Source organism: Faecalicatena contorta (genome assembly GCF_001404335.1).
Taxonomy (GTDB): Bacteria; Bacillota; Clostridia; order Lachnospirales; family Lachnospiraceae; genus Faecalicatena; species Faecalicatena contortus_B.
In genome coordinates this window covers 1-57,671 of sequence record NZ_CYZU01000024.1, presented here as the reverse complement: position 1 = coordinate 57,671, position 57,671 = coordinate 1, and the positions used below count along the sequence as shown (strand labels likewise).

At 42.9% G+C, this 57,671-nt stretch carries 53 protein-coding genes, 1 pseudogene and 1 CRISPR repeat array (1 of these 55 running past the window's edge); of the genes and pseudogenes, 44 read left to right on the top strand and 10 right to left on the bottom strand.

Annotated features, from left to right (window positions below):
* From cas6 to ARB69_RS13180, 13 genes are all read left to right on the top strand, one after another.
* Positions 1–781 carry the 3' portion of a CRISPR system precrRNA processing endoribonuclease RAMP protein Cas6 gene (gene cas6, locus ARB69_RS13240; protein WP_055153571.1) on the top strand. It extends 107 nt beyond the left edge of the window, so only the last 781 of its 888 coding nucleotides appear in the window; its start codon lies beyond the left edge, outside the window; its stop codon occupies positions 779–781.
* 32 nt (positions 782–813) lie between these two features.
* Positions 814–1,749, top strand: a complete 936-nt coding sequence (locus ARB69_RS13235; RefSeq protein WP_242857594.1) for a DUF6602 domain-containing protein — start codon at positions 814–816, stop codon at positions 1,747–1,749.
* Positions 1,742–3,796: a Cas10/Cmr2 second palm domain-containing protein gene (locus ARB69_RS13230; RefSeq protein ID WP_055153569.1), complete on the top strand. Its 2,055-nt coding sequence runs from the start codon at positions 1,742–1,744 to the stop codon at positions 3,794–3,796. The genes ARB69_RS13235 and ARB69_RS13230 overlap by 8 nt, the downstream gene beginning before the upstream one ends.
* Positions 3,797–3,809: 13 nt before the next feature.
* Complete coding sequence (locus ARB69_RS13225; RefSeq protein WP_050641183.1) at positions 3,810–4,511, top strand: RAMP superfamily CRISPR-associated protein; 702 nt, start codon at positions 3,810–3,812, stop codon at positions 4,509–4,511.
* Between the two features lie 16 nt (positions 4,512–4,527).
* On the top strand, positions 4,528–5,505 hold the full coding sequence (locus ARB69_RS13220) for a hypothetical protein (RefSeq protein WP_055153609.1): 978 nt from the start codon (positions 4,528–4,530) through the stop codon (positions 5,503–5,505).
* The gene (locus tag ARB69_RS13215) at positions 5,502–6,272 is read left to right on the top strand and encodes a hypothetical protein (RefSeq protein WP_055153567.1); all 771 of its coding nucleotides are present in this window, start codon (positions 5,502–5,504) and stop codon (positions 6,270–6,272) included. The genes ARB69_RS13220 and ARB69_RS13215 overlap by 4 nt, the downstream gene beginning before the upstream one ends.
* A 345-nt stretch (positions 6,273–6,617) precedes the next feature.
* Positions 6,618–7,433: direct repeats of the CRISPR family, unit length 31 nt; unit sequence GTCGCTCCCGTGTGGGGGCGTGGATTGAAAT.
* A gap of 39 nt (positions 7,434–7,472) precedes the next feature.
* The gene (locus ARB69_RS13210; RefSeq protein ID WP_055153607.1) at positions 7,473–8,918 is read left to right on the top strand and encodes a DEAD/DEAH box helicase; all 1,446 of its coding nucleotides are present in this window, start codon (positions 7,473–7,475) and stop codon (positions 8,916–8,918) included.
* 102 nt (positions 8,919–9,020) lie between these two features.
* Positions 9,021–9,719: a hypothetical protein gene (locus ARB69_RS13205; RefSeq protein WP_055153564.1), complete on the top strand. Its 699-nt coding sequence runs from the start codon at positions 9,021–9,023 to the stop codon at positions 9,717–9,719.
* A gap of 83 nt (positions 9,720–9,802) precedes the next feature.
* Positions 9,803–13,225, top strand: coding sequence for an ATP-binding protein (locus tag ARB69_RS13200; protein WP_055153562.1), 3,423 nt, complete (start codon positions 9,803–9,805; stop codon positions 13,223–13,225).
* Positions 13,203–13,697, top strand: coding sequence for a hypothetical protein (locus ARB69_RS13195; protein WP_148487216.1), 495 nt, complete (start codon positions 13,203–13,205; stop codon positions 13,695–13,697). Before ARB69_RS13200 ends, ARB69_RS13195 begins: the two co-directional genes overlap by 23 nt.
* The gene (locus ARB69_RS13190) at positions 13,698–14,432 is read left to right on the top strand and encodes a class I SAM-dependent methyltransferase (protein WP_055153560.1); all 735 of its coding nucleotides are present in this window, start codon (positions 13,698–13,700) and stop codon (positions 14,430–14,432) included.
* 230 nt (positions 14,433–14,662) lie between these two features.
* Entirely contained in the window at positions 14,663–15,121 is a 459-nt protein-coding gene (locus ARB69_RS13185; RefSeq protein WP_050641178.1) for a hypothetical protein, read from the top strand.
* 277 nt (positions 15,122–15,398) lie between these two features.
* Positions 15,399–16,193: a hypothetical protein gene (locus tag ARB69_RS13180; RefSeq protein ID WP_055153558.1), complete on the top strand. Its 795-nt coding sequence runs from the start codon at positions 15,399–15,401 to the stop codon at positions 16,191–16,193.
* A gap of 113 nt (positions 16,194–16,306) precedes the next feature.
* Here the strand turns inward: ARB69_RS13180 and ARB69_RS13175 are convergent, their stop codons facing one another.
* The gene (locus ARB69_RS13175) at positions 16,307–17,194 is read right to left on the bottom strand and encodes a LysR family transcriptional regulator (protein ID WP_055153556.1); all 888 of its coding nucleotides are present in this window, start codon (positions 17,192–17,194) and stop codon (positions 16,307–16,309) included.
* A gap of 108 nt (positions 17,195–17,302) precedes the next feature.
* Between ARB69_RS13175 and ARB69_RS13170 the strand changes: the two genes are divergently transcribed.
* Genes ARB69_RS13170 through ARB69_RS13160 form a run of 4 tightly spaced genes read left to right on the top strand, consistent with a single transcriptional unit; the run spans position 17,303 to position 19,076 of the window.
* On the top strand, positions 17,303–17,803 hold the full coding sequence (locus ARB69_RS13170) for a flavodoxin (RefSeq protein WP_055153554.1): 501 nt from the start codon (positions 17,303–17,305) through the stop codon (positions 17,801–17,803).
* Between the two features lie 16 nt (positions 17,804–17,819).
* The gene (locus ARB69_RS13165; RefSeq protein WP_055153552.1) at positions 17,820–18,161 is read left to right on the top strand and encodes a carboxymuconolactone decarboxylase family protein; all 342 of its coding nucleotides are present in this window, start codon (positions 17,820–17,822) and stop codon (positions 18,159–18,161) included.
* The gene (locus ARB69_RS27715; RefSeq protein ID WP_330377669.1) at positions 18,092–18,259 is read left to right on the top strand and encodes an aldo/keto reductase; all 168 of its coding nucleotides are present in this window, start codon (positions 18,092–18,094) and stop codon (positions 18,257–18,259) included. Before ARB69_RS13165 ends, ARB69_RS27715 begins: the two co-directional genes overlap by 70 nt.
* Entirely contained in the window at positions 18,204–19,076 is an 873-nt protein-coding gene (locus tag ARB69_RS13160) for an aldo/keto reductase (protein ID WP_083487093.1), read from the top strand. The genes ARB69_RS27715 and ARB69_RS13160 overlap by 56 nt, the downstream gene beginning before the upstream one ends.
* A 92-nt stretch (positions 19,077–19,168) precedes the next feature.
* Here the strand turns inward: ARB69_RS13160 and ARB69_RS13155 are convergent, their stop codons facing one another.
* Positions 19,169–20,053: a LysR family transcriptional regulator gene (locus tag ARB69_RS13155; protein ID WP_055153550.1), complete on the bottom strand. Its 885-nt coding sequence runs from the start codon at positions 20,051–20,053 to the stop codon at positions 19,169–19,171.
* Positions 20,054–20,365: 312 nt separating this feature from the next.
* Here ARB69_RS13155 and ARB69_RS13150 point away from each other — a divergent pair, with 312 nt between their 5' ends.
* The 3 genes from ARB69_RS13150 to ARB69_RS28085 are packed head-to-tail and all read left to right on the top strand — an operon-like array spanning position 20,366 to position 21,615.
* Positions 20,366–20,629, top strand: coding sequence for a hypothetical protein (locus ARB69_RS13150; RefSeq protein WP_050641164.1), 264 nt, complete (start codon positions 20,366–20,368; stop codon positions 20,627–20,629).
* Complete coding sequence (locus tag ARB69_RS28090; RefSeq protein WP_330377667.1) at positions 20,613–21,095, top strand: iron-containing alcohol dehydrogenase; 483 nt, start codon at positions 20,613–20,615, stop codon at positions 21,093–21,095. Before ARB69_RS13150 ends, ARB69_RS28090 begins: the two co-directional genes overlap by 17 nt.
* On the top strand, positions 21,079–21,615 hold the full coding sequence (locus tag ARB69_RS28085; RefSeq protein ID WP_330377666.1) for an iron-containing alcohol dehydrogenase: 537 nt from the start codon (positions 21,079–21,081) through the stop codon (positions 21,613–21,615). The genes ARB69_RS28090 and ARB69_RS28085 overlap by 17 nt, the downstream gene beginning before the upstream one ends.
* Positions 21,616–21,725: 110 nt before the next feature.
* Here ARB69_RS28085 and ARB69_RS13140 read toward each other — a convergent pair whose 3' ends face one another.
* On the bottom strand, positions 21,726–22,361 hold the full coding sequence (locus tag ARB69_RS13140; RefSeq protein WP_055153548.1) for a GNAT family N-acetyltransferase: 636 nt from the start codon (positions 22,359–22,361) through the stop codon (positions 21,726–21,728).
* Positions 22,362–22,760: 399 nt separating this feature from the next.
* On the opposite strand from ARB69_RS13140, the gene ARB69_RS13135 reads away from it, so the two are divergent.
* Both ARB69_RS13135 and ARB69_RS13130 read left to right on the top strand, forming a co-directional pair.
* Positions 22,761–23,036, top strand: a complete 276-nt coding sequence (locus ARB69_RS13135; protein ID WP_050641162.1) for a DUF1905 domain-containing protein — start codon at positions 22,761–22,763, stop codon at positions 23,034–23,036.
* Positions 23,037–23,207: 171 nt separating this feature from the next.
* A complete protein-coding gene (locus ARB69_RS13130) occupies positions 23,208–23,957 on the top strand; it encodes an alpha/beta fold hydrolase (RefSeq protein ID WP_055153546.1) in 750 nt (249 codons plus the stop codon).
* 199 nt (positions 23,958–24,156) lie between these two features.
* On the opposite strand, the gene ARB69_RS13125 is transcribed toward ARB69_RS13130, so the two are convergent.
* From ARB69_RS13125 to dapA, 3 genes are all read right to left on the bottom strand, one after another.
* The gene (locus tag ARB69_RS13125) at positions 24,157–24,891 is read right to left on the bottom strand and encodes a TraX family protein (RefSeq protein ID WP_050641160.1); all 735 of its coding nucleotides are present in this window, start codon (positions 24,889–24,891) and stop codon (positions 24,157–24,159) included.
* A gap of 202 nt (positions 24,892–25,093) precedes the next feature.
* Positions 25,094–25,357, bottom strand: coding sequence for a hypothetical protein (locus ARB69_RS13120; protein WP_055153544.1), 264 nt, complete (start codon positions 25,355–25,357; stop codon positions 25,094–25,096).
* A gap of 25 nt (positions 25,358–25,382) precedes the next feature.
* On the bottom strand, positions 25,383–26,345 hold the full coding sequence (gene dapA / locus ARB69_RS13115; RefSeq protein WP_055153542.1) for a 4-hydroxy-tetrahydrodipicolinate synthase: 963 nt from the start codon (positions 26,343–26,345) through the stop codon (positions 25,383–25,385).
* Between the two features lie 223 nt (positions 26,346–26,568).
* Between dapA and ARB69_RS13110 the strand changes: the two genes are divergently transcribed.
* The 20 genes from ARB69_RS13110 to ARB69_RS13010 all read left to right on the top strand — a co-directional run bounded on the left by ARB69_RS13110 (position 26,569) and on the right by ARB69_RS13010 (position 48,770).
* Positions 26,569–26,778: a 4Fe-4S binding protein gene (locus ARB69_RS13110; protein ID WP_050641157.1), complete on the top strand. Its 210-nt coding sequence runs from the start codon at positions 26,569–26,571 to the stop codon at positions 26,776–26,778.
* On the top strand, positions 26,775–27,380 hold the full coding sequence (locus tag ARB69_RS13105) for a hypothetical protein (RefSeq protein WP_050641156.1): 606 nt from the start codon (positions 26,775–26,777) through the stop codon (positions 27,378–27,380). The genes ARB69_RS13110 and ARB69_RS13105 overlap by 4 nt, the downstream gene beginning before the upstream one ends.
* A gap of 504 nt (positions 27,381–27,884) precedes the next feature.
* Entirely contained in the window at positions 27,885–28,460 is a 576-nt protein-coding gene (locus ARB69_RS13095; protein ID WP_055153540.1) for a methyltransferase family protein, read from the top strand.
* Between the two features lie 9 nt (positions 28,461–28,469).
* Positions 28,470–29,048: a GNAT family N-acetyltransferase gene (locus ARB69_RS13090; RefSeq protein WP_055153538.1), complete on the top strand. Its 579-nt coding sequence runs from the start codon at positions 28,470–28,472 to the stop codon at positions 29,046–29,048.
* 131 nt (positions 29,049–29,179) lie between these two features.
* The gene (locus ARB69_RS13085; protein ID WP_055153536.1) at positions 29,180–29,908 is read left to right on the top strand and encodes an NAD(P)-dependent oxidoreductase; all 729 of its coding nucleotides are present in this window, start codon (positions 29,180–29,182) and stop codon (positions 29,906–29,908) included.
* Positions 29,905–30,582, top strand: coding sequence for an NAD(P)-dependent oxidoreductase (locus ARB69_RS13080; protein WP_055153534.1), 678 nt, complete (start codon positions 29,905–29,907; stop codon positions 30,580–30,582). The genes ARB69_RS13085 and ARB69_RS13080 overlap by 4 nt, the downstream gene beginning before the upstream one ends.
* A 137-nt stretch (positions 30,583–30,719) precedes the next feature.
* On the top strand, positions 30,720–32,321 hold the full coding sequence (locus ARB69_RS13075; RefSeq protein ID WP_055153532.1) for a response regulator transcription factor: 1,602 nt from the start codon (positions 30,720–30,722) through the stop codon (positions 32,319–32,321).
* Positions 32,311–33,291: a sensor histidine kinase gene (locus ARB69_RS13070; RefSeq protein ID WP_055153530.1), complete on the top strand. Its 981-nt coding sequence runs from the start codon at positions 32,311–32,313 to the stop codon at positions 33,289–33,291. The genes ARB69_RS13075 and ARB69_RS13070 overlap by 11 nt, the downstream gene beginning before the upstream one ends.
* Before the next feature lie 451 nt (positions 33,292–33,742).
* Entirely contained in the window at positions 33,743–34,753 is a 1,011-nt protein-coding gene (locus ARB69_RS13065; protein WP_055153528.1) for a sugar ABC transporter substrate-binding protein, read from the top strand.
* A 168-nt stretch (positions 34,754–34,921) separates the two neighbouring features.
* Positions 34,922–36,409, top strand: coding sequence for a sugar ABC transporter ATP-binding protein (locus tag ARB69_RS13060; RefSeq protein ID WP_050641147.1), 1,488 nt, complete (start codon positions 34,922–34,924; stop codon positions 36,407–36,409).
* Between the two features lie 10 nt (positions 36,410–36,419).
* Positions 36,420–37,373, top strand: a complete 954-nt coding sequence (locus ARB69_RS13055; protein WP_050641146.1) for an ABC transporter permease — start codon at positions 36,420–36,422, stop codon at positions 37,371–37,373.
* 33 nt (positions 37,374–37,406) lie between these two features.
* Positions 37,407–39,095: a glycoside hydrolase family 3 N-terminal domain-containing protein gene (locus ARB69_RS13050; protein WP_055153526.1), complete on the top strand. Its 1,689-nt coding sequence runs from the start codon at positions 37,407–37,409 to the stop codon at positions 39,093–39,095.
* 52 nt (positions 39,096–39,147) lie between these two features.
* Positions 39,148–39,858 (top strand): HAD-IA family hydrolase, encoded by a 711-nt coding sequence (locus tag ARB69_RS13045; protein WP_055153605.1) that lies wholly within the window; start codon positions 39,148–39,150, stop codon positions 39,856–39,858.
* Between the two features lie 340 nt (positions 39,859–40,198).
* On the top strand, positions 40,199–41,953 hold the full coding sequence (locus ARB69_RS13040; RefSeq protein WP_055153524.1) for a sensor histidine kinase: 1,755 nt from the start codon (positions 40,199–40,201) through the stop codon (positions 41,951–41,953).
* A 77-nt stretch (positions 41,954–42,030) separates the two neighbouring features.
* Complete coding sequence (locus ARB69_RS13035; protein WP_055153522.1) at positions 42,031–43,608, top strand: response regulator transcription factor; 1,578 nt, start codon at positions 42,031–42,033, stop codon at positions 43,606–43,608.
* Between the two features lie 101 nt (positions 43,609–43,709).
* Complete coding sequence (locus ARB69_RS13030) at positions 43,710–44,987, top strand: ABC transporter substrate-binding protein (RefSeq protein WP_055153520.1); 1,278 nt, start codon at positions 43,710–43,712, stop codon at positions 44,985–44,987.
* 138 nt (positions 44,988–45,125) lie between these two features.
* Positions 45,126–46,019: a carbohydrate ABC transporter permease gene (locus ARB69_RS13025; protein WP_055153518.1), complete on the top strand. Its 894-nt coding sequence runs from the start codon at positions 45,126–45,128 to the stop codon at positions 46,017–46,019.
* On the top strand, positions 46,009–46,617 hold the full coding sequence (locus tag ARB69_RS26080; RefSeq protein ID WP_055153516.1) for a carbohydrate ABC transporter permease: 609 nt from the start codon (positions 46,009–46,011) through the stop codon (positions 46,615–46,617). The genes ARB69_RS13025 and ARB69_RS26080 overlap by 11 nt, the downstream gene beginning before the upstream one ends.
* The gene (locus tag ARB69_RS26075) at positions 46,569–46,895 is read left to right on the top strand and encodes a carbohydrate ABC transporter permease (protein WP_083487091.1); all 327 of its coding nucleotides are present in this window, start codon (positions 46,569–46,571) and stop codon (positions 46,893–46,895) included. Before ARB69_RS26080 ends, ARB69_RS26075 begins: the two co-directional genes overlap by 49 nt.
* 114 nt (positions 46,896–47,009) lie before the next feature.
* Positions 47,010–48,770: a glycoside hydrolase family 9 protein gene (locus ARB69_RS13010; protein WP_055153512.1), complete on the top strand. Its 1,761-nt coding sequence runs from the start codon at positions 47,010–47,012 to the stop codon at positions 48,768–48,770.
* Between the two features lie 216 nt (positions 48,771–48,986).
* On the opposite strand, the gene ARB69_RS13005 is transcribed toward ARB69_RS13010, so the two are convergent.
* Entirely contained in the window at positions 48,987–51,164 is a 2,178-nt protein-coding gene (locus ARB69_RS13005; protein WP_055153510.1) for an LPXTG cell wall anchor domain-containing protein, read from the bottom strand.
* Positions 51,165–51,513: 349 nt separating this feature from the next.
* Here ARB69_RS13005 and ARB69_RS13000 point away from each other — a divergent pair, with 349 nt between their 5' ends.
* On the top strand, positions 51,514–53,445 hold the full coding sequence (locus tag ARB69_RS13000) for an AAA family ATPase (protein WP_055153508.1): 1,932 nt from the start codon (positions 51,514–51,516) through the stop codon (positions 53,443–53,445).
* A gap of 254 nt (positions 53,446–53,699) precedes the next feature.
* On the opposite strand, the gene ARB69_RS12995 is transcribed toward ARB69_RS13000, so the two are convergent.
* The 3 genes and pseudogenes from ARB69_RS12995 to ARB69_RS12990 form a co-directional block, all read right to left on the bottom strand.
* Complete coding sequence (locus tag ARB69_RS12995) at positions 53,700–54,290, bottom strand: DUF5110 domain-containing protein (protein ID WP_330377664.1); 591 nt, start codon at positions 54,288–54,290, stop codon at positions 53,700–53,702.
* Positions 54,291–54,335: 45 nt separating this feature from the next.
* Positions 54,336–54,542, bottom strand: a pseudogene (locus ARB69_RS28285) (TIM-barrel domain-containing protein); the annotation flags it as partial.
* A 145-nt stretch (positions 54,543–54,687) separates the two neighbouring features.
* Entirely contained in the window at positions 54,688–56,475 is a 1,788-nt protein-coding gene (locus ARB69_RS12990; RefSeq protein ID WP_055153504.1) for a glycerophosphodiester phosphodiesterase family protein, read from the bottom strand.
* 480 nt (positions 56,476–56,955) lie between these two features.
* On the opposite strand from ARB69_RS12990, the gene ARB69_RS12985 reads away from it, so the two are divergent.
* Positions 56,956–57,591 carry a hypothetical protein gene (locus ARB69_RS12985; protein WP_055153502.1) on the top strand — a complete coding sequence of 212 codons (636 nt, stop codon included), beginning with the start codon at positions 56,956–56,958 and terminating at the stop codon, positions 57,589–57,591.
* Positions 57,592–57,671: the final 80 nt, after the last annotated feature.

Genomic DNA, 57,671 nt, shown 5'->3' with positions numbered 1-57,671 from the left:
AGTGATCGGGCAGGCGTTATATAAGGAAGATAGAAAGGCTTACGATTTTCTCTATGCGAATGGTAAGTACTGTGATGGGAAGCAAGATATTGTAAAGCCCTATTTGATAGTTCCACCTGAGGCTTTCGGGACAAAAACGATAATTGAACAGGGAGAACAATTAAAATTCGAATTCATACTTCTTGGAAATGCAGTTAAATATGCCCCTTCATTGTCAAGGGCCTTACAGGATATCTGGCGCTTTGGTTTAGGAGCGCAGCGATATCCTTTTAGTTTATCGCAAATCAATAATAGCCAGGATCAAAGAGTCCTTTGGAGAAAAGAAAATTATTACGCGACAGGCGCCAATGCCGTCAGTATACCTTATCAAAAATTGCAGAAAGTTACAGGTGTAGTAATAAAGCTCTGCACCCCGCTTCGAATACGTCGTAGTGGCCAGTTGTTAACAAGCATAACGTTTCCGACACTGATTCGAAATATTACTAATCGGATAATTGCGATAACCGAGAGGTATGGAGGGTTTGTGAATAAGGAGGAGGCTACCAGGCTTTTGATGCTTGCAGCAGAGGTCAGGACGACGAAGGAGGACTTGAGGCTGGAACAAGTAGAACGATATTCAAACCGTCTGAAGGGAAAGATGGATCTAAGTGGTTTATTGGGGGAGTTGGAGTTTGCGGGGGATCTGACACCTTTTGTCCCGTGGCTGCTTGCAGCGCAAATTTTGCACATTGGTCGGAATACGACCTTTGGGATGGGGCGGATTGAGGTATATTTTATTTGAAAAATCTATAAAGAACACATTAGGAGGAACGGATGAAACAAGAAGAAACAAACAGAAAAAGCGAAGAGGATCATATAGATAAATATGCAAATGCTGATTATTCTACTATAAGAAATATTAAATTGAACTATGAGCGGATGGAACAGGGAATTGTAAATGAATTATATTTTAAAGTGCCCCATGGCAGCACAATTGGGCATTATCGGGAACAAATTTGGGGGAAGATGTTTCGTAACATTGTGCCTAAAAAGTTTGTGATTGAACAGTCTATGTTTATCATTGATTCCTACGGTCAAGTTTCGAAGGAAGTGGATTTGGCTGTTTTTGATGAAACTTATACTCCATATATTTTTAGTTATGGTAATTTAAAATTTCTTCCGATTGAAGCGGTGGCAGCAGTTATTGAATGCAAAAGTTCCTCTATGGACAAGAAAATATTAAAGAAATGGGCTTGCAGCATTAAAGCGTTAAGGACTTCAAACAAATCATATACCCGTATGATTGGTAAAATTGTGTGCGGGGAAATAGAACCTACAATAACACAGACAGCTACGCGCCCTTTGCGGATTTTGTGTTGTTTAAACGAGAAGGATATTAGTGAATTGGTAGATGAAGATGAAAATCCTTTTGATATTGTTATAAGGGCAATTCCTAATAAGGGCGGCAAATTGCAGATTGAATGGGATGACAGCAAGAAAAATCTATACGATTGGTATGTATCCTTAAACCATGCAAAGGGTTTGCCAGAGCATAAAAATGATCAAGTAGACTGGGAAGAGGCAGTGAAAAATTACGGATTAGATAAATATTTGGTTCATCATGAAGGCACAGAACTTTCACTACTGACATTTAATTTTCAGCTAAATCAGGTACTCATGTTGATTAATAATCCAATGTTGTTCCCACATGCTGCTTATGCGGAGATGTTTGACAATAATGGAAATATGGAGGAAAAGGGGAATGAATGAACAAATTGTTGCGCTATCCGTAGACAAAATTCAAACATTTTTGACAGAGGTTATACATTCTCATGCACAGGAAAAGCAGACGGAAGATGCTACACTTCGGGGAATTATAAATTCCTCTTATCAGGTTTCCAAGGGCTTCTTTGAACATATACATAATAAATTCCCTGAATTCGATAACTATGTGCTTTTAAAATGTTCGGGAGTATATGTCTTTCGTTGTACATTATCTGAAGCGGAGCTGGAGAGCCGTCTCAATACTTTATTTGAGGAATATTATCGAGAATCACAGGGACAGAAGTTAATCCGATGGACAGTTTTTTCTTCTGAAGGATTGGATGATATCGCTGCAATTCAAACGGCAAAGGCAAATCTTAAGAAGACGAATAACTGGAATGAAATAATATCAAAAAATCGTGAGCTGCTTTTCTCATTTTGCAAGGCGCCGGAGGATGAGGACAAAAAACGTAGTATTAAAATAGATACAGAGAAGTTTCCTGCTTTTGCCGAAAATATCAATGCATTGCGAAAGAAAGAAAATAATGAAGAAGCGAATAAAAAGGAAGATGATTCAAAACGCTTTCGTATCGCTATACTAAAAGCTGACTTAGACAGAATGGGAGCAATGTTCAAAAATATAAAAGATTATAAAAAATATAGAAATATCAGCCAGATACTTAATGAAGAGATTTCTTTGGAAGGGCTGCATCGAATGGCTGTCAAATGTGCGCCAGAAGGGAGAAGGGGGTGGCTTTTTCCATTATACATAGCTGGAGATGATATCTTTTTTGCTGTAGCCATCGAAGATTTGATTTGCGGAATCAATGTTTGCAGGGAAATTATGCAAAATGTAAATGGAAAAATCAAAGAGTGCGGAAATACAACAAAGTTGTTTATAAGTGTTGGGGTAGAAATTACATTTAACAAACAGCCTGTCCGCTACTATATGGAAATGGTTGAGGCTCAGCTAAAAAATGCAAAATCCAAGAAAATTTCGGATACCTTGAATGAGTTTTTTATAATGAAGATATCTATTGGAAACATGACTTTTTTCGATATAGATTATGGAGAATTGAAGAAAGAAAAAGAATTACTAGAGTGTAAAACAAAAGAAAAATCGAGATGTAAATGTGAAAATTGCAGGAAACGGTCAGCAATAAACCAGCAGTTAAAAAACACCCCGATTTGGAATTTTTTCCTTAGCGATGTTAAGCTCCTTAATTATATAAGAAGCAAAGAGAGTGGATGCTCTGAATTTTTGGGGAAGCCTAACTTTTTTTATACATTGTTAGAGGATATTACGGCTGACGATATCCAGTCTGATCAGGTACAATATATAAATCATATATTGTATCATTTGCGCCCAAGGCATTTGGATGATTCTGATCAAAGGGCAGGAAAGCTGGAACTTCTTTTGAACGGTAATTTAATACGGCAGTTATATATAAAGGATGAATATGGAACGAGGATAAAACTGGATAGCCTGACAAGGCACCGTTTTGAGTCATATCTGCGTTTAATGCTGCTCTTCTGTGATGCCCGTTTTCAGATTTCGGATAAAGAAGGATGGGATATGTATGAGAAAAGGTATGAAGAGAGTAAAACAGATATCTGTCGCTATTTGTTTGTACAGCCTAGAAAATATCTTTTCGAACGTTGTCTAAAAAAGCTGAATAGAGAATTGACAGCTGTTTTTGTGAAAGAAAAAACTTTAAAGAAATCACGGAAATGTGGGTACCAACGACTTGTACTTGAAACATCTATGCTTTACCGCCTGAGGGAAACAGATACGATACCGGCAGAAAAGGCCGCAGATATGATAGAATTGCGCAACCCATCAACGGTGGAAGCAAAGCAGGAGATACAAGCTTTAAATGAAAAGCGTGAAAAGGAAGGGAAACATCCTAACCGATTGTATTTTGATAAGGAGAAGTTTTGTAAACTTGCAGTAAGTACAAAGGCGTGGACTCCTGTTTTTGTGGATTCTCTGATGCTGTTTTATCAATACAATGAGCTGGCTATGAAATTCAAAAAGACGGAGTTAGAATAGGAGGTTTTTGTAAATGGAGAACGTCATAAAAATAAGAATAAAAACCCTTTCAAATCTTTTCATCGGAGGATCGCCGATGCCTTTTGAAATAGGTGGAATTGATCAGTGGACAGCAGTGGATGGACAGGGTTTTCCGTGTATTCCTGCGTCATCTTTGAAAGGGGCACTTCGCGCTATTGTTATGGAGGATCATAGTAAAGAGGCTGATGAAATCGCTCGATGGTATGCGGAACTGTTAAGAAAAGAAAAAGAAGAAAATGAGGCGCTGATTCAGAAATATTATAAGGAAAATACAGAAGCGCTTGTCAGAACTAAAGAACGCTATGCCAGCGCGATAAAAGAGGCATCAGCAGGCCACCTTTTTGGGATTAGAGAGTTTAATAACACACCCAAACTGTTATTCAATGACTTGCTGTTAAAAAAAGAGCATCGTGATTTGAATAAATGTTTTTCTATTGACACAAAAACATCGATTAATTGCGAAGGTGCGGAGCCGAAATCAAATCCACGTACTTATAAAACCGCAAGAATGGGTTTAGAGTTTGAGGGGGAGATTGAGCTCTACAGGTTCAATTCCAAATATTTCGACAATAATGCCATTGAGAAATGTAAAGCATATATAGTTTATAATTTGAAAAAGTTTAATGGTGGCGTTTATCGGCTTGGCAATTCAAAAAGCCGTGGTTACGGAAAGGTATATGTATCGATTGAATAAGGCGGGGGAGAGGAATGTGAGAAATTATAAAATCGTATTGAAAGCGACAGGTGCAATTACACAGCTTCCCGATTCTCAAAAAGTATTTGGGGCGCTGACCACTATGTACGCAGAAACAAACGGAAACGAAAAAGCTGCAAAGATGGTAAAGGCCGTACTTGATAAGACAATTCATTTGGCCTTGTCTAGTGTAATGCCATTACATTATTTTCCTATGCCTCAAGATTATGTTGTTGATAAGCTGGCAGAGAAAATATCAGAGGCTGTGAGTCTAAAAGAGCAGCGGGCAGCAGTAAAAGAGAGAGCCTTTATTAGGGAGTGGGATTTAAGACGTGTAATGGAAAATCCTGAAACTTGTAGTGATTTATATCCATATATTAAACAATCTGATGGTCAGCAGCTTCGCGCTTCTATGGAAAGCGTGATATATGGCGTTGAAGGTCTCGAAACGAAATTATATACGGTGCCTTTTTTAAAACTGCAGGAAGTAAAGAGAAATAAGGATGGTAGGAAATTGATGGATTCTGTAAATGAGTTTTGTTTTTACCTGCAGGGGGATGAAAATAAGTTGATTGAATCCGTGCTTGATGTAATAAAAGAACTGGTGCAAAATGGGACATCGCTTATATTAGGAAAGCGTGCGTCACAAGGGTTGAATAAGTACCGGGTAACTGATGTGCAACCTATAAAACTTCCGAATGCAAATTATTATTTGAACTTAGGTATGTTGCTGCCTGATAAGATTGACTACGGGTCATCTACATTAAAACTATTTACTTCAGAGCGGCGTCCGTTTGCAATGCAAGGGGGCTGGAATCAAACCTGCGGGAAATATTTTATCAGCTTTATCGATAGTGGCAGTGTAATTTCTTTGCAGAATGGAGTAGGAGAAGCCGGTAAGTGCGTACCATCACCTTTTAATAAAATGCGGGATATTGTGTTTGGTAATGCATTTCTGTATCCAATTGTTCAGAGAAAAGAGGGAAAAGGATGAAAAAGATTACATATACAATGAAACTTTTATCGAGTTTGATTGTATCCCCCAGATCAGGACAGGCATTATATAAAGAAATTGATGAATTCTGCCTATCACCGTATGTTAAGATACCTGATACTAAGGACGATGAGAAACATGAGGTCAGAGTTGTCTATCCGTTCTATCAATATGGCGAATATGAAAGGTATGATCCCGAACATGCAAATTATTATCTTCCGGGAAGTTCTGTAAAAGGTGCCCTGTTGCAGCATAAAAGAAAAGGATTTAAACTTATGGCAGACGATGTGCCGGTTCCGAATTTATCAATTGTTCTTCGCAGTCTTTGGAAAGCCCAATATCTTGATGACGTCGGGAAGGCAGGATTTGCCTTGTTTTTTGATAATGTAGGTATCGAAATGATTAAAGACGGAACGGAGTTAGATGGTGACTTATATCTGGAAGAAAATATAGCGTTTTCGGAAATATTAGAAACGGCAAACAAAGATACAAAAGATAAAATAAATCAAATGCGCACATATATTCAAATGCTGCTGGTGAGAGAATTTAAGAATGAGGATTTAAAGAAATATCTGCATACAATAGAAGAAAAACTGACTGCTTTGCTTAAAGAAAATAATGTGATTTTAGTTGGCGGTTATAAGGGATTACTCCATTCCATATTGTTGGGGCATAATAGAAGTGAGCTGGCAGGAGGCTTATTTATTGATCCTGAGACATTGCTGCCCCATGGGCTTGTAAGAGTCAAGGAGGTTATTTCGGTGTAACTTATTAGGTTTATTACAATTCTATTAAGAAGACTGGAAGCCAGAGTATTATCTGCAATTACAATGCCTTTTATTGATAAGTTGCAATGTATATTATAAAGAAAGCGTTAGAAGCGGGATATTGATAATTATGTTGACGATAGGCAATGGAGGAAGTATAGTAAAAATATCAAGTGCGAATGTCAAGTAAACATAATTTCCTAGGGAGATTCGCACCTGGATATTTGTGGAATTAGGTACGTTTTTTAGTGGTTTTGAGAAGACAGGCTTATTTTAAAAGAATGGTGTTGGATCAATTGTCTGAGAAAGGCGAGAAAATTGGTGATTAAATTGTGCAATATTGCTGTCGCTCCCGTGTGGGGGCGTGGATTGAAATATCTTGCTTATTACATGTACTGCATTGCTTATACTGTCGCTCCCGTGTGGGGGCGTGGATTGAAATGAATAACTTTTGCAATAGATGTGGTCAGGCGTTGAGTCGCTCCCGTGTGGGGGCGTGGATTGAAATCAAAGGGCTATGGAGCGAATAAAAAGGTGTTGTGGTCGCTCCCGTGTGGGGGCGTGGATTGAAATCCGCTTTTTCTTTTCAAGTAGCTCCAGTATCTCTTGTCGCTCCCGTGTGGGGGCGTGGATTGAAATATATTGACGCAGCCTATGACGGCGCGGACGGTACTGTCGCTCCCGTGTGGGGGCGTGGATTGAAATCGTCATGTGTTTCTCCTTTTTTGATATGCAGCTCTGTCGCTCCCGTGTGGGGGCGTGGATTGAAATACCAGAAAGGAGAGAGGGTTCGGAAACCGTATTGGTCGCTCCCGTGTGGGGGCGTGGATTGAAATTCTCCTACTCTTAAGATGCAGGGCTCTCTTCCAAGTCGCTCCCGTGTGGGGGCGTGGATTGAAATATCATCGTCAGCTTCCCAACTGTCACAATTTTCGTCGCTCCCGTGTGGGGGCGTGGATTGAAATGCGTCCTTCAGTCTTGCGAAAGAGGGACTTGACATCGTCGCTCCCGTGTGGGGGCGTGGATTGAAATCATTAATAACTGACTATTAGATTTTGAATCATTTGTCGCTCCCGTGTGGGGGCGCGGATTGAAATCTGCAGGTCCTCCATCGTACAGCCATGAAACCCGTCGCTCCCGTGTGGGGGCGTGGATTAAAACCAATTACAAAATACGAGGGCCCAAAGAAAGGCAGAAGATATGACAAATGAATTTTACAAATACGAGCTCTCAGAAGAAATTTTAGAGTCATTAAATGGCTTAGGCTACAATAAACCTACGAGTATACAGCAAAAAGTTATTTTGCCAATGTTAGCGGGGAAAAACGTAGTTGTGAAAGCCCCTACCGGCAGTGGCAAAACGGCAGCATTTGCCATACCAATATGCGAAAGTATCAGCTGGGAAGAAAACGCACCGCAAGCACTAATTCTTGAACCGACCAGGGAACTTGCAGTCCAGGTCAGCGAGGAACTGTTTTATATCGGAAGAAAAAAGCGGCTGAAGGTTCCGGCGCTATTCGGTGGATTCCCGATCGACAAGCAAATCCAGACCTTGCGGCAGAAGACTCATATCGTGACAGGAACACCGGGCCGTATTATGGATCATCTGGGCAGGGAAAGTCTGAAGCTGGAAATGGTGAAATGGCTGGTAATAGATGAAGCAGATTTAATGCTTGATATGGGGTTTATAGATGAAGTTAAAAGAATCCTTTCTCTTGTCCCGGCGGATTGCAGGATATGCCTGTTTTCTGCAACTTTAAAACCAGAGATCCAACAACTGGTTGATGAATTCATACCAGATATGACGATTGTGCTGCAAAGAGCCACAAATGAGCAGGTGGCAGCAATTACAGAAAAGTTATATTTCACAGACCAGGATGGCAAATATGATACATTTCTTGATGTTCTTATCCACGAGAATCCACAAAGCTGCATGATTTTCTGCGGAACAAGAGAGATGACAAATGTTCTGTTTCAGAAGCTTCGCAGAAGACGGATATTTTGCGGGATGCTGCACGGTGAGATGGAGCAGAGGGAACGGCTAAAAACGGTAGATGCATTCAGGAGAGGATGCTTCCGATTTCTGATTGCAACGGATGTGGCGGCCAGAGGAATTGATTTCGAGCACATTACCCATGTAGTGAACTATGATTTCCCATCGAAGAAGGAAACATATGTACATCGAATCGGAAGAACCGGAAGAAATGGAAAATGCGGTACGGCAATTAGTTTGGTGACTGAGGATGATAAGAGGATGTTAAAGCAGGTGGAAGAGTATGCAGGGCGGAAACTGCCGTTTACAGATCTTCCGGTATTGGATGCTGAGAAAGAAAAAAACTTCTGGAAATCTCAGCGTATAAAAGCAGAGATAAAGCCTAAAAAAGGGACGGCTCTGAATAAGGGGATTACACGCCTTTCAATCGGAGGAGGACGCAAATCAAAAATGCGGGCAGGAGATATTGTTGGAACGATATGCAGTATGGAAGGCGTAGAGGCCGATGATATTGGTATTGTGGATATCAGAGACAGCCTAAGTTACGTGGAAATCCTAAATGGTAAAGGGGATCAGGTGATGGCATATCTTCAGATAAGACCGATTAAAGGGAAGATTCGGAAAGTCAGGAGATCAGGATTGAAAGGGAATTGAACATTCAATGAAACTCCGGGAGCAAAATGATCTCATTGAAGAAATCAATGTTTTTAGTGGTCAATAAGTACGTTTTCATAGGAATGTGAGGAATTAGGGGAAATGGAATATTTAGTTCTGGGTAGTTATATAGAATTCGAAAAGAAGGTGAAAACAGGGTGGATAGAAGGCTGGAAAAAAGTTTTTAGTGTGCTTGGAATTTTTAATACAATATTATTTTTAATAATGATCTTAAGCGCCAGTACATCCTTTCTTTTTCTATTTTTGCCCTCAAAGCATAGGACAATAATAGCATGTGTATGTATATTAATAGAATTTATTTCCGTAGTAATTATTTCATTTACTACGCAAGGCAAAGCAGTTTTGAAACAAAGTGCAGATATAAAAAAACTGGATACAAAATATGATTCTATAAAGGAATGGCTGGAGAGCATAGGGTTTAAAGAAAAAAACCAAATAAAGCAATTATGCCGCCGTTGTGAAATTGAAGTAGAGAAAAATAATGAGAAAAAATTGGAACGAAAAAAATTTAGAGATAGAATATTTAATATCTTTCTGTTTCCGATGTTCATTGCGATTTTGGCATGGATATTTGATTTGAAATTTGATCTGGCAGATCGTATGATGATAGCAATATGGATAGCTATGATAGGAATCGTTTTAGATTTATTGGTGTATGGTGTACTGTACTACTTAACGCCTATCATAGACAGAGAAAATATTAAGATGTATAAAATGGTAAAAGATATTCAAGGAGTATTGGATAGAAAATTCCCAATAGAAAATGAAGACATTGTTTAATATACATATAGAAGCAAAACAGCAGTATATAAAGAGTAAATTTTTATATAACAAGATATTTCATTACTTAGGAGAAGAACCGAATGAAACCCTACGACTTCTACAATTCATTTTCACCGTTAGAATTCCAGAACTTTGCCAGGGATATGATTCAGATCAGGGAGGATATTTTTATAGAATCCTTTGCAGAAGGTAAGGATATGGGGATTGACGGGAGGCATGTAAGAGCAGATGGCTATACAATAATTATGCAGGCAAAAAGATTATTAAATACCAGCGAGAGGATATTATGTGTAGCGCGGAAAGAAAAAGCTAAATTGGACAATCTGGTGAAACAGGGAATGCGGGTGGACCGCTATATCCTGGCATTATCGGGAGATTTGACGGTTGAGAAAAAAGAAGTAGTCCGGAAAATATTTTCCCCCTACATTCTGGCATTTGAGGACATTGTCACGGGAGGTGACTTTAATAATTATTTGAGCACTGACCGGGAAAAATACTGGCCTGTTGAGGAGAAATACTATAAACTCTGGATTCAAAATACAGCAGCACTAAAGCGGTCTATCTATGAAGCTGTACACACTCCAATGGTGCATCAATCTGAGATTTATCTCAATGAAGCCATTGAGAAGGCTAATTTATTTGTGGAAACCGACATTTATGAAGAGGCCATTAAAAAGGTACAGAAAAATAAGGTTCTGATCATTTCGGGAGAGCCGGGAGTTGGAAAAACCACTTTAGCTAATCAGGTTGCACTATATTATTATGCAAAGTATCAGTTTCAGGCGTATATATATGCTTCGTCAGTGGAAGATTTGTACACGGCCCAGGGAATAGATGGAAGAAAGGTAATCATTTTCGATGACTTCTGGGGAAGTAATGGGTTTGACGCTTTTGGAAATGGAATGCATACAAAAGAATTAGTTACATTTATTGAATATATTCAAAAGAGGAAGGATTGTCTTCTGATTTTGACTACAAGGGAATATGTCCTGGAACAAGGTTTGAAGAAAAATGAGGATTTTAGAAGGAAAGTGGAATCCAATAAGCTGGAGTGCCGGCTTGATCAATATTCAGAGGCGGATAAACTGAAAATTTATTATGGACATTTAAAGAATACGGTTTTAACCTGGGACCAGGTGAATGCCCTTAAGGGGGCAGAAAGAAGAATTATTAATTCTAAAAACTACAATCCCCGTGTGATTGAAATGTTTACAAAATCGGTAACACCTGATATTGAACCGCAATGCTGTGTTGAAAACTTTATACAGTATTTGGAGTGTCCGGTTGATTTTTGGAAGAAGATATTTACGGAATTATCCCAGGAAGCCAAAGTAGTGTATCTACTAATGGCTATAATGCCCCTTCCTTTAGAAATCAAAATATTGGAAGAGAGTTATTGTAATGTTCTGAAAGCCAATCAAAAATCGTTGGAATGGAAAGGGTTTTCCGAGATTATCATTGAACTGGAAAAGACTGTCGTAAGAACTGATATGTATAGCCTGAATTACTCCGAAAGGATTGTCGTTACATTTCAAAATCCATCGGCAAAGGATTTTATAATGGAATTGTTTCGTGAGAATTTCGAAATCTATCGGGATATTTTGCAACAAGGCTGTATATATTTTTCGCAGTGTGTGGAGTATCTTAAGCTGCTGGATGATATACCCGGTTCAGATGACCTATATGAGACAATGCTGGAAAAAGCAATTTCACTCTTAGAATCTAAATCTATCATTTTTTATAGCAGATACATACGCAGACTTGCTACAAGGGAGGAACGATATAAGTATTATCAAAGATATTATACGAAACAGGATTGTTCAGAACTGGGGTATGGAAGGTACTTTCAATTACTGCTGTTGTATAAGAGCATTAATTGTTTTAAGCTGAAAGGCTGGTTTGAAAAGATATTTACAACCATCATCCGGTCAATCGAGCGATACCCGGAGTCCGTATTAAGAGAGGACTTGCAGGTGTTTCCAGAGATTGCCGTGAAGCTGGAACAGGAAGGTATCTGCGATAATATTGAGTGGATGATGGACGTTTACGTGAATAGTCTGATGAAAAACCGCGAGGAACTGGATGGCAAGGAATTTGCTGAAGCATATGAAAAACTTTGGAATGAATATATTTATTCTAACAGGGAAAAGATTGATCGATATTTGAATAGATATTACAGAGCAGAGTTCTGCCTTGCGGCAGCAGAGAATAATGTGGATGAATTTGTTTATTTGGATGAGCGATGTCATGAGATTTTTCAAAAGTTAGGGCTTGAAATATCGGATGACTTGCATAAAGAGATTGGACATTATGACAGCTGGATAGATGCAGACTATGAGGATTCAGACCTGGATGAAGAAAGCATATCCGGGCTGAGAGAAAATATAGAGGAAATTAAACGGGACTTTAAGGAAAGCTTTTTGGATGTAATTTTACCTACTGAGGTTGAGGATATGGAGGCCTGGTTGGAAATAAATGCGGTGCCGGAAAACATACAGTCTGTTATGAAGGCAGCATTATATAAACACGCAGACTTTTGGGATTTTTTTATCCATGACGAGGAATCTTTAGAGTTTTTAACGCTGCTTGTATCATATACAGGGCATTTGTCGGAAAGTATCTTGGAGGCTTCCAGGGACATAGTCCGGTATATGGCAGAGAAATGTGGAGGAAATAAAGAAGCATTATTTCAAATTATAAACTCTTTTCGCCCTTATGAAAGGAGATTGGGAATTCTATCCAGCGTCGAACTTGAGGCGAAGTGTCCGGATATTGGTTTAGGGGGAGACGACATAATTGATAAAATGCTGGAGTCTCATATTCTTGTATGCAGGCATCACTGGTATCGCCTTTCTAATCGTTTGATATTGTTCAGTGTTTATATCGACCATATAGGTCAGCTGTCTGATGCAGAGCGTAATGTATATTATGCAAATGTATTTCAAAAGGCAGAAGATGAAGAACAGAAGGCGGTTTACTGCTTAGAGGATTATACGATACAGAGCTTAATTGCAGCGGGAAGGTCATGGCAACGGGCGAAAGATACGATGCGTTTATCTGAGCTGGCATTATATGAGCTTGATCAGGAGCTGTTTAAAAGATATGAACTGATCCCATTGGCATGTGAATCATATAGTAACCTGTATGCCGATACAATAGATGAGGTGATTCATAATCTGATTGATGAAATGGATATGGAATTTGATGTATTGGAAGATGGTACTCAAACGGGCTGGACACTCTACCAGAATGATTTCTTTTTTGCTTTGGAGTGCATAAGCAGTTTTTCTTTATTTGATGCAATACCGGATAAGTTTACGGAAGAACAGATCAAAATACTCAGGGACAATGACCGCTTGAAATCGGGAGAAGAAGTAGTAAGTTTGAAGCAGTTAGAAGAAATGGATCTGCTCAAATACATGGGAATATACGAACCGCTGGAATTGATTTGGAATGAAATATGTAGATGGAAGATAGAAGGTGAAAACAATGGATGGTGCTGATAATGTAAAAAACTTAAAAAAGAAATTATTATTTGCGGCAGGGAAATATTCTGATTACAGCAGATATAGTACTACATTGGCTGACCTGGAAAATGAGTATGATGAGACGCTGGAGATATATGATCTGGCTATATGGGAGAATCAATCCAACGGAACAATCCGGGACAAGGCGGTGCGTATGCTGCATGTTACATCAGAACTTTTTTATGATTTAAGTTATAACGCTGAACAGGAATTGTATCATGTTATGGAAGAAATCATGGAACTGGGGGCAAATGAACAGAGACAGATATGGGACCTTGTAATAGAAAAGGAACAAATGACAAAGGAACATTTTGATAAAATGCTCGATGGCTGGTGTGATTTTGAATACTGTCAAAATGATGCGCTTAACACCTTTCTGAAGGTATTAACTGAATATGTGGGAAAACAGCTTTCCATCTATAAGGCCGGGGAAAGCGAGGTGAATTAGCTGAAAGATATCTACGAAAAATTTGCATATGATTATGATGAATTCGGAGACATTGAGAATTATCTTGGAAGTGAAAGGCAGTTCTTTAAAGAGATATTGAATGAGAATCAAGTACAATCCGTATTAGATTGTGCGTGCGGAACGGGACAGCACCTATATATGCTGGCTGAATTAGGGTATCGCGTCTCGGGATCTGATTTTTCTGCGTCTATGCTGAAAGTTGCCTCTAAAAATTTAGAAAGGCATGGGATACAAATCCCCCTGAGCCGATGTGATTTTAGAGAATTACAGGAAGCATTTACAGAAAAATTCGACGCTGTTGTCTGCCTCACAACAGCCTTACCCCATCTGCATACGGATGAAGATTTACTTACAGCACTTATATCCATGAAAGACAGACTGAAGAAAAATGGTTTGCTTATATTGACCCAGGGGACAACGCATTTTACATTAACGCTGCCATCAATAGAGGTGGTTGTAAACAGAGATAATTTTTCCAGGATATTTGTGAAAGAGCACGATGATCAATTCCAAACAATTCATGTAATAGATTTATACCATTCTCAAAATAGATTGGAAAATAATCAATATGATATTGTATATAGGATTATTCTTGACGATGAATATAGAGGGCTGTTAACAAAAGCAGGGTTTAATAATATAAACATATATGGTGACTATGATAGAAGTCCTTATGACAAAGAGAGTAAAAGGCTTATTGTTGTTGCTCAGTGAAATGAATGAACACGCCCCTAGTTTGATATTTCCTGATCCAGTCAAGGAAATATCAAACTAAGAGCCTTAAGTGATAATAGAGTGGTAATAGATTTTTTTCTTGACAAATCTTTATTCTATATGGTATTCTTTCTAAGCAAAATAATTTCATATGGTTTAATTGGAAACGCACATTCTCCGAATGATTAACGAACAACACATAATTACAAATCATTCAGGAGGATTTTTTTATGCCCAAAAACAAATTTCAGGATGTAGTCTTTACAGTAATTATGGCACTTATCATGGTTTATGGTATGGTTGTCTACAACGTTGCATTAAATACCGGCAATGTTTCTGGAGAGACCTTTTTACTTGCTCTGTGTGAACTTCCAATTATGGTTCCGATAGCCTTTGTACTTGAATTCTTTATTGTTGGAAAAGCTGCAAAAATGTTAGCATTTACGGTAATGAAACCAACGGACAGACCACAGCTGATAACCTATGTGATTTCCATTTGCATCTGCTGCATTATGTGTCCGGTTATGAGCCTTATTGCGGTATTTTTATTTAAAGAACCCGGTTTCGGTATATGGGTAAAGACGTTCGCGATGAACTTCCCGATGGCTGTCTGCTGGCAGCTGTTTTACTGCGGGCCGCTGGTGCGTTTGATATTCCGCACACTTTTTAGAGAAAAGAAAGTCCGGTAATCTATGCAGATATTTCTGGCTGAACATAAAAAATTATAGCCGGATTTTTAGCGGAGTATGGGTAGTTGTTGCACTGGTGCTGCAATATGTTATACTTTTCTTAAGAACTAATCAGACCTATAAGATACGTGGTATGGTCAATTCAGGAAGAAAGGAATCTTTACAAATGACATCAGAAGAGTGGAAACAACAGCGATTTGAAAATTGGTGCAGGGAGATCCGTCTGCAGAGTTAAATAAAGAATAATGCTCTAAAACCAAAACTTGATACGGAAGATGTGCTGGAGACCGCGGATTTTATATTTTCACCGATCAGGCCATTTGATCGTGTAGGTGACAGCGGCAATCTTCTGCTGGCAAAAAGAAAAGTGAATCGCCGGGAACAGTATCTGGTTAAACATGAATATTGTGACTGCGCTGCAAATGAATTTATATACTCAAAGCTTGCTTGTGCCATGGGGCTGCATATACCTGAATCAAAATTATTTCATATATCGGAAGGCGAAAAACGAAAGTATTTTAAAACAGGATATACAGTTGGCGCAAGATATCTTACCTTGTCAGACCCCGAACCGTCCTACGAACTAATCCGCAGCAGTGCTGTAAACTGGGAGGAATACTTTTCTTTTAGAGCTTTGTACCTATTATTTCTGGAATCAGATTCTTTTGAAGTGGTATTGAATCATGACAATTATATTTACCGTGTAGATACAACTGATGCATTTCACCTGGGAGAGTGGCAGTTGAGCAAAGCTGGGCTTGATATTGACAGTCCAAATGGAAATCTTCAGCAGTTAACCAGGAAAATGATGCTGGATTCTTTGAAAGAAGATTACTGGGAATATATCCAGTTAGAGAAATGGCTGGCTGATACGGTAGAAGAGTATGGAGAGGAATGCAGAAAAGGATTTCTTGGCCCGTTTTATGAGATTCAGGGGATTCAGGAGTCGTATATAGATGACTTTCTGAATACGCTCTGCTACTTTTATCCGGATTTTGTAGGCGACTGCTATAAACAATTTATCAAAGCCGCACAGAAAAAAAGTCATGATTTTTTGCAGGCTGTAAAATAGGGCCAAGGTATCTAAAAAATTTATGGCAGGACTTATGTATTATCAGGTCGGTTGGACGATTGAAGACTGTGAGACAGGATTAAGCGAAGCCCTGGTGGAGAATCTTAAACGATCTACAAAATTTTTTTAACCGTATCAACATACCGGCATACGTCTTCCGGCGCATCAAAACTATACAGCAGCCCATAAGGAATGCTGTATTCCCAATTCACGGGTATTGAAACGAGTCCGGGATGTACCTCCTTCCAGCACTCAAGAGTTAGCAGGACATTCCGGGTTTCCGCACAGCGGTTGAACACCGACAGATCATAAAACTGCGGTGTATCCTCTATATGAATCCGGGGATGGTGCTTTTCCAGGTCATTGCGCAGAAAGTCATTGACCCCGGAATCCCCCCGTTCAACCATCATGAATGTTTCCCCATATAAATCTTCAATCCTAATGGATTCTTTTCTTGCAAGGCGGTGTTCTCTGGATACCGCAATCATTTTTTTATATCTTCCAAGCGGGAGAAAATTACAGCGGCGTAGCCACTCTCTGGAATCACATACGCCGATCAAAAAATCAAACTTCTTCCCCAGTTGTTCTATCTCAGCGAGAATTCCCTCGTGATTATCCTCAAAAGGCACAAGGTGCAGTTTGTATTCGGAAAAGTCCTGATTCACGCGGTACCACAGATCCATAAATGGCTTCGCGGGATTCAAAAGTGAGGTGCCGATGCAGAAGGTCGTGTCGCTTAAATGCATGGCCGCTCTGGCGCCTGCTATAGATTTTTTTGAGTAGTCCTTCATGAATTTGGCGTCCTGGTAAATGAGGGCGCCTGCCGCTGTCAGACGGATGCCGGACGGTGTGCGTTCAATCAATTTCAAATCCAGATGGTTCTCCAGCGCATTCATCTGTTTCATAACGGCTGTCGGAGAAATGTACAGCCGCTCGGCGGCCTTTGTAAAGCTGCCGCAGTCGGCAGCTGCGATAAAAGTATCCAGCATATGGTTGTACATGAGACACCTCCTATATAAACAAAAAGTTTATACGATAATAACATATCGGAGATTCCGTTTCAAGAGAAATGACGGTAATATATAGGGAAAAAGAAGGAGGTGCTTGAAATGGCCGATTTGATTGCGTTCTTTTCGAGGAAGGATGAGAATTATGTGAACGGAATGCTTAAGAAGCTGGATGTAGGAAATACGGAGGTGGCTGCCGGTATTATTCAGAAGTTGACAGGAGGGGATCTTTTTAAGATTGAGCCTGTGCTGGATTATTCCCCCAATTATAACGAATGCGTTGCTGAAGCACAGGAAGACCAAAAAAGAGAGGCCCGTCCTGAACTGAAAACCTATCCGGAGAGTATTGAACCTTACGATGTTATTTACCTTGGTTATCCGAACTATTGGGGAACAATGCCGATGGCGGTATTTACTTTTCTGGAACACTTTCATTTCAGCGGGAAGACTATCAGGCCTTTCTGTACCCACGAGGGGAGCGGGATGGGCAGCAGCAGAAAGGATATTATGACGTTGTGTCCCGGGGCTAATGTAGAGGAGGGGCTTGCAATACGGGGCGGCAGTGTGAACCGGTCGAAGAAAGACATTGAAAATTGGTTATGAATTGGAGGAAGATAACATGGAGACGGAAAAAGTAACTGCAGGGAGAGACAAACTCGGAGTATTCGCCCCAAAGTTTGCAGAGTTAAACGATGATGTGCTGTTTGGGGAGGTCTGGTCAAGGGAGGATAAGCTGCCGGCAAGAGACCGCTGTATTGTCACAGTAACGGCACTAATGGCAAGCGGTATCTTAGACAGTTCGCTGGAATTCCATTTGACCAATGCAAAGAACCATGGCGTGACCGCGGAGGAGATCGCGGAGATCCTGACGCATGCAGCTTTCTATGTTGGATGGCCGAAAGCGTGGGCAGCTTTTCATATGGCAAAGGAAATTTGGAAAGATGTGTATCCGATGCATTAAAGGCAGGGTACCGCTCCATCGATACGGCGCAGGCTTATTACAATGAAGAAGAGGTTGGCACGGCAATTGCAGAATCCGGGATACCTAGTACATCGTAAAATAATTAACTGCCACATAAGCCGACCTAAATTTCCGATAGCACTGCTCCACAAGCCTCAGCGTAGCCCACTACGCCTGCGTTTGTGGAGCAGCACTCTCGAAAATTTATCTCAGCTTATGAGTCAGTTACTTATTTTACGATGTACTAGAGAAGAGATATTCCTGACATCCAAGGTGTGGGTGGATCGTTATGGTTATGAAAAATGCAGGGAATCCGTAGAAGAATCGCTTAAGAAGCTTAAGACAGACTATATTGACCTTATGCTCCTTCACCAGCCGTTTTCCGATTACTACGGCGCATGGCGGGCATTGGAGGAACTGTATGAAGAAGGAAAGCTGCGTGCCATTGGAATCTCTAATTTTTATCCCGACAGATTGGTAGACATTGCTGCTTTTGCAAGAATCCGCCCAATGATCAACCAGGTGGAGGTACACCCATATAACCAGCAGGTTCTTGCAAAAGAATATATGGATAAATATGGTGTACAGACAGAGGCGTGGGCGCCTTTTGGAGAGGGGCGGGGCGGCCTGTTTGAAGACGGCGTGCTTATGGAAATAGGCAGGAAGCATGGAAAAACAACTGCACAGGTAATGCTTAGATGGAACATTCAGCGAGGAGTGGTAGTTATCCCAAAGTCAACACATTATGAGCGTATGGCAGAAAATTTCAATGTATTTGACTTTACCCTGGATGAGGAAGACATGAAAAAAATCGGGCATCTTGATAAAGATCAAAGTTCGTTCTTTTCCCACCACGACCCGTCTACAGTAGAGTGGTTCGTACAGGTAGTGAAAGGGCAGAGTAGTGCATCATAAAATAAGATCAGCTTAAGTGTCCGGTTTATTATTAGACGATGTTCCATATAAAACACTATGACAGCAGTAAAAAACCAGGGCGTAATGAATCATCAGTCTTTTTTCTGCAATACCTGCTTTAATTCATCGAGCAGGAGCTGTGCGGCAGGTGTAAATACCTGATATTTTTTCCAGATCACATACATCTTTGTGTGAAGCGCCGGCGAAATGGGGCGAAAGCATAGTTCACTGTCAGGAGTGAGCTCAATGATGCGGTCGAAGGTCAGTGCAATTCCAAGACCTTCCCTCACGAAGACAGCACCGTTGTTCGTCAGATTGAAGGTTGCCATGATATTAAGCTGATCGATCTTTTCTCCGCACCAGCGGGGGAGATCTACTTTGGCAGACTGCTCGGAACAAAAGACGGGATATGGCAGCAGGTCTTCCAGTTGGATAGCCTTCTTCTCGGCAAGAGGGCAGTCTTTTCTCATGATAGCTCCCCAGGTATCGTTTTCCGGCACTTCCAGATAATTATATTTCGACAGGTCCGGCGGTTCCACGATAAAGGCCATATCAGACAAGCCCCGGTCGAGACGTTCGGCCACGATTTCGGTATCCCCGCTGACGGTATGGTAATGGATGCCGGGATAGCGCTGGTTCAACCTTTTTACGGCAAAAGCAAGGTATTTTATCAGATAAGATTCTGCACAACCAATATAAACATCTCCGCCTGCGATATCATCCATAGACTTAAATTCATTCGTGATTTTATCTGCCATTTCCAGTAAATCTTCAGCTCTTTTTCTTAAAAGCATTCCTTCGTTGGTCAGATGTATGCTGTAACTGCTGCGGACAAAGAGTTTTTTTCCAAGCTCCGTTTCCAGTTCCTTCATCTGCCTTGACAGAGAAGGCTGGGAAATGTGAAGCCGTTCGGCGGCCCTGGTCATATTCTCTTCTCTGGCTATTTCCAAAAAATAGCGAAGTACCCGAATTTCCATCTGTAATCCTCCTCAATTATTACTCCTGTATTATAGATAGGTTATATATTACATTATATCAGGGCAAGATATTCATTACAAGAATAACAGGAAATAAGAAACAGGTATTGGATAATTTCTTCATCTTGTACTATTATGGTTACTGTACACGGGGCCGTACACCTTGCTGCACGGCATCCGAGCCAGTAAAGTAATGGGGCCGGGCATCCGGCTCCTCGCCATAGGCGGCTTTAAATGAGCAAGATGCCGTTACTATGCGCGGTCCATGGGCCGTGAATAGTAACCTATTATGAACATAAAGGAGGTGGAGCTATGGCAGAAGCATCAGATGAAAGTGGTATTTTGCTTCAGAACCTGCGGGATGCAGGTTGCGACAGGGAGTTCATTCAACGGTGTATAGAGCTGGCAGAACATACGAATGCTGCAGAGATTCTTCCGCTGCTCCGGAAATACCGTGGAACTTTGCTGGGAAAAGTCCATAAAAGCCAGAATGAGCTGGACTGTTTGGATTTTCTGATTTACAAATTAAAAAAACAAGAATATGAAGGAGGAACTTCTCATGGAAATGAATTTTGATTTTAACAATCCTACCCACATTTTATTTGGACGGGGGAAACTGGACGAACTTGGCAGCCAGCAGATGCCCGGAAAAAAGGCGCTTCTGCTGATGTCTAACGGCAGATCGGCAAAGATCAGCGGCGCTTACGACAGAACCGTTGCGCAGCTGAAAAAGGCAAGTGTGGAAATTGCCGAGTTTGCAAAGGTTATGGAGAACCCGGTGAAGGATATGATCATGGAAGGCGCAGCATTTGCCAGAGAAAACGGCTGTGACTTTATCGTGGCTCTTGGCGGGGGCGCCGTACTGGACTCCTCCGTGGCAGTCGCTGCCATGGCGGCCAATGACGGGGATCTGTGGGATTATGTGTACGGCGGAACCGGCAAGGGTAAGCCGCTGGCTAATCCGGGCCTGCCAATTGTGACGATTACTCTGACCGCAGGTACCGGTTCAGAAATCAACCAATGGGGTGAATATCCTGAGTGAGGCGATTGCCCTTTCCGCCATTGAAAGTATTGCAAAATATCTCCCCCGTGCCGTGAAAGACGGCAGCGATATAGAGGCCCGTGAGCATATCGCGTACGGCAGTACGATGGCTGGAATAACCATGCAGCTGACATCCACTACGGCACAGCATTCTATGGAACACTCCATGAGCGCATATCATCATAACCTTCCGCATGGTGCAGGACTGATCATGATTTCCAGGGCATTTGCAGAGTTTTTCATAGAACGTCATGCATGCGATGAACAATTTGTCAAGATGGCAAAGGCAATGGGGATTGCCGATGCCGCGAAACCAGAGGATTTTATAACTGCGCTGACCCAACTGCAGGAGGCCTGCGGCGTGGCTGGTCTGAGAATGAGTGATTATGGATTTGATCAGTCCGAGTGTATGACATTGGCAAAGGGAGCGCGCTCCATGCAGGGCGGCTTATTCCTTGCCAATCCATGTGAAATGACAGATGAAGATTGTGCCGGAGTCTTTCGAAAATCTTACCGGTAACAGAAAGAAATGGATGCTTCTATGAAAGGGGCATCCATTTCCTGGTGTTTAAAAGGTGAGTTGAAAAATGCTTATGGTTGTGTCAGGGGGCTGTCCGCAGGCAGTTTCTCCTACTCGATGAAAGCATGGGACATGATATAAAATTCTTCTTGGCTCGGCTGATGCCTCTTCTCTATTTTTTCAAATGAATCATCATACCGCATCGCTTCTTCTTCACTGATAGCCATGATGGGGCTTTCACGGTACAACCATTTTCTTCCATCCAAAGCATTGGGAATAAGTTCTTTCACCATCATTGCAGCCGGATATTTACCGTTCTCCAGGCAAACATTGTATTTTTTACAACTTTTAAAACCACGGCTCACATAATTCATCGGACTTCCCATTATGACAATTACATCAAAGCCCATCAATACTGCCTGTTCAAAAGAATGTTCTATGAGCCTCTTACCATAACCCATCCGCTGATACTCAGGAGCAATGCTGACAGGGCCAAAAGTAAGGATTGCCTTCTCACAGCCCTCCTCGTCGACTAGTTTTGCCTTGGTATACATGATATTTCCAATCACCTGCCCATCCAGCTCAGCAACAAAATCCAGCGCTGGTATAAAGTCTTCATGCTGGCGCATTATATGAACCAAATAATGTTCAACACAGCCCGGTACATAAAGATTATAAAATGCGTTTCTTGTTATTTCTTCTACGATCTTGTAATCCTCTTCTTTTTCATTTCGTATAGTCAGCATTATGAGTCCGCCTTTCTAAAATCATGTTTGTTGTGCCGCTTATTCTGTTGAGATATTGTAACACATAGGGACTTTCTCTGTCTATTCGTATTTACTACAGGGTAGAGTGACCTGATACCCTAAAAACTGGCGAATAAAAAAACTTCTCCCCGGAGGGGCTAATCTCCATCATGAGTCATATTTATTGTTGTTTTTTTATTTGTGTGGTATACATAAATGTATAAAGGAAAACTTATTATATATAGTAGCCCGCCCACGCAGGCTGCACAGGATGCGATGCAGCCAGTGGAACCCGCAGGCACTGTATCGAGAGTTCAGGTAGTTCAGTTACCAGGCAGTGCACGAATGAAGCTGAAAAACCAAATGTAAATATACAAAAAGTAAAAGTGAGGAAATAATATGAAAAAAGTTCTGGAATTTGATGCAGTTCTGGTTAAAAAACCGGATATGGATGCCGCATATATAGAGATCCCTTTCGATATGAAAGAGATTTTTGGAAAGTCACGGGTACTGGTACACGCAACTTTTGATGGCGAACCTTATGATGGACAGGCCGTGAAAATGGGTACGCCATGCCATATAATTGGCGTCAGGAAGGACATCCGCAAAAAAATAGGGAAAAAACCGGGAGATAAGCTTCATGTGACGCTGGAAGAACGGGAAAGAGAAAAATAACTATTTCTGTTGAATCAAAGTGGTTGTATGATATACTAGAAGCATCTTAATGAACGGAGGCTGCAAATTATGGGAATTTGGACAAATAAGCACTAACGGCAAGGTGTTGGTGTTTTTCCAGGCCTTGCTAATCAGGAAACAAAAAACAGATCAGTGATTAGGAGGCAAATGATGTCATATTTTTATTATCAGTCAAAAAAGATTTATTACACAGAAACGGGGAACGGAAAACCAGTGCTGTTTTTGCATGGCAATACGGCATCTTCCAGGATGTTTGAGCTGCTGCTGCCCTTGTATGAGGATCAGTTTCATATCATTCTCATCGATTTTCTAGGGCATGGGAAATCCGACCGGCTTGAAGAGTTTCCGGCAGATCTTTGGATAGAAGAAGCCCGCCAGACCATCGCATTGCTGGAACATCTGAACCTTGGAAAGGTGGATCTTGTGGGCACCAGCGGCGGCGCCTGGGTTGCCATCAATGCTGCATTAGAGCGCCCGGAGCTGGCCGGGAAGATTGTAGCGGACAGTTTTGACGGCCGGACTTTGGCGGACGATTTTTCTAAGAACCTGGTACAGGAGAGAACGAACGCCAAAAAGGATGAAATGGGAATTGGTTTTTACCAGTGGTGCCAGGGAGATGACTGGGAACGCATCGTGGATATGGATACAAAGGCATTGATTCAATGTGCCGGAGAAAAGCTGCCGTTATTCACAAAACCACTGTGCAGTCTGCAGGTTCCGCTGCTGCTCATGGGGAGCGAAGGAGATGAAATGTCCCGGGAGGATTTTCAGGAGGAGTACGCTGCAATAGCCAGTGAAACAGGGGCTGAGATTTGTATTTTTCCAAATGGAAGGCATCCCGCAATTCTTTCTAATGCAAAGGAGGCTGCAAAAGCCATCTGCGAATTTCTGGAATCGTAGAAATGGCCGCCGGATCGCGGTATATTCCTTTTGTTAAATAATGCTGTGGTAGGTAATGGCACAGAAAAGGCATGGACAAATATAAAAATAAATGTTCATGCCTTTTTATATACCGGAAGTAATGAAAGCAGCAAAGGGAATATCCAGTGATGGCTGCTCAATAGAAACTCTAAGTTTATCCCTCAAATAAAATTTATCCTTAAAAAACAAAATTGGCCAGATAAAACAACAGGAATGTATGGGCGGGATAAAAAATATAGAAGAAATATTTCATGCCCGGCCCCTTTTGATTATTGTACTTCAGCATGATTGGCAGGGCCAATACCATCAGGCACTGCAGCCCGTAAATACCATCGAGCATTTCCATGCTAAACTGGTTAATACAGAATATGATGTACATGGCAATAAAGTACTCTTTTTTTTCTTTCAGAAAATACATCAATACTCCAAGAGCAACAAATTCAAACCCATATTCATTCAAATAAATATTGGGGATAATTCCGGTCAGCATATCGCCGCTTAAATTACGTGCAAACGGCAGTATGTAGAAAAGAAGCTGAACTGCAAAAATACATCCAAGCAGTATCCCGCCCTTTTTATGGTCCCGCAAAAAAATTTCAATTGTACTGATTAAAACGCCTACTATAAACATAGTAAGAAAAATATTGTGATTACCATAACCGTATTCGGTTGGCATAAAGTAGTCAATAGCATAACCGAAAATTGACATGAACACACTCATTAGATATAAACGCAATAAGTATATCCTGCGGTTTTTTGTATAGTGGTAACCCCATACCATACAAAACAGGAAAAGAGGAAAACTCGCTCTGCCCAGCCAGCGGAACCATATTGGCGTTCCTTCAAAATAGTAGCCTATATGGTCTATTACCATTAGAATTAATGCGATAATTTTAATCTTAAATGTATTCATGTGTGATACCTCACTTCTGCGATTATCGTTTTTATGTACGCCTAACCTGCCAAAAGTGGGTATCCTACCTCGATCCATTATGGCTCAAAACGGTTACTGCATGATTCATATTTTAACATATCTCTGCAGCTTCGTCTATCTGCCTTTTTGAGGTCTATTTTGTCTCCCGGCTGAAGAACTGCCTTGAACATGCAATATAATTCTAAGCAGCTGTGTGATTCACATGTGCATTCCTTTTATTTATCAGTGAACAATATATCATCCAGTATGGCGGCTCGGATCCATCATTTATTTCAAGGAGATTGATACGATAATCATACCCCTCAATCGTAATTGTATTGAAGTCATAGTCTGGATGGAGCCTGTAAGTTAAGCTGTGTTCCCGGCAGAAGTGAGTAATTAAATCCAGAATCATTTTATGGTGGTTTGGCTGTTGTTTACTGAAAAGAATATATGCTGTTTTCATAAGATACCTCCGCTTAAAAAAATGCTTATAAATTGTGTTTTAAAATGGAACCGGCATTTCCGGGTGTGTGAACCGTAACAGAACGAATGGGTTTTTTACAGTACAGCAGATTGTATTTCTGCAAAGTGGAATATAATTTCTCTGCCATTGTGGAATCCATGTCACAGAGGGGAAGCCGGCAGTGTCCTGTGTTATAGCCCATTGCGCGCATGGCCTGTTTGACAGGGATGGGATTGACATCCAAAAATAAAGCTTCAATCAGCTCCAGATATTTTAGCTGCAGGTTGTCGCTCTCGTCACTGTTGCCGTCAAAATAAGAGGAACAGATGGCATGCACTTCCCTGGGCACGAGATTGGAAAGGACGGAAATCACTCCTTTTGCCCCCAATGCCAGTGCCGAAGTTATCTGATCATCGTTTCCGGAATATATGGCAAGGTCGTCTTTACAGAGTGCGGCGATCTTGGCAATCTGGGAAAAATTGCCGCTTGCCTCCTTGACGGCCACGATATTATCTACTTCACTGAGACGCTTGAAAGTAGCCGGATAAATATTTACTCCGGTGCGGGAAGGCACATTATACAAAATAATCGGCAGACTCGTTGCATCCGCACATGCTGTAAAATGCAGGAATAAACCCTGCTGTGATGCTTTGTTATAATACGGTGTGACATGGAGCAGCGCGTCCGCGCCGGCCTTTTCGCACTCCTTTGACAGATAAACCGCATGGGCGGTATTGTTGCTGCCGGCTCCTGCGATCACCGGAATACGCCCGTTCACATGTTTGACTGCGTGACGTACCAGTTCAATATGCTCTTCATCTGTCAGTGTGGAACCCTCCCCGGTTGTTCCGGCAACGATGACAGCGTCCGCATTTTCACGGATCTGCATATCCAGTAAATCATCAAAAACAGGAAAATTAATTGAAAAATCATTTTGCATCGGGGTTATGATTGCAGTACCCGCTCCTTTAAAAATCATTTTTTTCATTATGATGGCCTCTCCTTTAATCATAGCTATTTTAGATACATTTATCATATGGATTCCTTGATTAAAAAGGGATAAAAGTCTTAGCAGAAGATATTAAAAAGATATAAATATTACGGGGCGGGCTGAGCGCGCCCATGCCGGTAAGCCGGTTTGTAACAAAGTCACAGTAAAAATTGCCTTCATCATGTATACTGACAACAAATAAAGTCGGAGGTTATTGATTGTGGCTGATAAAAAACTGCGTAAAAAGGCTTTTATTGTACAAAATGAGTGCGTGGCATGTGGATGCTGCGTAAAGGTATGCCCAAAAGATGCTATTCATATTGAGAAAGGAATTTTTGCAGACGCTGATCTGGAAAAATGTGTTGGCTGCAGTAAGTGTGCACGAGAATGCCCTGCATGCGTAATTGAAATTCGGGAGGTGCCTGCATGAAAAAACAATGGTATGACTATCTCTGGATATTTTCTGCTGTTTACCTGGTGCTCGGTTTTTTCAACATCCTTTTTGCATGGATCGGGCTGCTTTGCTTTTTTATCCCTTTGATTATTTCCATCGCCGGAGGCGGTAAGGGATATTGTAACCGCTACTGCGGAAGGGGGCAGCTTTTCTCCTTACTGGGCGGACGGTTTGGCCTGTCCCGCAGAAAGGACCCGCCGAAATTCCTGCGAAGCAAATGGTTCCGCTACGGGTTCCTGCTCTTTTTCTTTACCATGTTTTTTCAGATGATTTGGAGCACATGGCTGGTGTTTGGTGAGGCGCACAGCCTAAGCCAGATGGTGACGATCCTTTGGACGTTTAAACTGCCCTGGCACTGGGCGTATGATGGAACGGCGTTTGCGCCGTGGATTGCGCAGTTCGCCTTTGGATTTTACAGCGTGATGCTGACATCCACGATACTGGGCATGATTACAATGGTGCTGTTCAAACCGCGTTCCTGGTGTGTGTACTGCCCAATGGGGACCATGACACAGCTTATTTGCAAAGCAAAGTCAGGTAAGAGCGTGAGCTTACCACAAAATACAGAACATAGCTAAAATGTCTGTTGCAGCCGGATATGGTTTTATAAAACTATAATCCGGCTGCAATTTTATGATATACTAGACTGGTACACGGAGTGTTAATAGAAATTCTTGGTGATGGTCTTATACGGCGCAAAACCCTGATTCAGACAGTAGTGAGAACCATATATATCAAGAATAATGGAGTTGGGTGTGCCATGTATCTTTGTATGTTCCCGCACAATTAGTTCTGTTGTATTTTTGATCGTCCAGAACTTGTAAATTACAACGCTGAGCCTTACTTCTCTTGATTGATCGGTTGTAATGTTCGATTCATTTGCGATTAGATAGTCGGGAAGCATGTTGATTGTTGTTAGAATTAAAACGAGAGTTATAAAAATAATACATAGTTTCTTTTTCATCAATAATTCCCCCTATAAAAATGATAGGGCTGAAAATGTTGCAAATCTACAGGTAAATATTGGGAAATCTACGTGTCGCGTACAGAGGGAAAAATAAATAGGATTAGGAGATAGTTATATGAGAGCGATCGGTTTCATAATATTATTGGTTTTCTATTCTGTCTATATTGGGAAGATGGTTCTGCAGAGAAGGCAGGGCATTCAGACAGACCAGATTGCAAAAGGAACCCGCAGAGATAAAGTGTTTTATATAGAACTTATCATGAAGGCGGCTACAAATTCGGTAGTCATTATAGAAGTGATCAGTATTGTGTCTGTGAAGCCGGCGGTGCCGTCTTATGTGAGGTTCGTGGGAATGATATTAGGATTCGTGGGAGACGTGGTTTTTGCTCTTGCGGTTATCACAATGAAAGATAACTGGAGAGCCGGAATTGCTGAGAATGATAAAACGGAAATGGTGACGGCGGGGATATATCGGTTCAGCAGAAATCCGGCGTTTCTGGGATTTGACCTTGTATATCTGGGGATAATGCTGATGTTTTTCAACTGCGTGCTGCTTTTGGTTTCTGTCTTTGCAGCTGTTATGCTTCATTTGCAGATCTTGCAGGAAGAGAAATATCTGCCGCAGGTTTTTGGGGAATCATATTTGACATACTGTAGCAAAGTCTGTAGATATTTGGGAAGAAAACGATAGGAGAGAAGAATGAAAGAAAGATTTGAGACGGAGCGTCTAATACTGAGGCCCTGGAATACCGGGGATGCAGAAGAATTATACCGGTATGCAAAAGATGAAAGGGTAGGCCCAACTGCGGGATGGCCGGTGCATACCAGTGTGGAAAACAGCCGTGAGATTATAGAAGATGTGCTTACGGCCGAGGGAACCTATGCGGTTGTATTAAAAGAAAATAATCTTCCTGTGGGCAGTATTGGCCTGCTGCTGGGCGGCGCAAGTGATCTGGTCACGGCAGATACAGAGGCGGAGATCGGTTACTGGATCGGTGTCCCATATTGGGGTCAAGGATTCATTCCGGAGGCCGCGCATGTTTTGATACAATATGCCTTCGATGAGCTGGGTATGGATAAGCTCTGGTGCGGCTATTTCGAGGGGAACAATAAATCGCTCAGGGTACAGCAGAAGTGCGGTTTTGTATATCATCATACCAATGAGAATATTTTCTGGCCGCTTATGGGGGACATTCGGACGGAACATATTACTTGTCTGACAAAACAGCAGTGGAAAGAGAAAGACATGGTAAAATCGGATGGAAACGAACTGTATTAAATCAGATCTTCTGTGATAAGAACTGCCCATTTATCCGTAAGTTCTAAAAATCTGGTACAGATTCTAAAATATGTGACATATAAGCGCCTCACTTTTTATGATACCCTTAAAAAAAGTGAGGTGCTTATATTATGAAAATAACAATTTTAGGCGGTACAGGCTGGCTTGGAGCTGAAATTTCTGCAGAGGCAGTAAAACGGGGGCATGTTGTGGCAGTGGTTTCACGGCATCCGGAAGATATTAAATATACGCTGACTCCGGATGTGGAGTCCCTGAAGGCGGATGCGGGCGATTATACACAGTTGAAAGAAACCATTCCGGAAGACAGTGACATCGTTGTTAATTCGCTGATACCCGATCCGTTTCAGCCGGAACGGTTTTCCAATTTATGCAGCAATGTGATTCGAGCCTGTAAAGAAATGGGGATCCGAAGGCTGATCGCCATTGGAGACGCGTGCGTGTTTAAAGTGACTCCTGATAAAATGTTAAAAGATACGACGTTTTTGACACCAATGTACAGAACCTGGTTTGGAGAACATGAGAAGACTCATGAACTCTATCTGAAGGAAACAGAGCTTGAGTGGGTAGAAATTGCGCCGGCAGCAAAATGTCTGCCGGACAAAGGCGGGCAGGAGTATATGATTGCAGAAGATGCGCTTTGCACATTGGATCCGCTGGTCGCTGAGTTAAAGACTCCGGATCCGGATCATTTTCCGTTTGCGGACAGCAGCTATATCTCCACACAGGATTTTGCCCGTGCTGTATTGGATGAGATAGAGCATTCGAAATACAGTGGGAAACGAATCTGTGTGGCGTGGAAGCAAAAACATGAAATGTATTGGGAGGGAGAAGAAAAGTGAAGATCGCTATTTTAGGAGCAAGCGGAAGAGTAGGCAGCAGGATTGCAAAAGAAGCGCTTATGCGCGGACATCAGGTCGTTGGGATTGACGTAAATACAAAGGAAGAATTGAAAAACCAGGTGGAATTCCATAAAATAGACATGGAGGATACAGAAGGTGTTGCGGGGGCAATCCAGGGGTGTGACGTGTATATCTTTGCCGTGATTCCGGTATTAAAAGGCTTAGACAGGATTATACCCGTAGTTCAGAGTGCGATTGATGCATGTAAGAAAGCGGGAGTGCCGCGGATGATCTATATCTGCGGAGGCGTGTCCTCGTGGGTAAGGCCCGGAGTGTATATGCTGGATGACCAAAAGGTTCCGGGGCATCGGCAGACCCATAAGGCAAACGATGCGATCATAGGAAGCCATGAGATTGCATTGGAGTACCTGCGGACGGTTCATGATTTCGACTGGTGCTGTCAGACCGCACCACTGTGGATGGAGGAAAATATGGGAGGACGAACGGGAAAATACCGGATGGGGACGGAATATCCGGTACTGATTGACCCGGAGAATAAAGAGATCAGTATTCAACAGAACTGTCATATTTCTATGGAAGACTTTGCGGTCTGTATGATAGACGAGGTGGAACAGAAGCGTCATCACCAATGCAGATATACAGTAGGATATTAAGGTAACAGTTCAAGCCGGCCTGAACTGTTATATTAAGGAAAAGGCACCCGTGAGGATGTCTTTTTCGGATTGCTGTGATATACTGAAGACAATCAGCCGTGTGGTGTGGAAAACTATATGTGGACAGGTGAAAACAGATGAAAAATGTAATCATTGCAGATGACGAAGTACATGTAAGAAGCCTATTGAAACATCTGGTGCATTGGGAGGAATATGGGCTTAATCTGGCAGGCGAATTTGATAATGCAGAAGATATCATTGAATTTATGCAGCATGAAAAAGTTGATATTGTAGTCACAGATATTATGATGCCGGGACTCAATGGGATAGAGATGATAAAAGAAATCAAGAAGCAGCAGATCCAGTGCCGTTTTGTGCTGATAAGCGGGTATCGGGATTTTGAGTTTGCACAGGCAGCAGTCAAACTCGGCGTATCGGATTATATTCTGAAACCGATCAATGAGGATGAGGTAAATGCGGTCTTAAAATCCCTGGCAGAGGAGGAGAGCGAAGGAGGGGAAGAAGAATTCAGAAAAAAGGCAATCCGGCAGAAGTTCCGTGAGGTTCTGGCGGGAGATACCGCGGTACCGGATCTTGAGACGGTGGAGAAAAAGTATTGTCTTCATTTCCAAAAAGAAGATGCATTTTTCCGGGTATTGCAGCTGGGTTTCTGCGGCTGCCGTGAGGGAGAAGAGGTTGAGCAGGTGGCGGGGGATATCTGGAATATCCTCCGGAAAAACATTTCTGAATGCTGCGTGGAACAGGAGATGTTTCCGTCTTCCTGGCTTCGCTATAACATCGTGCTTCAGATTAAAGATGATATGAAGAGCAGGATTCTGCGGATCTTGGATACCACCTACCGGGGATTAGTTCAAAACTATAGAGATAATCTTCCGTTTCATCTCTATCTGGGCGTTGGAAAAGCGGTAAATGAGTTAAATGACCTCAGAATATCGATGGAAACCGCGGCCTTTTTCATGAGCGGAAGACTACGGTATGGGGACAGCCGGATGTATGTAGCGGATATTCTTCCACAGGCGGATAAGCTTCTGAGAGAGAACCGCCCAATCGACTCCTCACAGATGCGGCGGTTTGAGAGTTCTGTTGAAGCGATTGACGAAAGCGGAGTGAAACAGGTGATACGGGGGCTGTTCGAAGAATATCAGAAACGGAGTGATCAGAATTATATCCAGTATTTTTATATGGCAACAGAATTGGGGAACCGGCTTGCGGATGTTCTAGGCAGACTGAATATCCATCCCAGGGAAACCCAGGACGTGAAGCGGCAGCTTCAGAGACTTTCGGAGAATTGCGATACGATAACCATGCTGCGAAGCGTAACGGAAAAGTTCTGTATTGATAATATGAATAAATATCTGGCCGGCAAAAAAGACCATGTGCTCGTTTATGTCCATTTCGCAAAACAATACATTGAAGAACATTATGCGGAAAATATTACCCTGAACAGGATTGCAGAAGAGGCTCATGTGAATCCGGTTTATTTGTCTACCATTTTTAAAGAGAGCACAGGGATCAACTATTCAGCATATCTTACTTCAATCAGGATAGAGAAGGCAAAGGAATTGCTAAAAAAGCTGGATTTGAATATTTCGCAGATCGCCAATCAGGTTGGATATGCCAGCACCCGCTATTTCAGCAGGATTTTTGAGCAGGAAAGCGGGATGAAACCAAGTGAGTACCGAAGAATATATTTGAAAGGACTGCGGGATGAAATGTAGAAAATCACTCAGGGGAGACTGCATAAAGGGGGAGAAAAGCATCCTGCATGGTCTTTATATTCAGGCAGGTTTTGCTGTGGCAGGAACTTTATTATTCCTTCTTCTGCTTCTGTGGGCCCGGGATTTCAAAACAGCAGTATTACTTTTGGTGTATTACGTGCTTTTTCTGAGCCTGTTGTGGGTTTCTGTCCGTAATACCAGACGGATGCATCGGGTAATCCTGCAAAAGGCAGAGTCCGAGAAGAAAGCTGTGGAAGCAGAACTTGAACAGAAACGCCAGCAGCTGCTAGCGTTGGAAACCCAGATAAATCCACATTTTTTGTATAATACGCTGGATACGTTCCGTGGGCTTGCGCTTGAGAATGGAGACAGGCATCTAAGCGATATGATAGAAGCGCTTTCGGTGATGTTTAAGTACAGTGTGAATTACGATGTGGAAATGGTTAGTATGAATGCGGAACTAAATTATCTTTCCAAATATATTCAGCTGCAGCAGTTGAGATTCCCAGACCGGTTCGAATATCAGGAGGTAATTAACTGCACGCCGGAACAGCTTCTGCTGGAGATGTGTCCCCGTTTTGTGCTGCAACCGCTGGTGGAAAATGCCATTCGGCATGGCCTGAGAAATGTGCGGAGAGGAGGATGCATTACCGTTTCATTGGAGATCCGGGAAGGTGATTTCTATATTGATGTAGAGGACAATGGGTGTGGGATGAGCCAGCAGCAGGTAGCATGTATGAATCAGAGATTCAGAAAACCCGAACAGCCGGAGGATGGAAACAGGATGGCGGAAGTACAGGAGGATACGAAAGAGAGAAAAGGGCAGGGCGGGATTGGACTTGGAAATGTAAACAAGCGGATCAAGATGTTCTGCGGGGAAGAGTATGGTCTAAAGGTCATGAGCACGCCGGAGGTGGGAACTCAGATCGAAGTGTGCCTGCCTCTTTATAAGGAGGCAAGAGAAGAATAAGAGTTACTATTCACGGGGCCGTGCACCACGCTGCACGGCATCCGAGCCAATAAAGTGATGTGGGCGGGCATCTGGTCTCCGCTCCGCTTCGGTCCGTGCTTAACATGCGCCACTGGCGCATAGCACCCTCGTCACTGGCGACTTTAACTGAGCCAGATGCCGTTACTATGCACGGCCCATAGGCCGTGCATAGTAACGAAAAAGATATAGACTGCGGCCGCATTGACGGCCGCTTTTTTGATCTCCGAAAAAGTTTTATACATACGTTATTCTGCAGCTCTGCGGCAGACCCGCCCGTAGGGCATGTGTTACGGAGTGCCCTGCGGGTATACTGTGAAAAATGTGACACTTTTCTGAATATAGAGGCATTAAAAAGATAACCGAAGAAAGATAAAATAAAGACAAATAAAAGATAACTGCATACCAAAAAGCAAAATAGGAGGATAAGAAAATGAGATTAAAGAAATGGATGGGAATTATTTTATCAGCGGCAATGCTGTTGGCGTTGCTGACCGGGTGTTCTTCCAAAAGTCCGGCGGAAGCGGACAGCGGGAGTAAGGAGAGCAGCGAAAGTAAAGAAAAAAACGGTGGAACAGTCGGCATTCTCATTGTTACAAGTGGTTCCCAGTGGTGCAATGACATTGTAGATTCTGTGACAGAAGCGGTAAAAGGGGAAGGCTATGATGTGGTTGTTTCGGACTCACAGGTTTCTGTTGACAATGAACTGTCTGGGATGGAGAACCTGATTAATTCAGGGTGTAAGGCTATCGTAGTAAACGCCATGAATCCGGCCGGTTTATCAGATCTCTGTAAACAGGCACAGGAAAAGGGGATTTATATCATCGGATGGTCTGATCTGCTGGTGAACTATGATGCCCTTGTAGAAGAAAATCCAAAAGAGGAAGCGGAACTGATCGCAGACGCTATGGCGGATTTTGTGGATGAAAGTGCAGGAGAGGGCAGTGAAATGGCTGCAATCTGGCTGTCTGACTCTGCAAACCCGGATACGACGGCCGGAGTATTCAAGGAAGCCCTGGAAGCCGAGTTTGAAGAAACATTGGTAAAGGGGAAGGGCGTCAATCTTGTAAACAGCCAGTATGCAACGGATTCCACGAAGGCAATGGACGTGACAGAGGCGATTCTCGCGGCAAACCCGGATGTAAAACTAATTTTCTGTCAAAGTGATGAGATGGGAGTTGCGGTTGCACAGACGCTGGAAGCAAAAGGGGTTGGAAAAGACGAGGTTATGGTTTGCGGACTGGACGGCAGCGAGGAGGCATTGAATGTAATCGCCGGAAATAATTCAACACTTAGAAGCACAGTTTATGCAAATACAAAACTGATAGGACAGAAAGTCGGAGAGGCAATTTGTAAGTATATGACAGACAATACTGCAGAAAACGTAATCGCAGAATATGTATTAATCAACAGCGATAATGCGTCAGAGTATGTAACCCAATAAGAGTGGTAACAGTTCAGACTTGTCTGAACTGTAGCGCATCCAGCCTATTGAAATTCGCCTGCGGCGAAAGGCTGGATGCCTGCAACCACTAAGTTTTCGTACGGTCTGCGCAGTTAATGCGCAGACCTGTCGGAACTACTAAGAATACACAAAGGAAAGGATAAAACGGTGAAGAAAAAGATATTAGAGTTTCGCCATGTCAGTAAAGTCTATCCTGGAGTCAACGCATTATCAGATGTTTCCCTTGACTTGTATGAGGGAGAAGTCCTTGCGCTGATGGGCGAGAATGGCGCTGGAAAATCTACATTGGTAAAATGTATTACCGGCGCCAATGAACCTACCTCGGGAACGATCGCTGCAGACGGACACGAATATACGAGAATCACACCGGCAGATGCAAGAAATCTTGGGATTGGGGCGGTATATCAGGAGTTCACTTTGGTGCCGGAACTGCCGGTAGTAGAGAATGTGTTTATGGGGAACCTGCGCGGAAACGGTATATTGGTAGATAAAAAACAAATGATTCAGGATGCGGAAAAAATCTTTCATGATTTTGGAGTTCCGATTGATCCTTTGGCGATGGTGAGTTCCCTCTCTCCGGCCATGATGCAGATTGTGGAGATTGCAAAAGCAGTTTCTTTGAAAACCAGAATACTAATTCTGGATGAGCCTACGGCGCCTCTTACGGTCAGAGAGGTTGATACGCTGTTTTCCATCATCCGCAAGTTAAAGAAAGACGGTGTGTCTATCGTATATATCAGTCATAGAATGGAAGAAATTTTTGAGATCACGGACCGTGTTGTTGTCATGCGCGACGGATGTTACATCTGTGAAATGGAGACGGAGATGACTTCCAGGCCGGAACTAATCCGCGCCATGATTGGGAGGAAACTGGATGACATTACGTATCCACACAGTTACTGCGCGAAGGATGAAGTTGTTCTTAAAGCAGACAATGTAAGCGGTAATGGCGTCAGTAACATCAGTTTCGAACTGCACAGAGGCGAAATCTTAGGGTTTGCCGGACTGGTGGGCGCCGGCAGGACAGAACTCATGAGCGTACTGTTTGGTGATGTAAGAAAAGAGAATGGCAGGATATATATCCATGGAGAAGAGGTGGATATCAGGCATCCATATGAGGCTATTAAAGCGGGCATTGGACTCCTGCCGGAGGACAGAAAGGGCAAAGGGCTCCTGCTTGATAAGCCTGTATTTGCCAATATCACACTTTCCAGCCTGATGAAGTACTGTAAAATGGGAAAAATCAATAAGGCAAAAGAACAGGAGCATGTGCAGGAATATGTAGAAACACTGAAGATCAAGACCCCTGGTATCTGGCAGGAGGCGCAGTATCTTTCAGGCGGTAACCAACAGAAGCTGATCGTGGCGAAATGGCTGGATGTTGACAGTGATATTCTGATTTTTGATGAGCCTACCAGAGGAATTGATGTGGGAGCAAGATTCGAGATCTATCAATTGATGCATGAACTTGTTGAAAGCGGAAAATCGATTATTATGGTATCTTCGGATTTTGAAGAACTAGTTGGAATGTCAGACCGCATTATCATTCTTGCCGAGGGACAACTTGCAGGAGAGGCAGGCAGTGAGGAGTTTGATAAAGAAATACTGCTGGATTTGGCATCCGGCAGCCGCTAAGGAGAAAAATATGAATACAACAGTGTTGATAAAAATAAAAAAATTTGTCGCGCAGATTCTGCTATTGCTTATTATCATTATTTTTGCGGCAATGAAACCGGCTACGTTTTTTACGCTGGAGAATTTACTTACTATAATAAGACAAGTAGCTACAATGGGAATCGTAGCATTGGGTGTCTCATTCCTGATGCTGACCGGCAGCCTTGATTTTTCGGTCGGAAAAGTTTACGCATTTGCAGGAGTGGTGTGTGCACTTTTGTATAAAGCAGGAATATCAATATGGATATCGGTGCTGATCTCTGTACTGGCCTGCATAGGAATCAGCATGATAACAGGGTATATTTCCATGAAATTTGGCATTCCGATGCTGATCGTATCGATTGCGATGATGCAGGTAGTGGATGGGCTGAACATGATTTTAACGGACGGAGCTACCATATACGGGCTGCCGGAGAGTATCAAATTTCTTGGGCAGAACTATATCCTGGGAATTCCGGTGGCAGTTATCGTGTTTGCCGTGCTGGCCCTGATTGTGGCATTCATATTAAATAAAACATATCTCGGGAGATACTTATTCGCGGTAGGCGGCAATAATGAGACAGCGCGGCTATCAGGTATCCATGTGAATAAAATCAAAATGATTGCAAGCATACTCTGTGGATTCCTGACGGGAATCGCAGGCATTATCATGATGTCCCGTTCTTTCTCGGGAAGTCCCTATAGCGGGAGCAATATAGGAAATGACGTAATCAGCGCCGCGGTTCTCGGTGGTGTTTCCATCTCAGGAGGAACCGGAAAGACCAGTGGTGTTGTAACGGGGGTATTGATTATCGGGGTGCTCTCCCAGGGGCTCGTTATGATCGGCCTGAGCAGCAACTATCAGAATATGATCAAAGGTGCAGTTCTTATTCTGGCGGTCATTATGGATACACGGTCGAAGATTGTGAAAAAGGCAAGTGCATAATTATGTGGTGTCGGAAAACGGAGAAAAACAAAAATGACAGATTTAAGTAAAACACCCTTTCATTTGGGAAAAACACAGCAGGAATGGGTAAAAAAGACATTAGACCAGATGTCTGTGGAGGAGAAGGCCGGACAATTGTTCCTGGTGATCGGCCAGTCGGATCATGATGAGGACATCCTGGATATGTACCGGAAATTTCAATTTGGCGGGATCATGTATCGGCCGGGCTGGGCAGACAAATTAAAGAATAGAAATGATAAACTACAGGCGCTGGCGAAGATTCCAGTGCTGATTGCAGCGAATCTGGAAGCAGGGGGGAGCGGCGCTGTACTGGAGGGGACAAACTTTGCAAGCCAGTTGGAAGTGGCAGCCACCGGTGACGTCCGCCAGGCATATCATCTGGGAGATATCAGTGCCCGGGAAGGGAGCGCGGTTGGAGTGAATCTGGCTTTTGCCCCTGTCTGTGATATTGACAGAAACTGGCGGAACCCAATTACGAATACAAGAACCTATGGAAGTGATCCGGAAACTGTGCTCAGTATGTGTGAGGCGTATATGGACGGCGCAGCGAAGAATGGTGTTGCAGTCTCAATCAAGCATTTCCCGGGGGATGGCTGTGATGAACGGGATCAGCATCTGGTTGCATCCGTCAATGACTTAAGCTGCGAAGAATGGGATGCCACCTATGGGAAGATATATAAATGCCTGATAGAAAAAGGCGCCCAGACCGTGATGGCAGGACATATCCTGCAGCCTGCATACAGCCGCCATTTTAGTCCGGAACTTACAGAGGAGCAGATACTTCCGGCCTCCTGTTCCAAAGAACTGGTTCAGGGCCTGCTGAGAGGAAAACTTGGATTTCAGGGAGTTGTCCTTACCGATGCCGCAAATATGCTTGGCTACTGCACGGCTATGAAACGAAGAGATCTGATACCGGCAACAATCAATGCCGGCGTGGATATGATACTATTTGGCAAAAACCTTGAGGAAGATCTTTCCTATCTGATCGATGCAGTGCGTACAGGAGTCGTGAGCATGGAGCGGCTCGATGAGGCAGTGACGCGTGTTCTGGCATTAAAAGCTTCTCTGGGGCTTCACGAAAAGAAACATTTCACTGCGGACAATTACCGTGGGCTGATCGCCGCACCAGAATCTTTGAGGCTGGCAGCTGAGTGTGCGGATCAGGCAATTACATTAGTAAAGGATACGCAGAATCTGCTCCCGGTTACGCCAAAAAAGCACAGACGGGTATGGCTCCATGTAAACGGGGATAAGCCGGGATTTACCGGCGGCAGCCGCTGCCGGGAAATGGTCATTCGCGCTTTGCAGAAGGCGGGATTTGAGGTAGATGTCTATGATGCCGAACATACAACAATGGAAGAAACAGTCGTTTCTACGGAGGAGATTGTGAAGAAATATGATGTCATCATGTATTTCTCCAATATCATCAATGCCAGTTACCAGACAACAGCCCGGATTCAATGGCAGGGTGCAGTGGCGCAGGAGGGACCTTATTTTGTAAAAGAGGTTCCCACCCTGATGGTATCTCTGGGAAATCCATATGGATTTGTAGATGCACCCATGATTCCGACCATCATCAACACATACCACGTATCCCAGACAATCATAGATATGGTAATCGAAAAGATCATGGGCAGGAGTCCCTTTAAAGGCATTTCTCCTGTAGATCCTTTCTGTGGAATGTTTGGAACCACCCTATAGCAAAAATAAAGGAAAGGGGCGGGAAGAACACCTTCCTGTCAATAAAAGAGTAATGAAATGGAAAGGAATTATTTTTGACCTGGACGGTGTCCTCTGTTCTACTGACCAATACCACTATATGGCGTGGAAGCGGGTGGCAGATCAGCTGCCGGTTTACTTTGATGAGGAGATCAACCAAAGGTTAAGAGGCGTGTCCAGATCGGAGAGCCTGGAGATTATTCTGGAAAAATATACAGGAACGCCTCTGCATACGATTGAAAAACAAAAGATACTTGCTGAAAAGAATCAGATTTACAGGACGGCACTGGAGCAGATGAATGAGCAGGATCTGTCCGCAGAGGTGCGCGATACGATTTTAAGACTGCGGGAAAAAGGGTACTCTCTTGCGGTTGGATCCTCCAGCAAGAATGCACGGTTCATTCTGGGGCGATTGGGCCTGTACGTAGCGTCTGCCGCACATTCCGGAACAGAGACAGACATGAAAGCTGAAAAAAAGACAGGTCTGACTAACGTATTTGATGCCATCATAGACGGTACTCAGATCACACACTCCAAACCTCACCCGGAAGTGTTTCAGAAGGCTGCCGAAAAACTTGGATTAAAACCGGAGGACTGCCTGGTAGTGGAGGATGCCGCCGCCGGAGTGGAGGCGGCGCATAGGGCAGGGATGGCGGCTGCCTGCGTGGGACAGGCGGGAAAAGATCATTTAGGGGATTATAACCTGGAGAACTTTAAGAATATTTTAAGTGTCTTGAATGAATAAAATATATATGATATTTCGTAACAGTTCAGGCTTGTCTGAACTGTTGCGAAATTCCTGTTTTATTTATTCAGCAGAACTGCGGATCCTTGATTGTATATAGAAAAAGCGGAATCTATCGTTTATAAAAAAACGGGGACAGCCTGAATGGAATTTAATCCTTCAGAGCTGTCTCTAATTTTATGTAAAATAAAATCGGCAAACCGGTAATAAGCTGCTATACACGGCCTATGTCCGTGTATAGTAACGTATATAATGATTTTGCTGTCAATTCTTGTTGTTTGCTAGTATATGATGTTAAGATGTAATTAACTGTATGTAAAATCCGAAAGGAAGTGAAACTATGAAGAAAATTAAAAGTTATGTAAAAAACCTCAGCATAAATCAAAAGTTTGTCCTAAGCCTGCTGACCTTTCTGATTATCCCACTGGTAATACTGTTATTTATAGTGAACTATAACATCCGCCTCAGCATGAACACAAACACATGTGAGACGAATCTGGAGATACTAAAGCAGACCAGAAATGGTATTTCCAACTTTATCAATGATATCAAGCTGGTTTCTTTGAATGTGGGAACGGACGATGATGTACAGGATCTGATCCGGATGTATCATCAGCAGGCTCCTGCCTCTGAAAAAGAAAAGCAGCGTGTGGACACTTCTTTTCGGGTGCGGAGCGCCCTTGAGGCGAGGGAAAGCATTAGGAGTATATCCATATTCAACAAAGACGAAATGATATACCAGTATGGCGATTTTGTCATGGAAGAGGACAGGCAGTTTATATCCCGGCTGGATCAGCTGGACGGCATACCCCTCTGGACCAGCGTGCATAATGGGCAGACTACAAGCTATGGCGCTGTCTATAAAAAAATATATCTGCTTCAGGCAATTAAGGATATGCGCACCTTTCAGGTGATCGCATATGAAAGGCTGACGATTGACGAAGCCGGTCTGAGGGAACAATATAAGGGGCTGCTGGAAGGAAATAGCAGGATAGTCATATTGGGGAGCGACGGGAAGATTCTGTCGGCTTCTGAGAAAGATATGACGGGGAGAAACTATACGGCAGCTGGTATCGAAAAACTTCCACAGGAGGAGTATGGATATCAAGTGCGGGGAAACCAGGTTACGACGTGGTACAGCCTGGATAAACCGGGCTGGACGATCATAAAGCTGGATTCCGCCCAGGAGCTGTTCCGCAGCAACATGCTGGGCAATAGCATCATAATTTTATGTATCCTTTTTACGATCATATTCGGAGCCATCTTTATGCTGCTGCAGAGGAAGACCATGATAATCCCTATTGTCAGACTTTCCCAGGAGGCAAGGGATTTTAAGAAAGAAAACTTTAAAATGCCGCTTTTGACCGACAGTAAGGATGAAATCGGCAGACTGAACCAGAATCTGACGCAGATGGTCGAGTATATTCAGGATTTGATTTTAAATCAGTACGAAAACAAAATTAAGCGAAGGGAAATTGAATTGAAATATATGCAGAGCCAGATGAACCCTCATTTTCTCTATAATACCCTGGACAGCATCCGCTGGATGGCAGTGATGGAGGGGGAAACGGAGATAGCGGAACAGGTGGAAGCGCTGTCGGATATCTTCCGTCATGCACTGAGCGGAGGGAAAGAAGTAGTAACAGTAGAGAAAGAGATCGAACATCTGAGAAACTACATACTGATTCAAAAGAACCGTTTTGGAGACAGACTGCAGGTAAATATACGGGTGGAAGACTCCGTCCGGGACTGTGAGGTCATGAAACTGATCCTGCAGCCGCTTGTTGAAAATGCCATTGTACATGGCCTTGAGGATAAAATGGAGGGTGGTACCGTGGAGGTAAGCGTGCAGAAGGAGGATAATACACTGGTTTATCGGGTAGAAGATGACGGTGTAGGCGCAGATGAAGAGAGGATTAACAACTACCTGAAGGAAAAAGAAGAGGAACATAATGTATTTGCGTTAAAAAATATCGATGAGCGGATAAAAATAAAATATGGGGAGGAGTATGGACTTTCCTTTCATTCAACAATAGGCGCCGGTACGAGGGTTGAGGTACGGCTTCCGTTTGCGGCAGAAAAAAACGTAGAATAACAGGTGTTTTTGTAGTTTTGCAGGAGGAAAAGGAGTAGGGAGAGGCACTATAATATTGAGAGGAGGGAGGAAATCACATGGATATAAAATTGCTGATCGTAGACGATGAGGTACAGATCAGGAAAGGAATAGAGAAGGGGATTCCCTGGAAGGAACTCGGGATTTCAAAGGTGCAGTCAGCGCCAAATGGTGTTGCGGCATTGGAGATTATTCGGGCGGAACGGACTGATATTTTGATAACGGATATACGTATGCCAGGAATGGACGGCCTGGAGTTGGCAAGAAAAGCGAAAACGGTACAGGAGAATATGCACATTATTATACTAAGTGGATTTTCCGAATTTGATTATGCAAAGCAGGCTATTAGTATTGGCGTAAAAGACTATCTTCTTAAACCCATAAAAGTAAGAGAACTGACAGATAATGTCATCAGTATTGTAAAAAAAATGCAGGAGGAAGTAAAAGTAAAAAGTCTTTCGGACAGAATACAGACAGAGGAGAGAATCGCTCAGTACCTGCTGATGAAAAAAAGTGACGAGGCGGAATTTATGAGTTTGATTCAGTCATTGAGTGGTCTTGCCAATGAAGATAAGGTTATGTGCGTTCTTTTGGAATCTGACACTAAAGATATGAAAGAGGATCGTGATTTACGGGAAAGAATCCTCGAATCGTTTGAAAAAGAGGCCGCGGCGCATAAGAGTGATTTTGTGATCCGGCTCCCAAGGCATATATTATATGCTGCCCGAATGGATTTATGCCGATCCAGAGCACAGGTTATCCGGCAGATTGAGGAGATCGTGCATGGGGTGAATAAGATTTCGAAGGAGAAAAAACTGCCGACTGTATCGGCGGCAGTTTCAGAAAATAGTCTTCTCAGTGAGATGCCCGATGCTGTAGATGTCTGTATCCATCTGTTAAATAAAAGGCTCTATATGGGGACTGGTGTGGTTGTACCGGAAGGGGAAGAGACGGTCGAAGAGAATATTTCCTTTTATATAGATAATGAAGAGCAGATTCGGAAGTATATTTTAAAATTTCAATATGAGGAAATACAATCATGCATCGGAAAGCATTTTCAGAAAATGAAGGAGATGAGGGTATCTTCCTATGATTTAGTAAAAGGTGTCTGCCTGACGCTGAAGCAGCTTTTGTTCCATGGTATTCGAGAGACGGGGCTGGATGCAGAGCAGGTTCTGGAAAAGAATAAAAATTTTATGTTGGAGGTTCCGGATCTTTTAACTATTGAAGAATATGAAAACTGGATCTGCAATCTCTATTATCTGATTTTAAAAGGTGTGGCGGAGCATACAAAACGAAATGTAAGCAATACCATAGTGGCTGCTGCGGCATACATAAGCACTCATTATCACGAGGAGCTAACAGTGGAGGAGCTCTCCGCCTATGTGAATAAATCTAAAAATTATTTTAGCTATTTGTTTAAAAAAGAGATGAAAATATCATTTACCGAATACCTGAACAGATACCGTATTGATCAGGCGTGTATTCTTTTAGATACAACATTGGATCTGGCGGGAGAAATCGGCCAGAGAGTCGGATTTAAAGATGAAAAATATTTTTCAACCGTTTTCAAAAAGATGATGGGATGTACCCCGTCCCAGTACAGAAAGAACCGTGGGACGGAAAAAGAATCGTAGAAATTTGGGAGAAATCGTAGTTCTGTTACCTTTAAGGAAAGTAACTTCAGGAGTATCATAAAACTATCTTAAGTGACAACGAAACAAAAGGAGGAAATGATATGAAAAAGAGAGTAATAGCAGTATTACTTACAGGTTTGACAGCCATATCCATGATCCTTGGGGGATGCGGCGGAGGAAACGGCAGTTCGGGCAAGGAGGGGGGAGAGAAGAAGGCAGAAGGCAAGACAAGCATAAAGTTCTATGGCAAGGTTATTGAATATACGTCCGGTCCGAAGATGATGGATGTCCTCCAGGAACAGCTGAAGGATAAGTATAGCATTGATGCAATACAGGTTGACTGGTCCAATCTGGAAAAGGTGATCCGTACGGGACTGGCTTCCGGAGATCCATGCGATGTTTATAATTTTGGAACTTATGATGTGGCGGGTTTTGCGGATGCTGCCGTGGATTTGACACCCTATCTGGATGCTGATCCGGAATGGAAAGATGCGATTGGGGAAGAAGCGCTGAAGCCTGTAACAATAGACGGGAAAATTATTGCAATCCCATGGGAATCGAATTTTTCGGTGATATTGGGAAATAAGGCGCTTCTTGAGCAGGCCGGGGTTGAGGTTCCTGAGAAGTGGAACTATGATGAATTTAAAGTGGCATGTAAAAAAATTCAGGATAGCGGGGCGGCGCCATTTGGCAATTCAGCGGATCTGTCTCATTCTGAATGGCTGTTTCGGGCAGCAATGCTTACGCAGGTGATCGATAATGGGACATACGATGACTATCTTTCAAAAACATTGTCCTTTAACGGGACCGAGGGCAAGACTGCTTTGGAAGCATTGAAGTCTCTGTACGATGAGGGGTATATGTATCCGGGCGAAGGTGCTGTTACGGTAAAAAGCGATGAGTTAAAAGCCGCGTTTGCGCAGGGGAAGCTTGCCATGATGACTGATATCGGGGCAGGCGCCAAGGTGACCGCTGAAGAGATGAAAGAATCCGGGATAGAGACCGTTGTGATTCCATGGCCCAGCGCAGGGAAAACAGCGGCTATGAACGGAGGCGGGAATTGTCTGTTCATCCCGAAGGCGTGTAAAAATATCGATGCTGCTGTCGAGGTCGTCAAAACATTTACTAATCCGGAAATACAGGGGATTCATGCAAAAGAAGGCTATATTCCGATTAATAAAAACGTAAAAATTGAGGATCCTTTTACAAAAGAATTGGTAAAACAGTCCCAAATATGCGTTCCCGATGTTGTCTGGCCGGCAGAAATGAACGACTACAGAATTAATAGCTTAATTCCTGATTTGATCCTGAACGGCGGCGTAGATACAGTAATCAGTAACCTGGAACAGCAGCGCGAAAGTGCATTGGCAAACGAGTAATATTATGATGTGGAAGCAGGCGGTGAATTTCTGCTGCCTGCTGTTTTTATACCCAAAGGGCACCCCGTAATCCATGCCCTGCGGGCAGATCTGCAGCAAGCTGCGAAACAATGTATACCCTAGTGGAAGGTGATAGAAATGGGAAAAATGAAAAGATTTAATACAAAAAGAATGACTGGATATGTGTTTCTGGCACCTGCAGTCGTATTTATCCTTTATGCTACGGTCATCCCGTTTGTCTGGAATTTCATCCTATCTTTCCTTACATGGGATGGGTTCAGTGATATGGAATTCCATGGAATACAGAATTATCTGACCGTGTTCCAGGATTCTGCGATTATTAAAAGTATAGGAAATTCTGTCTATTACGCACTGGCATCTACTATAGGAGGGCTGGCAATCGGCATATTGCTTGCAACTCTGGTATTCCAGCTTGCCGGAAAAGAAGGTTCTTTCTTCCGTCTGGTTTTATTCAGCCCAGCTATGCTGCCAATAGCCGTTGTAGGCCTGATGTTTACCTTTTTCTATAATCCGGAAATGGGGCTTTTGAACAATTTTCTGAAGCTTGTTGGACTGGGAAGCATGCAGCATGTATGGCTGCAGAATCGATCCACGGCTATGGTATGTATTATATTTGTTGCGGTCTGGAAATGTGCGGGCCAGGTCATGCTACTGTGTTTTGCTTCTATGCAGACGATACCCGGGTCTCTGTATGAATCCTCCAAACTGGACGGAGCCGGTTACTGGAAGCAGATCAGATACATAACCCTGCCGCTGATAAAGCCAATGATTCTGCTGGCTTCTATTAATACTTTAGGAACGCAGTATAAATCCTATGATCTGATCTATACCATGACGCAGGGAGGGCCCGGGGATCTCACCACAACAATTCCAATCCGTATGACAAAGATGGCGTTTTCTTATGGCAAGTTTGGAGAATCAGCGGCAGCAGGAGTTGTATTTACTGTAGTAGTTGTAGTAAGTATTTTATTTGTGAAACATTTACTGAGGGGGGAAGAATATGAGTTCTAAAGTCATGGCAGGTTTTCAGGTTAGGAGGTCAGGACATGGGAGAGTGCTGAAACCAGGAGAGCATGTTTCAAAGTGGGCGGTGCGCCTGATCCTGATTGTGTTTGTCCTTGCAACTATTTATCCTATGCTTTTTGTGCTTCTGACCTCCGGGAAAACAACCAATGATTTTTACAATAACATATGGGGGCTTCCCCAATCAATTGAATGGTCAAATTACAGTTATGCATGGACAACAGCGGGAATTGGCAGGTATTTTGTTTCCAGCATCATCGTTGTAATTTCGGTGGTTGTGGTAACGCTGGTCTTGTCAGCGCTGGCAGGATATGCGCTCGCCAAGCTGGATATACCAAAGGCCGATACCGTCATGATTGTCATTTTTATGCTTACGATGCTGCCCTCCGAATCTGTATTGATGCCAATGTATCTCATGACCAGTAAAATGGGGATATTAGGGACACATTTATCACTGATCCTTCCTTATATAGGATGGGGAATGGCATTTGCAGTTTATATTTACAGAAACTTTTTTAAGACAGTGCTACGGAAATCATGGAGGCAGCCAGAATTGACGGATGCACGGAGACGTCTACCTTCGTAAAGGTTGTGATGCCTATGATGCTTCCGGCTACGGCGACGAATGCAATTTTTTGTTTTTTAAGCTGGTGGGGAGAAATGTTGTGGGCATCCGTGGATTTGTCCACATCAGGCATAAAAACCCTGCCCCTTGGGATTACGGCCTTCGTGCAGAGTGCTGGAACAGACTGGGGACCGCTTTGCGCAGCGAGCTGTATTATTCTGCTCCCGGTTATCATATTCTTTCTATTTACACAAAAGTATTTTATTGCCGGACTTACCGGCGGGGCTGTCAAAGGATAAGCGTTGGAGAACATGAAAATGTAAGGTATGTGGTAACAGTTCAGGCTTATTTGAATGGTAACAATCTGTTTTATAAACAACGTATTTTGCGATTCATTCAAAAGGAGGCACAGAATGGAAAAAGAATTATACAAAAGCAGATTTATGATGAACCAAATCGGTTTTTTGCCATCTGCATCTAAAAAGTTTACTTATTGTGGGAAAAGTAACTTATTTTGGGTTAACCGGCTGCAGGATCTGGTTCTCACACCGGTTATGGAAGGCAGGATACATGCATGTGATGATACATATGGTATTGGAGACTTCAGTGAACTTACGGAGGAAGGAATTTACAGAATCAGTACGGAAGAAGGAAACAGCAGATGCTTTATCATTGGCAGAAATCCCTATGGAGCCGCAGCGCGGCTGCTTGCCGGTTATTTTACTTGGCAGCGCTGCGGAGATGATCTAGGATGGAACGGATGCTGCCACAGCGGTGATGAGATTACGCTTGGCAGCGGAGAAAGACGCAGTTTGGCAGGAGGGCATCACCAGTCCAGTGATCTGAGAAAATGGACCTTCGGAACTTCCATTGGGATTGCGGGACTCGCAGAATATGCTCTGACAGAACATCCCCTCTGGGATAAAGGCAGTCTGGCGGAGGAACTGTGGCACAGTGTGAAGTATTACCTCTCTCTCATAACGGAAGGAGGATGGCTGCTTGACTGTACTTGGGTTCCGGAGGGGTACAGCAGGGAAACAGCCGGTATCGGGTACGGTGATTATACATTTAGCTGGAAACGGCGGAAGTATTTTGAAAGCCCGGATAACGAGCATGCACACTGGCAGGTTATAAAAGTGCTCGCTCTGGCAGCAAAGTATTTTGCGGGAACAGATCATGATAAGTCACAGAGATGCCTGGAGGGTGCGGAAAAGATATGGAACTATATGGAAGGAGAAGGCCGGCAGATGCATGATTATGACCTGCCTCTTTATCCTCCTTTGGGGCATGACGGTATGAAGAAAATGTACCAGGGATTTTATGAAGGTTCCGCCCTGAGGCTTGCATCCAGGGTGGAAGCAGCCTGCAGGCTGTATGCGGTGACAAAAGATAAGGTATATAGAAAAGCTGCATTTGAAGCACTGGATGCCCTTTGTCTGCTCCAGGCGGGGGGAGGCGTAAAGAACAATCCTGCCGCTGCATGTTTCTGGGAGAGCCCTAACTCGGACCGGCTGGCAAACAATTACTACTATTTTTTTAATATCAATGTTCCCATGGCATTCGCAGATGCGCTGGAGACCTGGCCGGAAGCAGGCTCTGCGCCATGCTGGAGGAAATGCATGTCCAGGATCGCCGAACAGCACGTGCTTATGAGCGGACGCAATCCCTTCGGACGGGTTCCCGCAACCTGGCATACGATGGGATATGATATGTTTGAGGAATCAGCCATATTCAGCTTTAGTACTGAAACAAACCCTGTAAAGCAGGAGGTTATAGCGGGGAAAGCCGCGCATAAGAACAGAACCTATGAAATTGTCTGCGAATACTATAGTTTCTGTTATAATCTTGATTTACTTGCATCTGGGGTATTTCTCTGCAAGGCCGCAAGGCTGACGGGCTGCAGCCAGTACAGGGGGGCTGCCCAGAGGCAGCTGGACTGGCTGCTGGGGGCAAACCAGTTTGATGCAAGCAGTGTGGAGGGAGTGGGCTACAATCAGCCGCACCGGGGATTTTTCGGAGAATTCTTTCCACCGGTTCCACAGATTCCCGGTGCCGTATTTACGGGAATAACGGAAGAAAGCTTTCGGGAGAAATCCTTCGGGTATGACTGCGAATATGATATGCCTATGGTTGGATGGATGCTTTATCTGATTGCACAGCTTCAAACAGAATAAGGCAGCAGGCATTAAACCCTTCAATGTACAGCGTTATGGAATTAGCAATAACAGATGCATGACGGAAATAAAAAACACAGTGTGAAAGTTTTATTAACTTACCCACTGTGTTTTTTATCAATAGCTTAATGCCTGATTGAGAACATAACAAACTTTACGTTAGAATTTAATGCTTGTGGCTTATAATGGAGACTCTCTCAATAGTAGCGAATAATTTTATGATTCAGATTTTTTTCTCTTCCATGCTCCGGCCGCCCCGGCTCCGGATAAGAGCACTGCCGCAAAGAGCAGTCCCGCACTTGCAGTATCTCCGGTTTTGGGGCTTTTTGCTGTTTTCTTAACTTCTTCTTTCTCTTTGGTCGTGGAAACAGGTTTATTTTCCGGCGTAGTCTCTGGTTTACTTTCCGGTGTCGGATCATTCGGTTTGGAATCCGCTGCCATGATTGTGAACGTTGTTTTCACAACGCCGTCTGTGTAAACAGCCTCCATAGTATGTGCCCCTGCCCCTAAGCTTGTCAGAAATTCCGGAAACAGGATGAATTTGGCTGCTCCGGTTTCATCTACGCTGTACTGTGTGTAGAGCAGATTCTTCCCATCTACCCGTAAGGCAGTATATGCAAGCGGGTCACCGCTCAATTCAAATCTAAGGCCTTCTTTGGAACCCATATGCCATACCGAATTTGCACCATATGTAAAATCATAAGCTGGCTCAAGTGAAAAGTGTATCTGTGTCTTTACCTCTTCGCTGGCAGTCCCTTTTTGCAGGATCAGGGTTACCTTTTTTGTCTCCTCAAAGTCTGTGAGTACCGTCTCAGCCTGAGAAGGACTGACCTTCCAGCTCAGTGACACTCCTGTATGGTTAATCTGCTCCTGAAGAAATGTTAGGACATCAAGATCCAAAGCATCTGTTTTATAGAAATTATGTGAGCCGATATATCTCTCCAAAATCTGTTTTGCTTTCTGGATGTCTTCTACATTTGAATTCTCAGTTGGATTGTTAACCTTAGGAATGATCGTTCCATCGGCTTTTGGATCAAGCTCCCACTTGAATTCTTCGTTTAAATTCTGATTTAATATAATCACAGTTCCTGTAATGCTTCCTTCAGAGGATGCAGTTGATTTATTAACGGCAAAGACATTGCCATTTTCCCACTCTGCTGTATATCCACCAGGGATTGCTCTGCAAAATACAGCCATAAAATCATATAGCGTTGTAGCATTTGTAAACGTGGCCTTCTTAAGTTCAGAAATAATGTTTGATTTCAAGTTATTATAATTCGTATAAGTATGGCTGACCATACGTTTGCCGGTAGGGTCGTCAATATTTTCCCAATTATCTAAGGAAAGGCTGACATAGAAATCTCCAACCACGGCCTCTTCGGGAGCGGGATTCCAGCTCAGCTTAACATAAACCCCGGACTGTCCTGCATAACGGATTGCATCGTTCATTTTAGTTCTAATGGTATCCGCATTATTTATATCAGCAAAATCCTGCCACTGCATACTCTCTAAAACGCTGGATACAGCTCGCTCCGCCTTGGTTATCTTTTCTTCCTGCTCTTGTCTTTGACTTTCTAAGGATGGTAATGGAAACCTTCCTGATCCCTGGCAGCTGACTGATCCGTTTGATACAGTTACTCTAATAGTAATAGATCCATCTTGGTCTTCAGTGGCATCGCTCTTTTCGATAAATTCAATCGTTACGGTAATAAGCGGATTATTTATCTTCCTGTCAACAGCCTCTTTTATTTCCGCTTCTGTCACATTATTATCAAGTTTATAGTCTTGTACTATATTGGCTGCCTCATCAAAATAATCATCCAATGTCGGTTCTGTCTTTGCCTGGATTTTATTTGCAGAGTCTGTTTTCGGCGGTTCAGTTGTCTGAATTGTTGTCTGTGATTTTTTCGCTAAAGCAACCGCCAAAGAGTTATTCTTCCCAGTTGTATCCGCTGATTTGCTTATTTCGTTTGGTATATCCTCTGGCGTTTCTGCTGCTGAATCCTTGGTCTTTGAATCTGCATCATCTGACACTGCGGCATTATCTGCCTTTGAATCTGCATCATCAGGCACAGCGGAATTTTCCTCCTTTAAATCTTTATCATCCGCTACCGTGGATTCATCTGTATGAACTTCAATATCTGCCGGTACTACATTATCCTCGCCTAAAGCAATCGTTTCAGTGTTTACTTGTGTTGTGGTAATTTCCTCCGGTGTTTCTGCTTCAGGATTCTCCCCTCCTGTGATACTGTCGGGTGCTGGCTCTGGTGCCTCTGTAACAGCAGTTGGTTCTGCATCACAGGCATTTGCATTCAAGCTGAATGCACCTGTACAGAGGGTGGTTGCCATAATCACGGCCAGCGCCATGCCTGTAAATCTTTTTCCATTTTTCATTCCCCTTTGTCTCCTTTCGTCTTTTCGGCAGTCCTGTGTGATTTTCTTATTTCAATCCATTGTATTTGCAGTTCTGCCGAGGTTTTTTATTCTTGATAAGACTATCATACAATAATTCAAACAAACGGGATTGATTATAAAATTTTGTTGTTTTTTATTGTTATTCTCTAAATTTTTTATTGCTGGTCTGATAAATATTTATAGAAGAACTTTTCATCTTTGCAGAAAACAACAGTTGCTCAAAACAGGGCGGCAGAGAGCAAAAGATGTTTCGAAAAGAAATATATTAAAGGTTGCTCTTTGAAACATATCGCGTTATACTAAAGAAAAAGGAAAGGCGTGGCTCGAGATGAAAACAAAGTTTCATGAATATCTAGTCTTATTCCGGAAGATGAGAGGATATACGCAGGTGCAGATGGCGGAGAAACTAGAGATTTCCCGTTCCACATACACCAATTATGAAATCGGGAATCGTTCTCCGGATTTGGAGACTTTGGAGAGAATCAGCGAAGTATTGGAATGCTCCCTGGACGAATTGTTCGGAAGAGCACCGGCACGCACAGCGGATACGGTCAGGGAAGCGCCGGGGCCTTATAGAGCGGCCTCAAAAAAAGCGCAGAAGGTGAAGGAAAGAAAACTGGCAATTGGACTGCAGGATTTCCGCAGATTACGTGAAAAGAATGGCTACTATGTAGACAAGACACAGTTGATAGAGAAGTTTTTGGAATCCGAATATCAGATTACGCTGCTAACCCGCCCAAGACGTTTTGGAAAGACGCTGAATATGTCTATGCTGTCAGAGTTTCTGGATTGCACAAAGCGCTCGGAAGATCTGTTTGCAGGCATGAAAGTCAGTGAGAGTTTTGTAATGGGAGAGATGAACAGGCACCCTGTCATTTTTGTTTCATTTCTCAACGTAAAAGGAGATACGGCAGACGGAATGCTGTACCAGTTAAAGTGTGTGCTCCGGGAAGAATACCAAAGACAACTTGCAGTACTCGATGCCGGAACACTTCCGGACGAACAGAGAAAAGAGCTGGATTATATTTACCAGGGATTGTGGCAGTCTCCGGATGCCAAAGAGGCGGACAACTGCATCAGCAGATCTGTGATCGTACTGTGCCAGGCATTGGAGCGGTATTACGGTAAGAAGGTATATCTCCTGATTGATGAGTATGATACGCCATTTATTGCTGCCAATGCCGGAGGATATTATGATGAGGTGAGAGGAATCCTGGCAGGCATGCTGAGCGCCTCTTTAAAAGGGAATCCGGCGCTGGAAAAGGCGATGCTTACGGGGATTCAGCGGGTGGCAAAGGAGAATATCTTCTCGGGACTGAATAACCTGGCAGTTTGTACTGTCTGTGACGAGGAATACTCGGACTGCTTTGGTTTCACAGGGGAGGAGACAGGAGAATTGCTGCAGTATTACGGCTTGGAACTGTCGGAAGATATCAGGTTAATGTATGATGGCTACAGGTTCGGATCAACAGAAGTTTACAATCCATGGTCTGTCACATTTTATGCAGTACGAAAAAAGCTGGAACCATATTGGGTGAATACAAGTGAAAATAGTATGATCAAGAACGCACTTGACCAGAGAGGGGAGAAGTTCGCCTCTGCCTACAAGAAACTGATCGAAGATGGCTCGGTCAGTGTCAGGGCAGAGCTGGCAACATCTTATTATGAGGAGCCGGATGATGCTTCCCTATGGGGCATGCTGATCAATGCAGGGATGGTAACGGTTGAGGAAGAATTAGAGGAAGGCTTTTGCCGGCTGAGGATACCAAACTATGAGGTGCGCAGGGCGTTCCAGGAATTGACTGCCTTCTATCTGAACTTAGAAGAAGGGCATATCGCAAGTATGCTGAGGTATCTGAGGCTGGGGGATATGGAAGAGTTTGCCGAGGAGTACCAGTGGATACTTTTGGATCTCCCGTCCTGCCATGACCTGAAAAGCGAGAACAGCTATCATATGATGATGCTTGGCATGTGTGCGTTCCTGTACAGATATTATGATGTGCGAAGCAATCGGGAAAGCGGGTCGGGCAGAAGCGATATACTGCTCTATGCGAAGAAACCAGAACTGCCCCATATGATTCTGGAATTCAAATATACGAAGGAAGAATCACAGAATTTGAAGGAACTTGCGCAGCGTGCGGTCGAACAGATCAAAACAAAGAAATACGATGCAGGTATGACCGGGACGGTATACTACATCGGGCTCGCACATTTTGGGAAGAATGTAGAAATGGAGTGGGAGGAAGAGGTGATTGAATAAGGGAATCCCTCTATAGTATTTGAGTCAGAAAGGCGGTATATTCCGATGGTATGGCCGGTTAGCCAGGATTATGACGAAGGCTGCCATGTACAAAGGGATATCTTTGTACATGGCAGATATCCTCCAGTGACATGAGGTCAATCTACGCATTTATAGTAAGATGTAATCGTACTCACAGAACTACTGAGGATGGATTGAAACAATCTATCCAATTGATAAACCGGCAAGTCCGTTAGGGGATTTGCCGGTACCTTTTATTTGAAGCTAATTTCCATCTCATCACCGTCATATGAAGCTGTTCTTTTGACACTGCCTAAAATTAGTATAAATGTTCTTTTATTCTCCATACCGGGAAATTCACCGGATCTGTTATGGAGTGTTAAAAGTTGTTGTTTTTCATCCCATTCGATTGGAATCAGACTGAAAAGACCTTTTTCGAAATTATAAGAATCACCTTCATCTTCATATAAAACAAAGGAAGCATTTTTTCCCGGATAGATATGAATTACCATTGGATGTTCCGGTTTCTGGCATGCGTACTGCAGGCCTTCTACAGTAGGAACAATAGATCCCTCCCTAACAAATACAGGGATTCTGTCAATGGGGGCAGGGGAAGTTATCCAGTTTCCGCCCTCATAACATACTCCAGTCCAATAATCATACCAGTCATATCCTTTAGGCAGATAACATTTCCGTATTTGTGGTTTCTCAATTTTATTATTTCCACTATCATAATACATTGGCTCTGTTACTGGACAGATTAGAAAACTTTTTCCAAACATAAATTGATCGTGGATGGTTTTAACAGCAGGATCGTCTATAAAATCAAACAGCAGACTTCTCATGATTGTTTCCCCATGCCTGCAAACAGCATAAGCCATAGAATAAATATATGGCATCAGTTTATATCGAAGACAGATAAACTTGTCGATAGCATCATAAAAGATACTTCCCTTTTCTCCAAAATTCCATATTTCTCTGGGAGTATCTGTTCCATGGGAACGGAAGATCGGGAGAAATGTCCCCATCTCCAGCCAGCGGGTATATAACTCACATAAAGTTAGTTCGAACCAGGGAGTATAATGGAATAACGGAATTAATATATGACTGCAGATAAACTATTGTCTGGTACTGAAGCTGAGTTGGAAATCCATGCCGAGCTGCCCCATAGTAAAAAGTACAGGAAAGAAATGTTCAGGCTCCTGGGATGCAGAAACGGTGACATCCCAGGAGCCTGAACTTTTAAAACAACAGCCCAGTTAAAGAATCCAGAGAGAGAGGATTCTGGCGGGATTCTATATAATATTCGGTCAGAAGCGGGTTATCCGTAATAATTCCGTTCACCCGGTATCTCAGATTTTTGTCTATAGTATCATCTGAATTCGCAGTCCATCCATACACTTTTTTATCCTGCATTCTGATGGCATTCGTAATATCTATGGACAGTGAGGTCGTTTCCAGACTATATCCGTCAATATAGTCAATATCAAAGTCCCTCGAATAGAGCAGGGGTGTAATATATACGGTTTCTATTCTGGGCTCCAGTTCTTTTATTTTTTCCAGTACCTGAAGGTTCATGGAGGCGATCGTACACTGGTGAAGCATATCATATCTCTTGATCAGTTCCAGCGTCTGTTTCTCCAGGCTGCCTTCCTGTTCATGGCCTGTCAGCTTCAGTTCAATCATCAGATTAATCTTATTTTTTGCATGTTTCAGCATATCCTCCAAAGTGGGGACCGGTTCACCTGAAAATGAAGGGGAAAAGGAAGAACCCGCGTCATAATTTTTCATTTCAGAAAATGTGGCGTCCCAAACATTCTTATCGTTGCCCGTTGTCCGCTTGAAATTATTGTCGTGCATGATGACCAGTGTGCCGTCTTTCAGCTGCTGCACGTCTATTTCCGCGGCATCCGCTTTGTCTTCTATAGCCTGGTTCAAAGCTGCGATTGTGTTCTCAGGCGCAAAGACGGCGCCTGCGCGGTGGGCGATGATCTGGGTGTCAGAACGGCCCGGATAAATATAATTGCCGCCCAGCTCTGTTTCACTGTACATCACCAACAGTAACAATGTACCGACAATGATGACTCCGCGCTTGATAAAGTAGATAGGGTTTCTCTTTCTTTTTACACGGACAGGCCGGGATTCACCTCTGTAATCGTGGAACAAAACCGTAATCGAGGAGAAAAGCCAGATCGTGCCAATGGCGCCTGATGCGATAACAGCAGGTGTCTCCCAGTTTTTGTACAGGAAGCGGAATACGGCTTCTGCTTCCGACACAGGATAAAATAGTTTGCAATATGCAGCCAGGATAAACGTGAGTAATGCGGCAATCACAAAGATTCCTGCGAAAAAAATCACAAAAGATATGATGATTTTGCAGATTGTTCCAGCCTTTCGTTGATTTATGAGTGAAACAGCCTCTTTCCAGGAAATCCTGACATTCTTTTTAAACAACAGAATAGATGGCAGGGTGAAAAGATAAAGAAAAAATATGAAGTTTAAAATGATTATGGCAATTACGGACAGGATCAGGAAAAGTTTGTTTTGTGTAATAAAATCCGTGATAAATTCCGGTATCTTAACCCAGCCCAGGACATGCTGGGAAAAAGGAGACACTGCGATCAGGACGGTCAGCATGAAGCCCCAGAAAAACAGAAGCGTTTTCACATGCAGCAGTTCCCAGCAGCTTTGAGCAGAATATTTTATCAGATGACGCAGAGGCAGCTGTTCACGGCTCCACCCTTTTTCACAGTAAATATACAGGGCGGAAAGCTCAAAAAATGTGACTATGGTTATAAAGAACAGAAGAGCGAGCAGCAGAATAACAGAGAGGGGACTTGTTATCAGCTGTCTGGCATTTTCAAAACTCAAATAGGATATTCCGGCGGCTTTTAATGCGTAATTAAGGATATTCTGGTTTAGAGCGTAAACCAGGGAATAACAGACCACCTTATAGAGCAACTCAAATAGCAGTAAAGTTGTCCAGTTGCTCAGAGCAATTCCAAAAGAATGTTTAATCATTTGTTTCATATTACATACCTCTCTGTTTATTCGGGCCGTTGTATGCGTAAGTATCTATACGATCTATATTATCATTCCCTTACTTATTTATCTTTAACTTCTCTGAAAATATTTCCAAAAAAATTTCTAAAGAAAAATCTTATTAAATTTTCATACCCCAGTTGACATTTAAGGCAGAGTGCCAGAGTTGCTATGCCCTTTAAGGGACATAACTATCTAACATAGGAGGCGTGTTTTTGAATTCGGTTTTGAATTCTGCTGACAATAGACTGGTGCTTAAGTGATTATTATGCTAAGATATTTTAAAAGCATGAATATATTTCTAAAACTTCTAAACGGGCAAACCCGGATCTGCTATCATTTCTAATGACAGATATCAATGCAAGAAATCTCAATGCTTTGGATTCCAATTTAAACAGCAGAGAGGTTTCAGTGATATCTATTTTGGATAGCAGGAGCCTCCTGCATCATTACGAAGGAGGCAGATATATGCAGAAAGGCGTACAAAACAAAGAAACAGCACAACGGCAGGAACATGGGGCGGTAAATGAAAACGCCATCGGGATGTATGCAAAACGTACCTACAAATCCAGACTATTTGAAATGATATTCAGTGAGAAGAGAGCGTTACTTGACTTGTATAACGCAATGAATGGCACGGAGTATAATGATCCGGAACTACTGGAAATTAATACTCTGGAAAATGCAATTTACATGTCAATGAAGAATGACCTGTCGTTTATAATTGACTCCCGTCTGACATTATATGAGCATCAGTCTACATTCAGTCCGAACTTACCGCTGAGATGCCTGATGTATGTGTCAGATTTATATTCGGTCATGACAAAAGATGAAAACTTATATGGAACAAAGACCATACAGATCCCAACTCCAAGGTTTGTGATCTTTTATAACGGGACTGAAAAAATGGAGGATATTAAGGTATTAAGGCTGTCTGATGCCTTTTTGGTACCTGTTCTGTCGGAATTTCTAAGTAAGAACAGAGCGGAGGTGAAAAGCGTGAGTATCTATGAATATGATGAGGAAAAACATATGCGGCAGGTGAAAGAAGAAGGGTTCCATGAGGGGCATCAGAAAGGGATAGAGGAAGGACACAGGAATTGATAAAGCTATAATGTACCCATAGATGTGGACACATTAAGAAGAAGGGTTCCCTAAAAATGGACACTAAAAAGAAGGCATAA

Excerpts from the sequence above, each read along its gene's own strand:
- ARB69_RS13095 (WP_055153540.1), top strand. The coding sequence starts at position 27,885 with ATGAGAGCGATCGGTTTCATAATATTATTGGTTTTCTATTCTGTCTAT.
- ARB69_RS13160 (WP_083487093.1), top strand. The coding sequence starts at position 18,204 with ATGAAGAAGAGGTTGGCACGGCAATTGCAGAATCCGGGATACCTAGTA.
- ARB69_RS13030 (WP_055153520.1), top strand. The coding sequence starts at position 43,710 with ATGAAAAAGAGAGTAATAGCAGTATTACTTACAGGTTTGACAGCCATA.
- ARB69_RS13130 (WP_055153546.1), top strand. The coding sequence starts at position 23,208 with ATGTCATATTTTTATTATCAGTCAAAAAAGATTTATTACACAGAAACG.
- ARB69_RS13165 (WP_055153552.1), top strand. The coding sequence starts at position 17,820 with ATGGAGACGGAAAAAGTAACTGCAGGGAGAGACAAACTCGGAGTATTC.
- ARB69_RS13210 (WP_055153607.1), top strand. The coding sequence starts at position 7,473 with ATGACAAATGAATTTTACAAATACGAGCTCTCAGAAGAAATTTTAGAG.
- ARB69_RS13120 (WP_055153544.1), bottom strand. The coding sequence starts at position 25,357 with ATGAAAACAGCATATATTCTTTTCAGTAAACAACAGCCAAACCACCAT.
- ARB69_RS13000 (WP_055153508.1), top strand. The coding sequence starts at position 51,514 with ATGAAAACAAAGTTTCATGAATATCTAGTCTTATTCCGGAAGATGAGA.
- ARB69_RS13125 (WP_050641160.1), bottom strand. The coding sequence starts at position 24,891 with ATGAATACATTTAAGATTAAAATTATCGCATTAATTCTAATGGTAATA.
- ARB69_RS13155 (WP_055153550.1), bottom strand. The coding sequence starts at position 20,053 with ATGGAAATTCGGGTACTTCGCTATTTTTTGGAAATAGCCAGAGAAGAG.
- ARB69_RS13225 (WP_050641183.1), top strand. The coding sequence starts at position 3,810 with ATGGAGAACGTCATAAAAATAAGAATAAAAACCCTTTCAAATCTTTTC.
- ARB69_RS13230 (WP_055153569.1), top strand. The coding sequence starts at position 1,742 with ATGAATGAACAAATTGTTGCGCTATCCGTAGACAAAATTCAAACATTT.
- ARB69_RS13085 (WP_055153536.1), top strand. The coding sequence starts at position 29,180 with ATGAAAATAACAATTTTAGGCGGTACAGGCTGGCTTGGAGCTGAAATT.
- ARB69_RS13075 (WP_055153532.1), top strand. The coding sequence starts at position 30,720 with ATGAAAAATGTAATCATTGCAGATGACGAAGTACATGTAAGAAGCCTA.
- ARB69_RS12990 (WP_055153504.1), bottom strand. The coding sequence starts at position 56,475 with ATGAAACAAATGATTAAACATTCTTTTGGAATTGCTCTGAGCAACTGG.
- ARB69_RS12995 (WP_330377664.1), bottom strand. The coding sequence starts at position 54,290 with ATGAGAAGTCTGCTGTTTGATTTTATAGACGATCCTGCTGTTAAAACC.
- ARB69_RS13040 (WP_055153524.1), top strand. The coding sequence starts at position 40,199 with ATGAAGAAAATTAAAAGTTATGTAAAAAACCTCAGCATAAATCAAAAG.
- ARB69_RS13215 (WP_055153567.1), top strand. The coding sequence starts at position 5,502 with ATGAAAAAGATTACATATACAATGAAACTTTTATCGAGTTTGATTGTA.
- ARB69_RS13090 (WP_055153538.1), top strand. The coding sequence starts at position 28,470 with ATGAAAGAAAGATTTGAGACGGAGCGTCTAATACTGAGGCCCTGGAAT.
- ARB69_RS13105 (WP_050641156.1), top strand. The coding sequence starts at position 26,775 with ATGAAAAAACAATGGTATGACTATCTCTGGATATTTTCTGCTGTTTAC.
- ARB69_RS13135 (WP_050641162.1), top strand. The coding sequence starts at position 22,761 with ATGAAAAAAGTTCTGGAATTTGATGCAGTTCTGGTTAAAAAACCGGAT.
- ARB69_RS13035 (WP_055153522.1), top strand. The coding sequence starts at position 42,031 with ATGGATATAAAATTGCTGATCGTAGACGATGAGGTACAGATCAGGAAA.
- ARB69_RS13070 (WP_055153530.1), top strand. The coding sequence starts at position 32,311 with ATGAAATGTAGAAAATCACTCAGGGGAGACTGCATAAAGGGGGAGAAA.
- ARB69_RS13065 (WP_055153528.1), top strand. The coding sequence starts at position 33,743 with ATGAGATTAAAGAAATGGATGGGAATTATTTTATCAGCGGCAATGCTG.
- ARB69_RS13055 (WP_050641146.1), top strand. The coding sequence starts at position 36,420 with ATGAATACAACAGTGTTGATAAAAATAAAAAAATTTGTCGCGCAGATT.
- ARB69_RS13045 (WP_055153605.1), top strand. The coding sequence starts at position 39,148 with ATGAAATGGAAAGGAATTATTTTTGACCTGGACGGTGTCCTCTGTTCT.
- dapA (WP_055153542.1), bottom strand. The coding sequence starts at position 26,345 with ATGAAAAAAATGATTTTTAAAGGAGCGGGTACTGCAATCATAACCCCG.
- ARB69_RS13175 (WP_055153556.1), bottom strand. The coding sequence starts at position 17,194 with ATGTACAACCATATGCTGGATACTTTTATCGCAGCTGCCGACTGCGGC.
- ARB69_RS13050 (WP_055153526.1), top strand. The coding sequence starts at position 37,407 with ATGACAGATTTAAGTAAAACACCCTTTCATTTGGGAAAAACACAGCAG.
- ARB69_RS26080 (WP_055153516.1), top strand. The coding sequence starts at position 46,009 with ATGAGTTCTAAAGTCATGGCAGGTTTTCAGGTTAGGAGGTCAGGACAT.
- ARB69_RS27715 (WP_330377669.1), top strand. The coding sequence starts at position 18,092 with ATGGCCGAAAGCGTGGGCAGCTTTTCATATGGCAAAGGAAATTTGGAA.
- ARB69_RS13005 (WP_055153510.1), bottom strand. The coding sequence starts at position 51,164 with ATGAAAAATGGAAAAAGATTTACAGGCATGGCGCTGGCCGTGATTATG.
- ARB69_RS13025 (WP_055153518.1), top strand. The coding sequence starts at position 45,126 with ATGGGAAAAATGAAAAGATTTAATACAAAAAGAATGACTGGATATGTG.
- ARB69_RS13205 (WP_055153564.1), top strand. The coding sequence starts at position 9,021 with ATGGAATATTTAGTTCTGGGTAGTTATATAGAATTCGAAAAGAAGGTG.
- ARB69_RS12985 (WP_055153502.1), top strand. The coding sequence starts at position 56,956 with ATGCAGAAAGGCGTACAAAACAAAGAAACAGCACAACGGCAGGAACAT.
- ARB69_RS13140 (WP_055153548.1), bottom strand. The coding sequence starts at position 22,361 with ATGCTGACTATACGAAATGAAAAAGAAGAGGATTACAAGATCGTAGAA.
- ARB69_RS26075 (WP_083487091.1), top strand. The coding sequence starts at position 46,569 with ATGGAGGCAGCCAGAATTGACGGATGCACGGAGACGTCTACCTTCGTA.
- ARB69_RS13170 (WP_055153554.1), top strand. The coding sequence starts at position 17,303 with ATGGCCGATTTGATTGCGTTCTTTTCGAGGAAGGATGAGAATTATGTG.
- ARB69_RS13010 (WP_055153512.1), top strand. The coding sequence starts at position 47,010 with ATGGAAAAAGAATTATACAAAAGCAGATTTATGATGAACCAAATCGGT.
- ARB69_RS28090 (WP_330377667.1), top strand. The coding sequence starts at position 20,613 with ATGGAAATGAATTTTGATTTTAACAATCCTACCCACATTTTATTTGGA.
- ARB69_RS13150 (WP_050641164.1), top strand. The coding sequence starts at position 20,366 with ATGGCAGAAGCATCAGATGAAAGTGGTATTTTGCTTCAGAACCTGCGG.
- ARB69_RS13235 (WP_242857594.1), top strand. The coding sequence starts at position 814 with ATGAAACAAGAAGAAACAAACAGAAAAAGCGAAGAGGATCATATAGAT.
- ARB69_RS13200 (WP_055153562.1), top strand. The coding sequence starts at position 9,803 with ATGAAACCCTACGACTTCTACAATTCATTTTCACCGTTAGAATTCCAG.
- ARB69_RS13185 (WP_050641178.1), top strand. The coding sequence starts at position 14,663 with ATGCCCAAAAACAAATTTCAGGATGTAGTCTTTACAGTAATTATGGCA.